The 57,671-nt window shown below is 39.1% G+C and carries 56 protein-coding genes and 1 pseudogene (1 of these 57 running past the window's edge); 28 read left to right on the top strand and 29 right to left on the bottom strand.

All coding sequences use genetic code 11. The features are described 5' to 3' along the window. Both EAL44_RS01980 and EAL44_RS01970 read right to left on the bottom strand, forming a co-directional pair. Positions 1 to 966, bottom strand: the 5' portion of a protein-coding gene (locus EAL44_RS01980; RefSeq protein ID WP_000941655.1) for a NifS family cysteine desulfurase. The gene continues 198 nt to the left of window position 1, outside the view; the window shows 966 of its 1,164 coding nt (coding positions 1-966); its start codon is at positions 964 to 966; its stop codon lies beyond the left edge, outside the window. Between the two features lie 168 nt (positions 967 to 1,134). Beyond that, positions 1,135 to 1,596, bottom strand: coding sequence for a helix-turn-helix domain-containing protein (locus EAL44_RS01970; protein ID WP_162970316.1), 462 nt, complete (start codon positions 1,594 to 1,596; stop codon positions 1,135 to 1,137). Between the two features lie 139 nt (positions 1,597 to 1,735). Here EAL44_RS01970 and EAL44_RS01965 point away from each other — a divergent pair, with 139 nt between their 5' ends. Beyond that, complete coding sequence (locus tag EAL44_RS01965) at positions 1,736 to 2,287, top strand: YbhB/YbcL family Raf kinase inhibitor-like protein (RefSeq protein ID WP_108338387.1); 552 nt, start codon at positions 1,736 to 1,738, stop codon at positions 2,285 to 2,287. A gap of 62 nt (positions 2,288 to 2,349) precedes the next feature. Here EAL44_RS01965 and EAL44_RS01960 read toward each other — a convergent pair whose 3' ends face one another. From EAL44_RS01960 to EAL44_RS01940, 5 genes are read right to left on the bottom strand one after another with little or no spacing between them, the layout of a single operon-like run. Beyond that, complete coding sequence (locus EAL44_RS01960; RefSeq protein ID WP_121074127.1) at positions 2,350 to 3,177, bottom strand: beta-1,4-N-acetylgalactosamyltransferase; 828 nt, start codon at positions 3,175 to 3,177, stop codon at positions 2,350 to 2,352. Positions 3,178 to 3,185: 8 nt separating this feature from the next. Continuing rightward, positions 3,186 to 3,485: a beta-1,4-N-acetylgalactosaminyltransferase gene (locus EAL44_RS01955; RefSeq protein ID WP_121074124.1), complete on the bottom strand. Its 300-nt coding sequence runs from the start codon at positions 3,483 to 3,485 to the stop codon at positions 3,186 to 3,188. Positions 3,486 to 3,535: 50 nt separating this feature from the next. Next, complete coding sequence (gene dxr, locus EAL44_RS01950; protein ID WP_121074121.1) at positions 3,536 to 4,642, bottom strand: 1-deoxy-D-xylulose-5-phosphate reductoisomerase; 1,107 nt, start codon at positions 4,640 to 4,642, stop codon at positions 3,536 to 3,538. Beyond that, complete coding sequence (locus EAL44_RS01945) at positions 4,643 to 5,443, bottom strand: phosphatidate cytidylyltransferase (RefSeq protein WP_121074119.1); 801 nt, start codon at positions 5,441 to 5,443, stop codon at positions 4,643 to 4,645. A 12-nt stretch (positions 5,444 to 5,455) separates the two neighbouring features. Next, positions 5,456 to 7,114, bottom strand: a complete 1,659-nt coding sequence (locus EAL44_RS01940; protein WP_121074116.1) for an SLC13 family permease — start codon at positions 7,112 to 7,114, stop codon at positions 5,456 to 5,458. Positions 7,115 to 7,209: 95 nt separating this feature from the next. Between EAL44_RS01940 and mnmG the strand changes: the two genes are divergently transcribed. The 3 genes from mnmG (at position 7,210) to hcpA (ending at position 11,120) form a co-directional block, all read left to right on the top strand. Continuing rightward, on the top strand, positions 7,210 to 9,075 hold the full coding sequence (gene mnmG / locus EAL44_RS01935) for a tRNA uridine-5-carboxymethylaminomethyl(34) synthesis enzyme MnmG (RefSeq protein ID WP_121074113.1): 1,866 nt from the start codon (positions 7,210 to 7,212) through the stop codon (positions 9,073 to 9,075). A 10-nt stretch (positions 9,076 to 9,085) separates the two neighbouring features. Further along, a complete protein-coding gene (gene dapE / locus EAL44_RS01930; protein WP_121074110.1) occupies positions 9,086 to 10,282 on the top strand; it encodes a succinyl-diaminopimelate desuccinylase in 1,197 nt (398 codons plus the stop codon). Positions 10,283 to 10,367: 85 nt separating this feature from the next. Beyond that, positions 10,368 to 11,120 carry a Sel1-like repeat protein HcpA gene (hcpA, locus tag EAL44_RS01925; RefSeq protein ID WP_121074107.1) on the top strand — a complete coding sequence of 251 codons (753 nt, stop codon included), beginning with the start codon at positions 10,368 to 10,370 and terminating at the stop codon, positions 11,118 to 11,120. A gap of 200 nt (positions 11,121 to 11,320) precedes the next feature. Here the strand turns inward: hcpA and htpG are convergent, their stop codons facing one another. Then, complete coding sequence (gene htpG / locus EAL44_RS01920; RefSeq protein WP_121074104.1) at positions 11,321 to 13,186, bottom strand: molecular chaperone HtpG; 1,866 nt, start codon at positions 13,184 to 13,186, stop codon at positions 11,321 to 11,323. 102 nt (positions 13,187 to 13,288) lie between these two features. Beyond that, positions 13,289 to 14,641, bottom strand: a complete 1,353-nt coding sequence (locus EAL44_RS01915) for an outer membrane family protein (RefSeq protein WP_121074101.1) — start codon at positions 14,639 to 14,641, stop codon at positions 13,289 to 13,291. A 148-nt stretch (positions 14,642 to 14,789) separates the two neighbouring features. Here EAL44_RS01915 and EAL44_RS07940 point away from each other — a divergent pair. After that, positions 14,790 to 14,949 (top strand): annotated as a pseudogene (locus EAL44_RS07940) (glycosyltransferase family 8 protein). Beyond that, positions 14,930 to 15,988: a glycosyltransferase family 8 protein gene (locus EAL44_RS01910; RefSeq protein WP_240448866.1), complete on the top strand. Its 1,059-nt coding sequence runs from the start codon at positions 14,930 to 14,932 to the stop codon at positions 15,986 to 15,988. The pseudogene EAL44_RS07940 and the gene EAL44_RS01910 overlap by 20 nt, the downstream one beginning before the upstream one ends. A gap of 14 nt (positions 15,989 to 16,002) precedes the next feature. Here EAL44_RS01910 and EAL44_RS01905 read toward each other — a convergent pair whose 3' ends face one another. Continuing rightward, entirely contained in the window at positions 16,003 to 17,217 is a 1,215-nt protein-coding gene (locus EAL44_RS01905; RefSeq protein ID WP_121074095.1) for an Mrp/NBP35 family ATP-binding protein, read from the bottom strand. Here EAL44_RS01905 and EAL44_RS01900 point away from each other — a divergent pair. Both EAL44_RS01900 and EAL44_RS01895 read left to right on the top strand, forming a co-directional pair. Beyond that, positions 17,206 to 20,370 (top strand): AAA family ATPase, encoded by a 3,165-nt coding sequence (locus EAL44_RS01900; RefSeq protein WP_121074092.1) that lies wholly within the window; start codon positions 17,206 to 17,208, stop codon positions 20,368 to 20,370. The genes EAL44_RS01905 and EAL44_RS01900 overlap by 12 nt on opposite strands. A gap of 73 nt (positions 20,371 to 20,443) precedes the next feature. After that, entirely contained in the window at positions 20,444 to 20,827 is a 384-nt protein-coding gene (locus EAL44_RS01895) for a hypothetical protein (protein ID WP_000473908.1), read from the top strand. A gap of 731 nt (positions 20,828 to 21,558) precedes the next feature. On the opposite strand, the gene EAL44_RS01890 is transcribed toward EAL44_RS01895, so the two are convergent. The 10 genes from EAL44_RS01890 to EAL44_RS01845 all read right to left on the bottom strand — a co-directional run bounded on the left by EAL44_RS01890 (position 21,559) and on the right by EAL44_RS01845 (position 28,820). Next, a complete protein-coding gene (locus tag EAL44_RS01890; RefSeq protein WP_001894580.1) occupies positions 21,559 to 21,861 on the bottom strand; it encodes a hypothetical protein in 303 nt (100 codons plus the stop codon). 41 nt (positions 21,862 to 21,902) lie between these two features. Beyond that, on the bottom strand, positions 21,903 to 22,895 hold the full coding sequence (gene fabH / locus EAL44_RS01885) for a ketoacyl-ACP synthase III (protein WP_121074089.1): 993 nt from the start codon (positions 22,893 to 22,895) through the stop codon (positions 21,903 to 21,905). 24 nt (positions 22,896 to 22,919) lie between these two features. Next, positions 22,920 to 23,939, bottom strand: a complete 1,020-nt coding sequence (gene plsX, locus EAL44_RS01880) for a phosphate acyltransferase PlsX (protein WP_162970321.1) — start codon at positions 23,937 to 23,939, stop codon at positions 22,920 to 22,922. 77 nt (positions 23,940 to 24,016) lie between these two features. Continuing rightward, positions 24,017 to 24,163: a 50S ribosomal protein L32 gene (gene rpmF, locus EAL44_RS01875; RefSeq protein WP_000290431.1), complete on the bottom strand. Its 147-nt coding sequence runs from the start codon at positions 24,161 to 24,163 to the stop codon at positions 24,017 to 24,019. A 15-nt stretch (positions 24,164 to 24,178) separates the two neighbouring features. Further along, positions 24,179 to 24,535 (bottom strand): hypothetical protein, encoded by a 357-nt coding sequence (locus EAL44_RS01870; protein WP_078272261.1) that lies wholly within the window; start codon positions 24,533 to 24,535, stop codon positions 24,179 to 24,181. A 24-nt stretch (positions 24,536 to 24,559) separates the two neighbouring features. Next, a complete protein-coding gene (gene ndk / locus EAL44_RS01865) occupies positions 24,560 to 24,973 on the bottom strand; it encodes a nucleoside-diphosphate kinase (RefSeq protein WP_121074082.1) in 414 nt (137 codons plus the stop codon). 66 nt (positions 24,974 to 25,039) lie between these two features. Beyond that, on the bottom strand, positions 25,040 to 26,197 hold the full coding sequence (gene metK / locus EAL44_RS01860) for a methionine adenosyltransferase (protein ID WP_121074079.1): 1,158 nt from the start codon (positions 26,195 to 26,197) through the stop codon (positions 25,040 to 25,042). A gap of 65 nt (positions 26,198 to 26,262) precedes the next feature. Beyond that, positions 26,263 to 27,273, bottom strand: a complete 1,011-nt coding sequence (lpxD, locus tag EAL44_RS01855; protein ID WP_121074077.1) for a UDP-3-O-(3-hydroxymyristoyl)glucosamine N-acyltransferase — start codon at positions 27,271 to 27,273, stop codon at positions 26,263 to 26,265. Further along, entirely contained in the window at positions 27,273 to 28,106 is an 834-nt protein-coding gene (gene fabI / locus EAL44_RS01850) for an enoyl-ACP reductase FabI (RefSeq protein ID WP_121074074.1), read from the bottom strand. Before fabI ends, lpxD begins: the two co-directional genes overlap by 1 nt. A gap of 9 nt (positions 28,107 to 28,115) precedes the next feature. Continuing rightward, a complete protein-coding gene (locus EAL44_RS01845; protein WP_121074071.1) occupies positions 28,116 to 28,820 on the bottom strand; it encodes a triose-phosphate isomerase in 705 nt (234 codons plus the stop codon). Between the two features lie 212 nt (positions 28,821 to 29,032). Here EAL44_RS01845 and EAL44_RS01840 point away from each other — a divergent pair, with 212 nt between their 5' ends. From EAL44_RS01840 to clsC, 4 genes are read left to right on the top strand one after another with little or no spacing between them, the layout of a single operon-like run. Further along, on the top strand, positions 29,033 to 29,800 hold the full coding sequence (locus EAL44_RS01840) for a fumarate reductase cytochrome b subunit (RefSeq protein ID WP_121074068.1): 768 nt from the start codon (positions 29,033 to 29,035) through the stop codon (positions 29,798 to 29,800). A 9-nt stretch (positions 29,801 to 29,809) separates the two neighbouring features. Further along, entirely contained in the window at positions 29,810 to 31,954 is a 2,145-nt protein-coding gene (locus EAL44_RS01835; RefSeq protein ID WP_121074066.1) for a fumarate reductase flavoprotein subunit, read from the top strand. Beyond that, positions 31,947 to 32,684, top strand: coding sequence for a fumarate reductase iron-sulfur subunit (locus EAL44_RS01830; RefSeq protein WP_121074063.1), 738 nt, complete (start codon positions 31,947 to 31,949; stop codon positions 32,682 to 32,684). The genes EAL44_RS01835 and EAL44_RS01830 overlap by 8 nt, the downstream gene beginning before the upstream one ends. A 16-nt stretch (positions 32,685 to 32,700) precedes the next feature. Then, a complete protein-coding gene (clsC, locus tag EAL44_RS01825) occupies positions 32,701 to 34,209 on the top strand; it encodes a cardiolipin synthase ClsC (protein WP_121074060.1) in 1,509 nt (502 codons plus the stop codon). Between the two features lie 5 nt (positions 34,210 to 34,214). On the opposite strand, the gene EAL44_RS01820 is transcribed toward clsC, so the two are convergent. The 6 genes from EAL44_RS01820 to EAL44_RS01795 all read right to left on the bottom strand — a co-directional run bounded on the left by EAL44_RS01820 (position 34,215) and on the right by EAL44_RS01795 (position 40,090). Next, positions 34,215 to 34,748, bottom strand: a complete 534-nt coding sequence (locus tag EAL44_RS01820; RefSeq protein WP_000890445.1) for a TIGR00645 family protein — start codon at positions 34,746 to 34,748, stop codon at positions 34,215 to 34,217. Positions 34,749 to 35,251: 503 nt separating this feature from the next. After that, complete coding sequence (locus tag EAL44_RS01815) at positions 35,252 to 36,049, bottom strand: SPOR domain-containing protein (protein WP_121074057.1); 798 nt, start codon at positions 36,047 to 36,049, stop codon at positions 35,252 to 35,254. Between the two features lie 21 nt (positions 36,050 to 36,070). Next, entirely contained in the window at positions 36,071 to 36,613 is a 543-nt protein-coding gene (locus tag EAL44_RS01810; RefSeq protein WP_000138102.1) for a DUF1882 domain-containing protein, read from the bottom strand. A gap of 10 nt (positions 36,614 to 36,623) precedes the next feature. Continuing rightward, positions 36,624 to 37,874 carry a serine hydroxymethyltransferase gene (locus EAL44_RS01805; RefSeq protein WP_121074054.1) on the bottom strand — a complete coding sequence of 417 codons (1,251 nt, stop codon included), beginning with the start codon at positions 37,872 to 37,874 and terminating at the stop codon, positions 36,624 to 36,626. Next, positions 37,874 to 39,379 (bottom strand): lysine--tRNA ligase, encoded by a 1,506-nt coding sequence (gene lysS / locus EAL44_RS01800; RefSeq protein ID WP_121074051.1) that lies wholly within the window; start codon positions 39,377 to 39,379, stop codon positions 37,874 to 37,876. The genes EAL44_RS01805 and lysS overlap by 1 nt, the downstream gene beginning before the upstream one ends. 9 nt (positions 39,380 to 39,388) lie before the next feature. Next, positions 39,389 to 40,090, bottom strand: coding sequence for a CvpA family protein (locus EAL44_RS01795; protein ID WP_001106336.1), 702 nt, complete (start codon positions 40,088 to 40,090; stop codon positions 39,389 to 39,391). A 231-nt stretch (positions 40,091 to 40,321) separates the two neighbouring features. On the opposite strand from EAL44_RS01795, the gene EAL44_RS01790 reads away from it, so the two are divergent. Genes EAL44_RS01790 through pseI form a run of 3 tightly spaced genes read left to right on the top strand, consistent with a single transcriptional unit; the run spans position 40,322 to position 43,264 of the window. After that, positions 40,322 to 41,599 carry an apolipoprotein N-acyltransferase gene (locus EAL44_RS01790; protein ID WP_121074048.1) on the top strand — a complete coding sequence of 426 codons (1,278 nt, stop codon included), beginning with the start codon at positions 40,322 to 40,324 and terminating at the stop codon, positions 41,597 to 41,599. Beyond that, entirely contained in the window at positions 41,596 to 42,237 is a 642-nt protein-coding gene (locus EAL44_RS01785) for an ABC transporter ATP-binding protein (RefSeq protein ID WP_121074045.1), read from the top strand. Before EAL44_RS01790 ends, EAL44_RS01785 begins: the two co-directional genes overlap by 4 nt. 4 nt (positions 42,238 to 42,241) lie before the next feature. Next, a complete protein-coding gene (pseI, locus tag EAL44_RS01780) occupies positions 42,242 to 43,264 on the top strand; it encodes a pseudaminic acid synthase (RefSeq protein ID WP_121074042.1) in 1,023 nt (340 codons plus the stop codon). Positions 43,265 to 43,800: 536 nt separating this feature from the next. Here pseI and efp read toward each other — a convergent pair. Genes efp through cbf2 form a run of 3 tightly spaced genes read right to left on the bottom strand, consistent with a single transcriptional unit; the run spans position 43,801 to position 46,225 of the window. Further along, on the bottom strand, positions 43,801 to 44,364 hold the full coding sequence (efp, locus tag EAL44_RS01770) for an elongation factor P (RefSeq protein WP_000974267.1): 564 nt from the start codon (positions 44,362 to 44,364) through the stop codon (positions 43,801 to 43,803). A gap of 21 nt (positions 44,365 to 44,385) precedes the next feature. Beyond that, entirely contained in the window at positions 44,386 to 45,309 is a 924-nt protein-coding gene (locus tag EAL44_RS01765) for a class II fructose-bisphosphate aldolase (RefSeq protein ID WP_121074036.1), read from the bottom strand. 16 nt (positions 45,310 to 45,325) lie between these two features. Further along, positions 45,326 to 46,225, bottom strand: coding sequence for a peptidylprolyl isomerase CBF2 (gene cbf2 / locus EAL44_RS01760; RefSeq protein ID WP_121074033.1), 900 nt, complete (start codon positions 46,223 to 46,225; stop codon positions 45,326 to 45,328). A 149-nt stretch (positions 46,226 to 46,374) separates the two neighbouring features. Between cbf2 and EAL44_RS07935 the strand changes: the two genes are divergently transcribed. The 13 genes from EAL44_RS07935 (at position 46,375) to EAL44_RS01695 (ending at position 57,396) form a co-directional block, all read left to right on the top strand. After that, a complete protein-coding gene (locus EAL44_RS07935; RefSeq protein ID WP_121074031.1) occupies positions 46,375 to 46,605 on the top strand; it encodes a hypothetical protein in 231 nt (76 codons plus the stop codon). Positions 46,606 to 46,727: 122 nt separating this feature from the next. After that, positions 46,728 to 47,456, top strand: coding sequence for an EI24 domain-containing protein (locus tag EAL44_RS01750; protein WP_121074028.1), 729 nt, complete (start codon positions 46,728 to 46,730; stop codon positions 47,454 to 47,456). Next, positions 47,450 to 48,217 (top strand): flagellar biosynthetic protein FliR, encoded by a 768-nt coding sequence (gene fliR / locus EAL44_RS01745; RefSeq protein WP_121074025.1) that lies wholly within the window; start codon positions 47,450 to 47,452, stop codon positions 48,215 to 48,217. Before EAL44_RS01750 ends, fliR begins: the two co-directional genes overlap by 7 nt. A gap of 9 nt (positions 48,218 to 48,226) precedes the next feature. Then, positions 48,227 to 49,402: a molybdopterin molybdotransferase MoeA gene (locus EAL44_RS01740; RefSeq protein WP_121074022.1), complete on the top strand. Its 1,176-nt coding sequence runs from the start codon at positions 48,227 to 48,229 to the stop codon at positions 49,400 to 49,402. A 60-nt stretch (positions 49,403 to 49,462) separates the two neighbouring features. Next, the gene (gene prfB / locus EAL44_RS01735; protein ID WP_000371142.1) at positions 49,463 to 50,554 is read left to right on the top strand and encodes a peptide chain release factor 2; all 1,092 of its coding nucleotides are present in this window, start codon (positions 49,463 to 49,465) and stop codon (positions 50,552 to 50,554) included. Positions 50,555 to 50,628: 74 nt separating this feature from the next. Continuing rightward, a complete protein-coding gene (cheZ, locus tag EAL44_RS01730; RefSeq protein ID WP_039091787.1) occupies positions 50,629 to 51,360 on the top strand; it encodes a protein phosphatase CheZ in 732 nt (243 codons plus the stop codon). Positions 51,361 to 51,362: 2 nt separating this feature from the next. After that, a complete protein-coding gene (locus EAL44_RS01725; RefSeq protein ID WP_121074020.1) occupies positions 51,363 to 52,631 on the top strand; it encodes a peptidase U32 family protein in 1,269 nt (422 codons plus the stop codon). Between the two features lie 46 nt (positions 52,632 to 52,677). After that, complete coding sequence (locus EAL44_RS01720; RefSeq protein ID WP_121074017.1) at positions 52,678 to 52,941, top strand: tetratricopeptide repeat protein; 264 nt, start codon at positions 52,678 to 52,680, stop codon at positions 52,939 to 52,941. Continuing rightward, positions 52,932 to 53,411: a CiaD-like domain-containing protein gene (locus EAL44_RS01715; protein WP_162970315.1), complete on the top strand. Its 480-nt coding sequence runs from the start codon at positions 52,932 to 52,934 to the stop codon at positions 53,409 to 53,411. Before EAL44_RS01720 ends, EAL44_RS01715 begins: the two co-directional genes overlap by 10 nt. Positions 53,412 to 53,646: 235 nt before the next feature. After that, on the top strand, positions 53,647 to 54,324 hold the full coding sequence (gene arsR, locus EAL44_RS01710; protein WP_096424604.1) for an acid response regulator transcription factor ArsR: 678 nt from the start codon (positions 53,647 to 53,649) through the stop codon (positions 54,322 to 54,324). A 23-nt stretch (positions 54,325 to 54,347) separates the two neighbouring features. Next, the gene (gene arsS, locus EAL44_RS01705; protein WP_121074011.1) at positions 54,348 to 55,679 is read left to right on the top strand and encodes an acid-sensing histidine kinase ArsS; all 1,332 of its coding nucleotides are present in this window, start codon (positions 54,348 to 54,350) and stop codon (positions 55,677 to 55,679) included. 22 nt (positions 55,680 to 55,701) lie between these two features. Next, a complete protein-coding gene (gene hemB / locus EAL44_RS01700) occupies positions 55,702 to 56,673 on the top strand; it encodes a porphobilinogen synthase (RefSeq protein ID WP_121074009.1) in 972 nt (323 codons plus the stop codon). Then, positions 56,674 to 57,396 carry a YebC/PmpR family DNA-binding transcriptional regulator gene (locus tag EAL44_RS01695; RefSeq protein ID WP_121074006.1) on the top strand — a complete coding sequence of 241 codons (723 nt, stop codon included), beginning with the start codon at positions 56,674 to 56,676 and terminating at the stop codon, positions 57,394 to 57,396. Positions 57,397 to 57,671 lie beyond the last annotated feature (275 nt).

Below are 57,671 nucleotides of genomic sequence, written 5' to 3'. Positions count from 1 at the left end.
AGCGGCGATATTAGAGCGATTCAAATCCCACAGCATGGCCTCTCCTTCAATCCCTCTCACGCTGATTAAAGTCGTGTTAGGCACACGATGGATTCTATCGCCCACCACCATCACATCAGGGATTTTCAAAAGCGCTTCTTCTAATTTGTCGCGCAATTTCCCTACCACTTCTTTTTCATAGTCTAAATGCTCTACGGCTAATCTCATCGCTTCGCCCATGCCCACAATATAAGGCACATTCAAAGTCCCGCTGCGCCTACCATTCATATGCTCCCCGCCATGAAAAAGAGGGGTCAATCCCACCCCACTTCTAATATACAACCCCCCAATGCCTTTAGGCCCATGGAATTTGTGCGCGCTAAAAGAAAGGAAATCCACGTTCGCCTTTAACACATCTACAGGGATTTTACCAATCGCTTGCACGGCATCGGTATGGAACAACACGCCCTTTTCTTTACAGATAGCCCCAATTTCTTCAATAGGGAAAATGAGACCGGTTTCATTATTCGCCCACATCACGCTCACTAAAGCGGTTTTTTCTGTGATCGCTTCTTTGACTTGATCGGCGGTGATGCTCCCATGCTCATTAATGGGCAAGTAAGTAACCTCTACCCCCAAGCTTTCTAAAAAATTACAAGTGGATCGCACTGCTGGGTGCTCTGCAACCGTGGTGATAATATGGTTTTTGCCTTTTTTCAAGCATTCATCAAAATACACGCCCTTTAACACCCAGTTATTGCTTTCTGTCGCGCAAGAAGTGATGATCACATCGTCTATATCCCTAGCGTTAATGCCTTTATAAAGCTTATCCAATGCTTCTGCAATGGCTGGGTGGGTTTCTGTGCCAAACTGGTGTAACGAGCTAGGATTCCCATAATGATCCCTTAAAAAAGGATCCATGATCTCCTTGACTTTAGGGTCAATCCTAGTCGTAGCGTTATTGTCTAAATAAATCCGTTGTAACAAATGAGTGTTCTCCTTAAAAATTTTACATAGATTTCTTATCTAGGTCTAAATTATGATTAAATACAAGATATTTTCTTAATTTTAACTTAAAATAAGATGAATTTTTGAAAACATTTTGAGAAATGCGAATACCCCCATTAAAAACCAACATAGCCACTATCAACCCGCTTAAGGTTTTTTAAGGGGTCTCCCGCGCCTGTCTTTTAAAGCGTCTATCCCCCCTTGTTGGTAACGCTTCTCCCACACATAGAGTTTTTGCAATTGTTTCGCTACTTCTTTTTTAGTGGGTTTAATGCCCCTAAGGTTATAAAGAGCGGTAACGATAATGGGCTTTGGGACATTAAACCTTTGGATAAATTCCAAACAATCTTTTTTGAGCTGGGAGTCTTGCTTGTTTTTAGTAATATCCACATGGCTTAAATATTGCAACACATAAAGGCGTTTTTCTTCATCTTCTTGCGCGATTTCTGGGGCTAACTCCATCCCTTGACTAACGCCTTTAAAAAACTTATTTGAAGCCTCTTGGGCGGGATAAACGCTCAAATAAGCTTCTAGTAAAGAAATCACTCTTTTTTGCTGTTCCAATAGTGCGTCTATTTTGGCGCTCAAACGATTTATTCTACTTTCCATGCGTTCAATGGTAACCACCAAAAATAAATAGCTATACAATCATTAAAAATAATTATTCTAATATCATGTTCCAAAGTAAGATGTGTTTTTATGATCATGCTACAATAAAGGAAAACGATTTCAAAGAAAAAGGCTTAAAATGAAAACTTTTGAAGTGATGATTCAAACCGATTCGCAAGGGTATTTGGACGCTAAATTTGGCGGTAACGCTCCTAGAGGGTTTCTTAACCCAAACGGCTTACCCACTTATTCGCCTAAAATCTCATGGCAAAAAGTGGAAGGCGCTCAAAGCTATGCGTTAGAACTCATCGATCATGACGCGCAAAAAGTGTGTGGCATGCCGTTTGTCCATTGGGTCGTGGGCAATATTTCTTACAATGTTTTAGAAGAAAACGCTTCCATGATGGATAAAAGGATCATTCAAGGGGTCAATTCGCTCACTCAAGGCTTTATCCGCTCTCCTCTCAATGAAAGCGAAAAACAACGCTCCAACCTCAATAACAGTGTTTATATCGGCCCCATGCCCCCTAATGGCGATCACCACTATCTTATCCAAGTGTATGCCCTAGACATTCCTAAACTCGCTTTAAAAGCTCCTTTTTTCTTAGGCGATTTGCATGACAAAATGCGCAACCATATCATCGCCATAGGGAGAAAGGAATTTTTATACAAGCAGTTTGTAAGGAAATAAACTGCGTGTTACTAGGTTTAATTGAACCTAGTAAAAATTGGTTATTGAGCGCCAAAACAAAATTAAGGTAAACGGAATTTTTGATACATTTCTAAAATTCTCTTTTCATCTAGCATGCTTTCTTCAATCCTTGTGCCTATCAAATCGGCATGGTGTTTTTTAAAATCTTTTAAAAGGATCAAATCGTCATAAACGATAGCGTTTCGCCTCTTTTTAGCTAAAGGGAAGTGCCATTGCACCATTTCCTTATCTCTAATATGGTGTTTGTCTTTAAGCTTTAGGACTTCATAACTTTCATCATTGTAGCGCCAAATTTCAAAAGGCTCACAATCGTTATACAATAACCAATGATCCCCCCATGCGTCTAAAAACCCAAAATCCCCATCATTACGCACAAACACTTCAAAATCCTGCACCACAAAATTAATGCGCGAATACATCACAACCTCTTTAATATTCTTAGGGATATAAAAACTTTCATAAAGCTTTTTAGCGTCATAGATATGATCGCAATCAATTTTGACTACCCACTCATTTTTAGGGATAAAAGAAAGCGTATAATTAGAGTAATGATAAAATTGGTGCCACAAACTCGGGCAATCCTTTAGTATGACTTCATAAGGATAGCTGATAGGGATAAATGAGGGGAACTTTTTACAAAACTCTAAAACCACTTCTTTAGAGCCATCATCGCAATCATTAAAACCAATGACCCCCCTTTGAATGGCAGGAAGCATAGAAAACAAACTCTCTTCTAAAGTAACGATTTCATTTTTGACTCTGATAAAAGCCCATGGGTTTAGAGGGCTTTTAGGGTTTTGGCTTTTTTTATCATAGTCAAAATAACCCGAATGCGTGGGATTGGGTAAAGTTAAAGTGGGATGGATAATTCTATCTTCTAAATGCCCCCCCCCCCATAATTATAATTAAGAGAACTATTTTTATAAATACTCTTATTGTATTCAATGAAACTTTCATTATTTAAAGAAGCGATAGCTAAAAACACGCTTTCTTGATAATCATGGTTGAATAAAGCTTTTTCTTGAAGGGAATGGAGTTTTTTAGCCTCTAACATTTCCTTAATTTCATGATTGATTTCATAATAAGCGTTTTTGGCTCCCTTAAAACTACGAACGCATCTAACCACAAAAGGCATCCTCTCTTTAACAAAACCCTTGATTTTATTCTTTAACCCCATAAAAACTCCTAATTGAAATAAAACGCTATCAAAAGCAAAATCTTATTATACTACACTCTTACTACACTTCCAAAACGCTCCCTAACTTCTTTGTCTAATTCTAGCACTTCATCTAAAGTAGAGAGCTTGAAAGATTTTTTAGCATACAATTCTAAGGCTTGAGAAATGATTTGGATAAAGCCACCAAAGGCGATTTCTTGATTTAAAAACTTCTTCATCGCCACTTCATTGCTCGCATTCAGCACCACGCCAAGCTTGGGGTTTTCCAATAACAAGTCTTTATAACGCCACAAAGTGTAGCGCTCCATGCTAATGGGTTCGAATTTAATCACGCTTAAAGCGTATAAATCTAAGGGCTTAATGGAAGCGCTCAAGGAAGCTAATTTGGGGTTAATGGCGTAGCTTATGGGTAGTTTCATGTCCGCGCTCGCTAAATGCGCAATGACAGAATTATCTTCAAACTCCACCAAAGCATGCACGATAGAGCTTCTTTCAATCAGCGCATCAATCTTTAAAGACGCCCCAAAAAGCCAATAAGTTTCTAGGATTTCAAAAAGCTTATTGACCATGCTCGCTGAATCAATGGTGATTTTAGATCCCATGCTCCAATTAGGGTGCTTGAGCGCATTTTGCGCGTTTTGAATAGCCATAAGTTCTAAAGGCGTGTCCCTAAAAGCCCCCCCACTCGCGCTAATGATTAAAGATTTAGGCTTTAAAGTCTTGTTTTGCAACAACGCCCACAAACCAAAATGCTCGCTATCAATAGGCGTGATTTGTGAAATGTCTAATAAATGCCCAGCGCTCACCAAGCTCTCTTTATTCGCTAGGGCTAGTTTTTTGTTCCTTTGTAAGCTTCTAAAGCTCGCTTTCAATCCTGCCACGCCCACAATAGCGTTAAGGACTAAATTGGAAACGCACTCCTCTATCATCGCATCAATGCCGTCTAGCCCTACAAACACTTCCGCGCCCAAAGGCTCTAAATCATTCAAATCGCTAGGATCTAAGATCGCCACTTTCTTGGGTTTGAAAACTTTGATTTGTTCATTGATTAAAGCGATATTTTTCCCACAGCTTAAGGCTTCTATTTCTACGCCAAATTTTTTTGCGATTTTAAGGGCGTTTTTCCCGATAGAGCCGGTGCTTCCTAAAACAACCATTCAATCCCCTAAAAACACCGCCGTCTCTTTCCAAACTTCCAAAAAATACAACAACGCATGCAAGCTCAAAGCCCCAAAAAGCATGGAATCCAGTCGGTCCAAAACACCCCCATGCCCGGGTAAAATCTTACCGCTGTCTTTGATCCCAACCTTTCTTTTCAAATAGCTTTCATACAAATCCCCAAACACCGCCATAAGCGCGATTAAAAAACTAAATAGAAGCGCCATAAGAAAGCCTCCGCTCAATTTCCCCATGCCCACAAACGATCCTAAAACGCTCGCTAAAACAACGCCAATCAACGCGCCCTCTAAGGTTTTATTCGGTGAAGTGGCTGTGAAAGGGGTTTTGCCTAAAAGCTTGCCTCCAAAAAACGCCCCCACATCGCTTGCAACCACCACGACTAAAAGCCAAATGATCGCCACTGCGCCAAAATCCTTATAAACCCCAAAAAGCGCAAAAAACCCAACGCCCGGGTATAAAAAGGGTAAAATGGCTTCGCTGTGGTGCGCTTTTTGATAAGCGATGACGCTAGCCATGACCATCGCGCTGATAAGAGCGCATTCTACAGGATGCCCGTTAAAATACGCCGCTACCCATGACAACACTAGAATGAGATACAAGCTAAAGCTCGCTTTGACCTGGAACAACCTTAACGCTTCAAAAAACCCTACCGCATAAATCCCCCCTAAAACAGCCCAAAACAACAACAAATTGTCCGCATACAAAATCAAGCCCGCTACAATGATTAAAACAACCCCTGTAATGTAACGAGACTTTTCTTTAAATAACTCTTCTTTCACTTTTTTCCTTAATCAATTAAATATTAACGAAACCAAAAAATAGCTAAACGAGCTAATCAAAACAACGCCCACCAAATTAAGCCACAAACCGGCTTTAATCATATCCGTTATTTTAACATACCCAGAGCCATAAGCTATCGCATTCGGTGGGGTGGCCACAGGGAGCATGAACGCGCAAGTCGCGCTCAAAGCTACAGGAATGGTCAATAACAAGCTTTGGTGGTTTTCATAACCCATGCCCATCGCAACCCCTCCAATCACCGGCAAAAATGCGGCAGCGGTGGCGGTGTTAGAAGTGATTTCGGTTAAGAAAATGACCATTAAAGTTACCATGACAATGATGAATAAAATCGGTAAATGCGAAAAGCCAGAAACCAAATGCCCGATCCACAAACTCAACCCGGTTTTAGAAAATTGCGCGCTCAAGGCTAACCCGCCGCCAAATAAAAGCAACACATCCCAAGGGAGTTTTTTAGCAACACCCCAATCAATGAGCCTATCGCCCTGATTGTTAGCGGACAAAATGAATAAAAGTGCAGAAACCCCCATAGCGATCACGGAATCAATTTTATCTATCTTAATGCCCCAAGATTTTAAAATCGTGTCTAAGAAAATCCACCCTAAAGACGCTAGGATAAAAATAATCCCCACCGAGATTTCCGCCTGACTCAAACGGCCTAATTTGTTTAACTCTAATCTAACGACTTCCTTACCCCCTGGGATTTCCTTAATCTTTAAAGGGAAAATCACATAAGTGAGCAAGAGCCACGATAAAATGAGCATGATAAAGGCTAATGGTGTCCCAAACACCATCCACTGAGCGAAATCAATTTCAATATTGAAAGCGGTTTTCATATAGCCGGCCAATAAAGCGTTAGGCGGCGTGCCAATCAAAGTGCCTAAAGAGCCAATAGAAGCGGAATAAGCGATGCCAAGCATCAAGCAAATGCTGAAATTCGTGCGATAAATGATCGTCTTTTCTTGAATGACTTGGGTAATATCTTTGCCCTTATGCACGATATTACTCATAATACCCCCATGCGCTTTGGTGATTTCTTCTTTTTGATAGAATGCATTAGAGGCGTTTTCTTTACCCACAAGTTTAGCGACTAATTGCAACACGCTCATGCCAACAGGAAACATCATCACCGCCGTTGCGGTATTGCTCACCCACATGGACAGAAAGCCTGTAGCGATCATAAAACCTAAAATCAACCTCCTAGGGCTTGTGCCTACTAATAAAATAATGCTTAAAGCGATGCGCGTGTGCAAGTTCCATTTTTGCATGCTTAAAGCTAAAATAAACCCTCCCATAAAAAGAAAGATAATGGGCGATGCGTAAGAAGAGCTAACGCTAGAGAATTGATCCACGCTAAAGACGCTAAAAAGCACCAAAGGTAAGAGCGCGGTTGCAGGCAAGTCAATGGCTTCAGTCATCCACCATATCCCCATTAAAACAGCCACCCCAGCCACAACAGGCATCGCCTTATAATTCAAAGAACTGAGCTTGGGGATTTCTTCTACAATGTGAGGCATTTGAACATTAAGCGCATAGTAGATAATAAGCGCGATTAACACCCCTCCTATTAACCCCAACAAGCGCACGATCTTAGTGCTTTTATCATCGGTTGGTGTATCGGTATGCGTATTGGCATGCGAATGATTTTCCATTTTATTTTACCCTTTAAAATTACTAACCTACATGCTACAATAAAACTTTTTCAAAACTAAGATTTTAGAAAAATCATATCAAAATAGGAAAAAGAGTGGTAAAAGAAAGTGATATTTTAGTGGTTGGTGGGGGGCATGCAGGCATTGAAGCGAGCTTGATTGCGGCTAAAATGGGGGCTAGAGTGCATTTAATCACCATGCTCATAGACACGATCGGTTTAGCGAGCTGCAATCCGGCCATTGGGGGCTTGGGTAAAGGGCATTTGACTAAAGAAGTGGATGTTTTAGGGGGGGCTATGGGGATGATTACGGATCATAGCGGTTTGCAATATCGTGTGTTAAACGCTTCTAAAGGGCCGGCGGTTAGGGGGACTAGAGCGCAAATTGATATGGATACTTACCGCATTTTTGCAAGAAATCTCGTTTTAAACACCCCTAATTTGAGCGTCTCTCAAGAAATGACCGAAAGTTTAATCCTTGAAAACGATGAGGTAGCGGGCGTAACCACGAACATTAACAACACCTATAAAGCTAAAAAAGTGATCATCACCACAGGCACTTTTTTAAAAGGGGTGGTGCATATTGGCGAGCACCAAAACCAAAACGGGCGCTTTGGGGAAAACGCCTCTAATTCTTTAGCCTTAAATTTAAGGGAACTTGGCTTTAAGGTGGAAAGGTTAAAAACCGGCACTTGCCCAAGAGTGGCAGGCAATAGCATTAACTTTGAAGGCTTAGAAGAGCATTTTGGGGACACAAACCCTCCCTATTTCAGCTATAAAACCAAAGATTTTAACCCCACCCAACTCTCTTGCTTCATCACCTACACTAACCCTATTACCCACCAAATCATTAGGGATAATTTCCACCGAGCCCCCCTATTTAGCGGTCAAATTGAAGGCATAGGCCCTAGGTATTGCCCTAGCATTGAAGATAAAATCAACCGCTTTAGCGAGAAAGAACGCCACCAGCTGTTTTTAGAGCCTCAAACCATTCACAAAAGCGAATATTATATCAACGGCTTAAGCACCTCTTTACCCCTAGATGTGCAAGAAAAGGTCATTCATTCTATCAAAGGCTTAGAAAACGCCCTCATCACGCGCTATGGCTATGCGATAGAGTATGATTTTATCCAGCCCACAGAATTAACCCACACTTTAGAAACCAAAAAAATCAAAGGGCTTTATTTGGCCGGGCAAATCAACGGGACTACCGGCTATGAAGAAGCGGCGGCTCAAGGGCTTATGGCTGGGATTAATGCGGTATTAGCCTTAAAGAATCAAGCCCCCTTTATTTTAAAGCGCAATGAAGCCTATATCGGCGTTTTGATTGATGATTTGGTTACTAAAGGCACGAATGAGCCTTACAGAATGTTTACCAGCCGAGCCGAATACCGCTTGCTTTTAAGAGAAGACAACACGCTTTTTAGGTTAGGCGAACATGCCTATCGTTTAGGGCTTATGGAAGAAGATTTTTACAAGGAATTGAAAAAAGACAAACAAGCAATACAAGAAAACTTGAAACGCCTTAAAGAATGCGTCCTTACCCCTAGCAAAGAAGCGTTAAAACGCTTGAGTGAATTAGACGAAAACCCTATCAATGACAAAATGGATGGCGTTAGCCTTTTAGCGCGCGATAGTTTTAATTTAGAAAAAATGCGCTCCTTTTTTAGCTTTTTAGCCCCCTTTAATGAGCGGGTTTTAGAGCAGATTAAAATTGAATGCAAGTATAATATTTATATTGAAAAACAACACGAAAATATCGCTAAAATGGACAGCATGCTCAAGGTTTCTATCCCTAAAGATTTTGTGTTTAAAGGCATTCCAGGCCTTAGCTTAGAAGCGGTAGAAAAGTTAGAAAAATTCCGCCCTAAAAGCCTTTTTGAAGCCTCAGAAATCAGTGGGATCACCCCGGCGAATTTAGATGTTTTGCATTTATACATCCATTTGCGAAAAAACTCTTAAAGGATTTTTAATGAACGCTTTAGAAATCACCCAAAAACTCATCAGCTACCCCACCATTACGCCTAAAGAATGCGGTATTTTTGAATACATTAAATCGCTTTTTCCTGCTTTTAAAACCCTAGAGTGTGGGGAAAATGGCGTGAAAAACCTTTTTTTATACCGCATTTTTAACCCCCCCAAAGAGCATGCAGAAAAAGAACATGTAAAAGAAAGGCATGCAAAAGAAAGGCATGCAAAAGAAGAGCATATAAAAGAAAATGTTAAGCCCTTGCATTTTTGCTTTGCAGGGCATATTGATGTCGTGCCTCCTGGAGATAATTGGCAAAGCGATCCCTTTAAGCCCATCATTAAAGAGGGGTTTTTATACGGCCGTGGGGCGCAAGACATGAAAGGGGGCGTGGGGGCGTTTTTGAGTGCGAGTTTAAATTTTAACCCTAAAACCCCTTTTTTGCTTTCTATTTTACTCACAAGCGATGAAGAAGGGCCAGGGATTTTTGGCACAAAACTCATGCTAGAAAAACTCAAAGAAAAAGATTTGATGCCTCATATGGCGATTGTGGCTGAACCCACTTGCGAAAAAGTCTTAGGCGATAGCATCAAAATTGGCCGAAGAGGTTCCATTAATGGCAAACTCATTTTAAAAGGCGTTCAAGGGCATGTGGCTTACCCGCAAAAATGCCAAAACCCTATTGATGCGCTCGCTTCGGTTTTACCTTTGATTTCAGGAGCTCATTTAGACGATGGCGATGAGTGTTTTGACCCTTCAAAATTGGTTATCACGAACTTGCACGCAGGGTTAGGGGCTAATAATGTTACACCAGGGAGCGTAGAAATTACCTTTAATGCGCGCCATTCTTTAAAAACCACTAAAGAGAGTTTGAAAGAATATTTAGAAAAGGTTTTAAAAGATTTGCCTCACACTTTAGAATTAGAATCAAGCAGTTCGCCTTTCATCACGGCTTCTCATTCAAAGCTTACTAGCGTTTTAAAAGAAAATATTTTAAAAACATGCCGCACCACCCCCCTTTTAAACACCAAAGGCGGCACGAGCGATGCGCGATTTTTTAGCGCTCACGGCATAGAAGTGGTGGAATTTGGCGCAATTAATGACAGGATCCATGCCATTGATGAAAGGGTGAGCTTGAAGGAATTAGAGCTTTTAGAAAAAGTGTTTTTGGGGGTTTTAGAGGATTTAAGCGAGAAATAGAATCAAGGGGCATTCAATAAAGCTTTAGTCATCAATATTTGATTATAATTATAGAGGATTACATTTTTTTAATAGGAAATATATCATGCTAGGAAGTGTTAAAAAAACCCTTTTTGGAGTCTTGTGTTTGGGCGCGTTGTGTTTGAAGGGGTTAATGGCAGAGCCAGACGCTAAAGAGCTTGTGAATTTAGGCATAGAGAGCGTAAAGAAGCAAGATTTCGCTCAAGCTAAAATGCATTTTGAGAAAGCTTGTGAGTTACAAGAAGGTTTTGGGTGTGTTTTTTTAGGGGCGTTCTATGAAGAAGGGAAAGGAGTGGGAAAAGACTTGAAAAAAGCCATTCAATTTTACACTAAAAGTTGTGAATTAAATGATGGTTATGGGTGCCGCCTACTAGGAAATTTATACTATAACGGACAAGGCGTTTCTAAAGACGCCAAAAAAGCTTCACAATATTACTCTGAAGCTTGCGACTTAAACCATGCTGAAGGGTGTACGGTGTTAGGAAGCTTGCATCATTATGGCGTAGGCACGCCTAAGGATTTAAGAAAGGCTCTTGATTTGTATGAAAAAGCTTGCGATTTAAAAGACAGCCCCGGGTGCATTAATGCAGGGTATATGTATAGTGTAATAAAGAATTTTAAAGAGGCTGTCGTTCGTTATTCTAAGGCATGCGAGTTAAAAGATGGTAGAGGGTGTTATAATTTAGGGGTTATGCAATACAACGCCCAAGGCACAGCAAAGGATGAAAAGCAAGCGGTAGAAAACTTTAAAAAAGGTTGCAAATCAGGAGTTAAAGAAGCATGCGATGCTCTTAAGGAATTAAAAATAGAACTTTAGTTTTAATGAAGTTAAGCTAAAGGTTGCGTTTAGTTGGCTTTTACGCTTTTTAATATTTTAAGGAAAACATAAACCCTACAGAATAATCACTTTTAATGATCATAAAAAGCGTTTATCGCACCCATTCATTCCAAACGCCGTTTTTAGATTGGTATTTTAAGGGTTTAAAGCAGTTTTCAAACCCTTAAAAGGATATCTCCTCACAACGCTTTCAACAGCACGCTATTTAAACGCTCATTAAAGCTTTTAGCGTCTTTTAAAGCCCCTTTTTCTAGAAGTTTCGCCCCATCATAAAGCAACCAGATAAAAGCGCTCAACTGCTCTTTATCTTCGCATTTTAAGAGTTTTTGCAAAATCGCATGGTTAGGGTTTAATTCTAAAGTTTTCTTGCTTTCAGGCACGCTTTGCCCCATTTGACGCATCCAATTAGCCATCATCGCATTTTGTTCATCGCCTATTAAAGCCACCGCTGAAGTGAGATGGCTAGAAAGCTCTACGCCCTTAATCTCATCTTTAAGATTTTCTTCAAACGCTTTCATCAAATCTTTAAACTGATCTTTCACCTCATCATTAATTTCTTCCAAGCCAAGCTCTTTCAAACTCTCGCTATGGCTAGCGTCTCTAAAAGGCGTTTTATCGTATTCATTCACGCCTGGCATCACAAACGCATCAATTTCATCGCTCAATAACAAAACATCATAGCCTTTTTGAGTGTATTTTTCTAAAATGGGGGACGCTTTTAATAAGTCTAAATTTTCGCCTAAAAGGTAGTAAATGCTTTTTTGGTTTTCTTTTAAATTTTCTTTGTATTCTTTTAAAGAAATCAATTCTCCTTTGTCTTTAGAATAGAATCTTAACAATTCTAAAAGCTTTTCTTTGTTTTCAAAATCCCCATACAAGCCTTCTTTTAACACTTTCCCGAAAGGCTCATAGAATTTATGGTAATTTTTGTTATCCTTGCTCAAGCGCTCAATCTCGCTTAAAATCTTTTTCACTGAAGCCGAACGGATATTGGCTAAAATCTTGTTTTGCTGTAAGATTTCACGGCTCACATTCAAGGGCAAATCTTCGCTGTCAATCACGCCTTTAACAAACCTCAAATAAGACGGCAACAATTCTTTGTCATCATCAGTGATAAACACCCTTTTAACATAAAGTTTGACCCCGCTTTTATAATCCACCCTAAACAAATCAAAGGGCGCTTTGCTAGGGATGTAAAAAAGCGTTGTGTATTCTAAAGAGCCTTCCACTTTATTATGGATATAGCTCAAAGGCTCGCTGTTGTCATGCACAAACGATTGGTAAAAGTCTTTGTAATCCTTTTCTTTCAATTCGCTCTTATTCATTTTCCATAAAGCGCTCGCTTGATTGATTTGCTCGCACTTTTCTTCTTTAACTTCTTTTTTATTATCCCCTTCACCCTCAAATTTCGTATCGGTGTAAGTTAAAAAAATAGGGAAAGGGATATGCTCAGAATACTTTTTAACAATGCCATCAATCTCCCAACGGCTCGCAAAATGAGAATCTTCTTCTTTTAAAAAGAGGGTGATTTCTGTACCTTGCTCCTCTTTAACGCATTCGCTGATTTCAAACTTGCCCTTACCATCGCTCACCCATGCATAAGCTTGCTCACTGGTAACTTTTTTGGTTTGAACGACAATCTTACTCGCTACCATGAACGCCGAATAAAAGCCCACGCCAAACTGGCCAATCAGTGCGCTATCTTTTTTCTTATCCCCACTCAAAGCGCTTAAAAAGCTCTTTGTGCCTGATTTAGCGATCGTGCCTAGATGCTCAATGAGATCGCTTTTATCCATGCCTATACCATTATCTTTAACGCTTAAGGTTTTTTTCTGGCTATCAAAACTCAAATGAATGCTAGGCGTGATCTTTAGCCCTTTTAATTTCTCATCAGTCAGCATCAAATAATTCAGCTTATCCAAAGCGTCGCTTGCGTTAGAAATCAATTCTCTTAAAAAAATCTCTTTATTGGAATACAAAGAGTGGATCATCAAATCCAAAAGCTGGTTGATTTCAGTTTGGAAGGTGTATTCTTGGTTAGACATTGATCTTTTCCTTTAATAAAATTTTTAAGATTATACAATAAAAGCGCGCTTAAAAGGGGGATACTATGGCTTAAAAAATCGCATGAAAGGATTTTTAATTCTTTAAAAACGATAACTCATAGAGCTCATAAAATAGCTTCTGTTTTGAATGGTTTGAGCGAAATCAGGGTTGTAACCGCTTGTAAAAAACCCTACCTTATAACCCTTATGCATCGTGATTTGATAGCCATTAACCATTAGCATGAAATAGATATGTTTTTTAAGGTCATATTTAAAAGTAACCCCTAAGCTCTGCGCATCAGCCCTTGGGGAATAGGTCAATTTCCCATACAATTGCACCAAAAGATTTTTAATGCTCTTCCCTACAAAAGCGTTAATCGTTATGGAATTAGCGTTGTAAAAATTGGAATAAGCGTCTTCATAAGGGGTGTCATCTTTAGTGTCATAAAAAGGATCCGCTGGCGAGCCATTCCAGCCTAATTGAACGCTTGCGTTCCCAAAATTCTTATACACGCTCCAGCCAAAACGATAAGAGCGGAAATTGATTCTTTGAAACACAAACAAAGCCGCGCTTTTTTTACCCACTAAAGAGGCTCTGTAATAATCTTTAGACAAATAATCGCTATAAAGGGGAAACCATGCGTAAAAAGTCGTTTGGATGCGCCAAAGAGATTTCCAATAAGATTTTGTGTCATGGGTGATTTCAAATCCGGGAGCGTTAAAATTTTTAGGGTAAAACCAAATAAAAGGCGCGATCCTAATGTATTTATTTTCGTAAATGAGGTTGAAATTGTGCATGCCGTAGTTGGTTTTTTGCTTGTAATTGACAGGGGCGTAAAAATCCCTAATGTATTGTTCATTGGCTAAAGCCCTTCCAAAGGTGCTAAACCACTCTACCCTAAACTTTTTCCACCGGTAAAAAAGCTCAAACCCTTGATTAAACCCGCTCAAAAACAAAGCCTTAGAAGGGTAACGCCCTAGTTTAATCCCAAAAATGTCCTTATATTGATAATCTAAATACAAATTGTATAACACATAAGGCCTGGCGTTTTGAGCCTTTTGCTCTCTGGTCCAATTTTGGCTGTGTTGCATCAAATAGCCCTCCCATCGCCCCATGTAATACCAGTTCGCCGGCTGAAACCCTGCCTTAGGGTTGGTCTCATCAATCAAAAATTTCGTGGAATCATACGCTAACGCTCCTATTTCGCCCCCCACCCCAAAGCCCAATTTGTGGTTTTCAATCCCTTTAGGGAGCAAACTGGAATCAATTTGCAAAGCCCCAGTAGTGGTTACATAACTCCCTGTAGGGTAAATCCCTTTTTGGGAATTGATGATTGATTGGTTCAAAGCGATGCGCGAAAACGATCCCACTCTCGCACTCACTTGATACTCAAAAGCGTTGAGGAAAACCCCATACAAAGCTAAAAGCCCTAGCCAAATTTTTTGATTAAGCACCCTTTTATCAAACACCCTTTTTATTGAAGTCTGATATTATGCCATAAAACAAACTCGCCATTTTGGTTTTGAAAAAAAAAAAAAAAACGATAAGATTACAAATCACCCCCTTTTTAGCGGGTTCAATTTAAAGATTTAAGGACTGCGCATGCAAGAGATTATCCCTATTGTGGTGGCTTTTGATAATAATTATTGTATCCCTGCTGGTGTGAGTTTGTATTCCATGCTAGCGCACGCCAAACGAGAGAGAGAGAGAGAGTAAAACTCTTTTATCAAATCCATTGTTTGGTGGAAAATTTAAGCGCTGAAAATGTAGCCAAATTAGAAGAAACAATCGCTCCTTTTAGCGCTTTTTCCAGCATAGAGTTTTTGGATATTTCTAATAATAACGCACCCAAAGAAGAAACAAAAAAGAACCAAGCCGCTAAAAGCGATCATTATCAAAACATTGATCCAATAATAGCCAATAAGATTGAAGAGTTATTCACAAAACTCAGCGATTTTTCGCAAAAACGCTTTTCTAAAATGATCATGTGCCGTTTCTTTTTCGCTTCCCTTTTCCCCCAATACGATAAGATGATCATGTTTGATGTGGACACTTTGTTTGTGAATGATATGAGCGAGAGCTTTTTTATCCCCCTTGAAACGCATTATTTTGGGGCTGTGAGGGAAAAAGATTTGATCGCTATGAACAGGAATTCGGCTAAGGATTTATACGAATTACGCCAAATGCACGCAAAAACTATCGGCGTTGCTGACGCTTTCCCTAATTTAGAAGAAGCGCAAATCCTTTTTGACAATTACTTTAACGCAGGGTTTTTAGCCTTAAATTTAAAATTATGGCGTGAAGAAAATCTGGAAAACCAATTGATTGGATTTTTCCTTTTGAAAAATGAAAAACTTTTATTTAACGATCAAGATGCTTTGTGTTTTGTGTGCCGTTATAGGATTTTGGAACTGCCTTATTCATACAATGCCCACCCCAGTTTCCTTGATACGCCCTCATTCCCTAGCTTTAAAGAAGCGCGCATGCTGCATTTTTGGGGCGATAAACCATGGAAACTCTTAAGCGTCATTGGCGCGAAAAAATGGCATGAAGTATTGATTGAAACGCCTTTTAAAGACGCCTATTTTAACGCTCCCTTTTTAGATCACCTCTTTGAATCCCTTCAAAACAAAGACAAAGAAACCCAAGAAATCCACGCTTTCAATAAAGCCTTATCCTTTTCAGACAAACGGTATTCTTTTGAATTCCTTCTGCCTAGGCTTTCTTCTAAACTCCTTGTAGGATTTTTGCTTTTTAAGATCAAACAAAAAGTGAAGCGATTGGTTAAAAGGGTTTTTTAAAACCCTTTTCAAAACTAGTGCGAGTAGGCATGCGTTTGCGTGGGCTGGATGTCCTTGTTATCGGCTAATTTTTCCTTTTCTACTTTGTCTAAAAATGCGCTTAAATCCTGCGCCATTTTTTCAAAAATCTTAGCGCTCACGCTATCAGGGTGAGAGATCACAATCGGTTCACCCTTATCCCCCCCTAAACGCACTTTAGGCTCTAAAGGGAGCTTGGCTAAAATCTGCGTGTGATAAGCCTCTAATAATCCACTCATGGAATTTGAGCCAAAAATCTCACTCTCTTTCTTGCAATGCTCGCACACAAAACTCCCCATATTTTCTACAATGCCCGCAATAGGAATGTGTAGTTTCTTGAACATGTCCAAACTCCGTTTAGCGTCATCTAAACTCACTATTTGAGGCGTGGTAACGGTGATTCCTGCGCTCAAAGGCACGGCTTGGGCTAGCGTGAGCTGCGCATCGCCTGTTCCTGGGGGCATATCCACCACCAAAACATCTAAATCCCCCCAAATAATATCGCTTAGCATCTGCTCAATCGCTCGCATGAGCATAGGCCCTCTCCAAATAAGGCTCTGCCCTTCATCATACAAAAGCCCCATGCTCATCACAGAAACGCCAAAAGCTTTTAAAGGAATGAGTTTTTTACCGCTAGGATCCATGATCACTTCAGCGTTTTGCAAGCCCATCATTCTAGGGATATTAGGCCCATACACATCAGCGTCCAATAACCCCACTTTTTGGTTTAAATTCGCTAAAGCGATGCTTAAATTCACGCTGGTGGTGCTTTTACCCACACCGCCCTTACCTGAGCTTATCATGACCACATGCTTGATGTTTTTGGCCAGATTTTTGGTAGCGGGCTTTGGGGCTTGCGGTTTAGGTGGGGTTTTAATATCCAAATTCAAAGCTTTCACGCCTTTTTCTTGCATCGCTTTGGAGATATTTTCCCTTAAAATCGCGCTCGTTTCTTCAGAGCTTGAGGGGATTTCTATTAAAAGCCCTAATTGATCGTCATGCAAGGTGATGTTTTTAACAAAACCAAAGCTGACAATATCCTTTTCAAAATTAGGGTAAATGATCGTTTTTAACGCGTTTAAGACATCTTCTTGGGTGAGCATTTTAATCCTTAAAATGATAGTATTTGAATTTTCTTTATAGCATGTTTTGTTTAATTTTGCATCATCAATTAAATTTGTGTTTTGAAAGGATAGGGCATGGAATTTTATAAGCGTGTTTTGAAATTACACCATTTTAGGAATTTGGGTAGAAAATCGCCCACAGAATTGCTTTTAAATTCAAGTTTTGATGAAAAACATGGGGGGTTGGTGGTTTTAGTGGGGGAAAATAATGTCGGCAAAAGCAATGTTTTAGAAGCTTTGAAAATCTTTAATGATGCGGATATTAAACTTTGTAGTGAAGAAGATTATTTCAAAAACCATGAAAAAGATTCCCTTTTAAGTTTAGAAGAAAAGACAATCCTTGATCATAAAACCACAAATTTTTCTTGCGTGGATTTAAAAATTCAATCTAAGGAAGTTAATAAGGGATTAAAAGAATTATCAAAAACGCTGATCAGCTACCCTTTTGAAAAACATGTAGAAGCTTTAGGGGAACAATGTAGCAACAGCATTTATATTCCCACTAACAATAACGACTATTCAAATATTTGCACTCTTGTGAGTGATTTTATAAATCTTATAGCTTCTTACAATTCATTAGAATCATTTTTAGATTTTTATAAAGATAAATTAAAATTGAGCGAGCTTGTAACCAAATATGCCGATGCAACCAACAATCTGCTTTTCAAAGAATTAATCAAACATGTAAGCGGTAATAGCGAAGGGATTAAAAATTTTTGTCAGTGCATCAAAGAAATCATAAAGCGCAATACGCCTGATAAAAAATACAACACAGATGAATTTTTTGTCATGGGGCAACACAAACAAAACCAATTAGAAAAAATTTATTCTCATTTTAAAAAACTTAGTGAAAAAGAAATCAAACCAAAAGATGTGGAATATATCTTAAAAAAGCTAGAAGCTTTAGATGAAATTTTTAAAACTACTGACTCTAATACAAAATTCACACCAAAAACTGAAGCTCTATTAAATGAACAATCTCAAGAAAAATTATCAGAGTTTGTCAAAGAGATGATTGAAAAAATAGACGAAAAATACCCCATCAATGAAAAATTTAAACAGCAATTTAGAACATTCCGGTTAAATATAGGCAACCTTAAAAAGAAAATTAAAAATTCTTTAAAATACCTTGAAAAAACAAGAGAGGATTTTGAGCGAAAAAAAGAATCATGGATAAAAGAAATTGAAAATGACTGCAAAAATCAAAAAACGCTAGAGTTTAATTATGATGTTTTGCTGGATAATATTGAACAAATATGCAAAAAATATATAGCAAGTCATGCCGTTAATGATGTGTCTAAAGATATGAAATCCATGATGTGTCAGTTTTATTTGAAACAGATAGATTTACTATTAAATTCAGAAATTGTGCGACACAAATACAATATTTTTTATGAATCAGCAAGAAAATCTCTTTGGGAGAATATAAAAACTTTAGATGAAACAAGCAACGCTCGTTTATTCCCTAAAAATATTGATGAAATCAAGGATAAATTTGAAACAAACAAGGAAAAATTCAAACAAAGCAAAAACTATTCTGAGTTCGCAGAATATTGCCGAGAGTGTAACCCTTATATAGCGTTTCAAAACTTAAAAAATAAAGTTCAATTCCCTTTAAGCGGTGGTTTATCTTATAAGTCTTACAAACTCGTGCCAACCATGAAAGAATACAAAGAGCCAAAAATCACAGATAACGACTTTAAGGCTGTATTATTTACTTGCATTGATTATTCTTCTCTTTCTGAATTTGACCAATGGGATTGGTTCTTTAGAAATTCATTATTTAGGAAAATGGACTTTCACCCTAATGCAATTTGGAATTTTTTTGGGAGCATTTTAAGAGATGGTCAAGCGTTAGAAATAATAATATTTGACAAAAATAATGATTTAGTAATCTATAATTCTGAAAAATCGTTCAATATCCCTAAAAAATACTTGCAAGAAATAGACCAAGAATCACTAAAAGAAATCAAACGATCAAAATATCTTTCAACTGAAGTAAAAGGCGAATGCGATAACAATGTATGTCAATTTGAATTTTTTAAGAATGACACAAGCCATCTTTTATTTAAAGTAAATTTTACAGAAATATTAGAAAATATTGCAGAAATCTTGGAATACAACATGCAATTAAAAATAGATTCTTTAATTACAAAAGAATTTAACAGGCTTTTAGCGATCGCTGAAGATAGCCCTCAAGATAGTTACCAGTTAAAAATTCATGTCCGACACAATAACAAATTTTATGATTATTCAAAGAAATCTACGGCATATGAAATAAAACTTGAAATTCATGATTGCAGAAAATCTGATAATCAAAATGAGCCAATTATCTTAAGCCAGCAAAGCACCGGCTTCCAATGGGCGTTTAATTTCATGTTTGGTTTTCTCTATAATTGGGGATCACATTTTAGCCTTAACAAGAATATTATCTATGTCATGGACGAGCCAGCCACTCATTTGAGCGTGCCAGCCAGAAAGGAATTTAGGAAGTTTTTAAAAGAATACGCTCATAAAAATCATGTTACTTTTGTTTTAGCCACCCATGACCCCTTTTTAGTGGATACGGATCATTTAGATGAAATAAGGATTGTAGAAAAAGAAACAGAAGGCTCTGTAATCAAGAATCACTTTAACTATCCTCTAGACGATGCGGGCAGAAACTCCGACGCTTTGGATAAAATCAAACGCTCTTTAGGGGTGGGTCAGCATGTTTTCCACAACCCCCAAAAACACCGAATTATTTTTGTAGAAGGCATCACGGATTATTGTTATTTGAGCGCTTTTAAATTGTATTTCAATAAGCATGATCCACAATACAAAGACAACCCCTTTTATTTCACTTTCTTACCCATTTCAGGGCTTAAAAACAATCCAAACGCCATGAAAGAAACCATTCAAAAACTTTGCGAGTTAGACAATCACCCTATTGTTTTGACAGATGATGACAGAAAATGCGTTTTTAACCAACAAGCAACGAGCGAACGATTTAAAAAAGCTAATGAAGATTTGGACAATCCCATCACCATCCTACAACTCTCAGACTGCGATAGGCATTTCAAACAAATTGAAGGTTGTTTCAGCGCAAACGATAGAAAAAAATACGCTAAAAATAAGCGAATGGAATTGGCCATGGTGTTCAAAACAAGGCTTTTGTATGGCGAAAAAAACGATGCGGTGAGCGAAGAAACAAAAAAGAATTTTCTATGCTTATTTGAATGGATAAAGAAAAGAGTGTAATAACCCAACGATTAAAAAAGAATATATCAAATTTGATTATAATACCCCACAAATTATTATTGAAAGGATTTTGATGTTTAAAAAAATGTGTTTGAGCTTGCTAATGATAAGCGGTGTTTGTGTGGGGGCAAAGGATTTGGATTTCAAGCTGGATTATCGCGCGACTGGGGGGAAATTCATGGGGAAAATGACGGACTCTAGTCTTTTAAGCATCACTTCTATGAACGATGAACCGGTGGTGATTAAAAATCTTATTGTCAATAGGGGAAATTCATGCGAAGCGACTAAAAAAGTAGAACCCAAATTTGGCGATAAGTTTAAAAAAGAAAAACTCTTTGATCATGAATTAAAATACTCGCAACAGATATTTTACCGCCTAGATTGCAAGCCTAACCAATTGTTAGAAGTTAAAATCATCACGGACAAGGGCGAGTATTACCATAAATTTTCCAAATAAAAATTTGGTTTTTGTTCTAATGGGGTGTTGGGGATAAAATTTAAAAATGCTAAAAGTATTTTTTAATATAAAAGTTTTCGTAGCAAACGATAGCTTCTTGTAATGCGGTATTATGGGGTTAGGGGGGATTTAGTTGGGGGGTTAAAGGGATATTAAAGCGCAAAATATCCCCCTATCCCTTTAAAAGTTTGCCATAAAATAAAGCAACCAAAGCCCCCTTTTTTAAAAAAACAGACTAAAGAATATTAATTTCTATATTAGGTTCTCAATTGGTTGTTGGTTGAGTTTTTGGTTGAGACGCTACTAATCATTGGAAGAATTGGGTTCAAAAAAATATAAAAAATAACAAAAGGATGAATATAACCGACTATTATAATAGTCAGTTATTTATCTTATAAAATTAAAGAAAGTTATATAACCTAGCTCAGATAAGATAAATATTAAAGCGATAACTGGTCCAATTATATAAGGAAAAAATATTATTATAGTAACTAGAATAGAGCCGAGATATTCAACGAATTTATACCATATTCTACTAAAAAACCATCACCCTCAGCTTCATCGTCATCAGTATCGACTTTAAACGCCATTATAGTAGCTCTAATAGCTGTTAATACTAACCCAATAATAACAATAGGTATTAAAATAACTACTAGCTCCTAATCCTTATCTGTCTTTTACTTTAAAAATAATTTCTGCTATAAGAAATAAAATCCCTAAAGAAACCCCTTTTATGGAGTCCCTTTTTGAGCTTGCTCTAAAGCCATTTGCGCATGCTTGCAATCCTTTTTAAAAGACTTCGTAATAAAATTAACCTTAAGCGTCGAATCAAAGGCTTCATGGCATTTTTTAAGCTTGTGATCGCGCTCTTGCGGGTCTTGCAAGTAATATTTCACTGAATGCACAAAACTGAAATGAAACCCCATAGGAGGGATACGACTCTCTGGAGTGCCTTCACAAAAATCGCTGCAATAAGTGCTTTGCGACTTTAACCCCCCCAACACCACTAAAAATAAAAAAATCACCTTTTTCATCAATACTCCTTCAATATTTTTCAATACTCCTTTTATCTTTTTTATCCGCCAAAATACACCAACGCTGAACCCCAAGTCAATCCCCCACCAAAAGCGTCTAGAAGCATTAAATCGCCCTTTTTCAAACGCCCCTCTTCATAAGCTTCACACATGGCCATAGGGATACTGGCTGCTGAAGTGTTGCCGTATTTATGCACGGTTAAAACCACTTGCTCATCTTTAAAATCCAAATGCTCCCGCACCGCTTGGATGATCCTAAAATTAGCTTGATGCGGAATAAACAAACGCACATCCTCAGGTTTGAGAGCGTTTTTTTCTAAGATCATTTCCACATCTTTTAAAAGCGTTTTCACCGCTAGTTTAAACACTTCATTGCCTTTCATGCACAAAAAAGGCTCTAAAGCTTCTTCTTTAGCGTTAAAGGGCGTGGGTTTTAGAGTCCTTGGCGTATAAAGATAATTAGAAAAATTCCCATTCGCTGAAATCTGCACGTCTAAAATGCTTTCTTTTAAACGTTTGGTTCTGCCTATCACGCACGCCCCAGCCCCATCGCCAAACAAAATACAAGTCCCCCTATCCTTAAAATCCAACACGCTGCTCGTTTTTTCCGCCCCCACAATCAGCACATTTTCATACATCCCGCTTTCCACATAAGCTTTAGCCACTGACAAGAGGTAAATAAAACCCGTGCAAGCGGCTGAAATATCAAACGCCGGCTTGTTTTCAATGCCTAATTTCGCGCTCAACACGCAAGCGGTTGAAGGCATGGCCAAAAAATCAGGGCTTAAAGTCGCTACAACCACTAAATCAATGTCTTTTGGGGTTAAATGCGCTCTCTCTATGGCCTGTTTAGCTGCTATCACCCCTAAATCGCTGCTTTTTTCTCCAGCGCTAGCGAAACGGCGCTCTTTGATACCAGTCCTTTTTTCTATCCATTCATCGCTGGTATCCAAAAATTCTTGAAACGCTGCATTCTTTATGCATTCGCTTGGAGCATGCATCGCAATGGATTTAAGAGAGGCGTAAAATTCCATTCAATCCCCTTAACATAGTCATCTTTAAGCGTCTTGTTGATCGCTTTGAGGCACAAAAGCGCTAGGCTTCAAACTCTCAAACGCCTTGGTGATCCTCAAACAAACCTGACTTTCAACAGCGCTAATAGCCTGATAAATCGCGCATTCAATCGCTCTAGCGTTACTCTTGCCATGGCTAATGATCACGCTTTTATTCACGCCTAAAAGCGGTGCTCCCCCATACTCAGCGTAATCGGTTTTTTGCCTTAAGGTATCAAACGCATTCTTAAGCATCAAAGCCCCTATTTTAGATTTAAGACAACTCTTAATCTCGTCTTTAAAAATAGAGCCTATCGCGCTAGCGACCCCTTCAGTCGTCTTTAAGACCACATTCCCCATGAAGCCATCGCAAACCACCACATCCACAACCCCTTTGAAAATATCGCTCCCCTCCACATTGCCATAAAAGAAGTCATAAGCTTTCAGCATTTTATGCGTTTCTTTAACGAGCATGTTCCCTTTAATATCTTCTTCGCCATTACTCAAAAGACCCACCTTAGGGCTGTCATAATGCAACACGCTTTTAGCGTATTCATACCCCATAAGAGCAAAATCAATCAAATATTCAGGCTTGCAATCCGTGTTCGCTCCTGCGTCTAACAGCACGCTAGGGCGTTTGCCAACGCTAGGCATCAAAGTGCAAATAGCAGGCCTTTCAACCCCCTTGATACGCCCTAAACGCAAGGTGGCTAATCCCATAGTCGCCCCGCTATGCCCCGCTGAAATCAAAGCGTCAGCCCCGTTTTTCAAAATATCCATACCCAAGTAAATGGAAGATTCCTTACGCTTAATCGCCTCAGTAGCGGCTTCTTCCATCTTAATATAATCTTGCGTGTGGATCATTTCCACTTTGCTGGCTAACTCTTTAGAAATAAAAGGGGTCGCTTTGTCTTTATCCCCCACTAAAACCGCACTAAAACTCTTATTCTCTAAAGCCCTTGAGACTCCCTCAACAATGGGTAAAACCCCATGATCAGCCCCCATTAAGTCTATTACAATTTTCATCATGCGTCCTTAAAAGGCTTGTTGCAATCCGTTGCAATCCTTTAAAATACTTTCTATCACTAAAGATAGCTTTTATATTAGTATTCTTTAGTAAATTTGTTAATATGGTGGGGAAGCTTCCAAGTGCCATCTTTGGCTTTCACAGGCTTAGCTAACTTAACGCTATAATGCGTACGCCTTTTTGCCGCTCTTGTCTTACTCACTCTTCTATCAGGTACTGCCATAAATTCTCCTTCATTTCAATCTGCGTAATGGTAGTCTAATTTAATAGACTCCACTTCGGAGCGTAAAATTTCGCTCAAATCAATAAAACCATTGAAAGATTCAATAACATCTAAATTATCAAAATCCAAACTTTGGCTTTGCGTATCCCACAACCCATCTGAAATATGCAAAACCAACGACTCATCAAGGCTTTTTTTAAACTCTTTACCGCTTGTATCGCAAATAAGCATCAATTCACCCTTAAGGCACGCTTTCAAGCGAAACAATTTCGCCCCCACCCGCACAACTTCGCCCTCTAAAACCACTCCCTCATGCTCTAAAGAAAACGCTTTAGGCGCATTAAAAGCGATTTTACGCATTTCAAATTGCATGCTTATTTAAAACGCCCTTAAATTTTAAAGATCCCTAGCGGCAAAAAAGAAAGCGATTTCATTGTGCGCGCTTTCCAAGCTATCGCTCCCATGCACCGCATTAGCGTCAATGCTTTCAGCAAAATCCGCTCTGATAGTGCCTTTTTGAGCGAGTTTGGGATCAGTCGCTCCCATAAGATCTCTGTTTTTAGCCACCGCGTCTTTGCCCTCTAAAACCATAACCACCACCGGACCACTGACCATAAACTCTATTAAATCTTTAAAAAAAGGTCTCTCTCTGTGGATCGCATAAAAGTTTTCAGCGTCTTTAACACTCAAATGCAAGCGTTTCATAGCAATGACTTCCAAGCCGTTACTCTCAAAGCGATCAATGATTTTGCCTACCACTTTTTTCTTAAGCGCATCCGGTTTAATAATAGACAGCGTTCTTTGTTTCAATTTAAACTCCTTGTGAATTGTTGATTATACAAAAATTTTTTAAAATATTACCCTTAAAATATTTTTTTAACGCTTAAAGAACGCTTTAATCTCCTCAGCTTTGTTGGTTTTTTCCCAAGTGAATGCCTCCAATTCGCGCCCAAAATGCCCATAAGCTGAAGTGAGCGAATAGATGGGTCTTAATAAATCCAAGCTTTCAATAATGCCTTTTGGCGTGAGTTTGAAAACCGATTTCACGCATTTTTCCAACTCCGCGCTTGAATACTTGCTCGTGTTATGCGTGTTCACATAAATAGACACAGGCTCTATCACCCCAATCGCATAAGCAAGCTGCACGGTCGCTTTATCGCAAACCCCACTCGCTACCAAATTTTTAGCCACATAGCGGGCCGCATAAGCCGCGCTCCTGTCCACTTTGCTAGGGTCTTTCCCGCTAAACGCTCCCCCGCCATGCGGGCAACTCCCCCCATAAGTGTCCACGATGATTTTTCTGCCCGTCAAGCCCGCATCGCCTTGCGGCCCACCGATAACGAATTTTCCTGTGGGATTGACAAAAAACTTGATATTGTCATGCAAATATTCTTTGGGTAAAACCTTATACACGATCTCTTCAATCACAGCCTCTTTTAAATGCTTTTGCGAAACTTCTGGGGAATGTTGGGTGGAAATGACAATCGTATCAATGCTTACAGGCTTGTTGTTTTCATAACGCACGCTCACTTGAGACTTGCCATCAGGCCTTAAAAAAGGCAGAGTGTTGTCTTTTCTTTTTTGAGCTAGAGCGAAAGTGAGCTGGTGCGCTAAATGAATGGGTAAAGGCATGAGCGTTTGAGTCTCTTTGCATGCATAACCAAACATAAGCCCTTGATCCCCTGCCCCAATCTCGCCATCTTCTCTATCCACGCCTTGATTAATATCAGGGCTTTGCTCGCCAACGCCATTCAAAACCGCCGCGCTCCTGTAATCAAAGCCATAAAGAGCGTCTGTATAGCCAATCTTTTTAACCACTTCTCTTGCAATCTCTTGCATAGGGGCATAAACAGAAGTTTTTAACTCGCCGGTGATCATGCAAAAACCATTAGAAACTAAAGTCTCGCATGCGACTTTGGCTTTTTGATCCCGCTCAATAATGTAATCTAAAACCGCATCGCTGATTTGATCGGCCATTTTATCAGGATGTCCCTCGGTTACTGATTCAGAAGTGAAAAGAAAACTATCTTTCATTGATTGTCCTTATTTAAAATAATCATTCGTATTCAAAATGGGCTTATTATAGCTTATTTCATTCTTTAAGACTTAAAAAACCCTTTAGCTTTTTGCAACAAACTCGTTTTTTGCTGTTTCCTGAAATTCGTTCGTAAATGAGCCAGGAAATGGTGCCATTCATGGATTTCCATAGCAGGGATCGCTCCGGCAAAATTAGTGTTAGGGGGCAAGTCCTTGCCCACCGCGCTTTTACCCCCAATTTGAGTGAATTCACCCACATGCAAATGCCCCCCAATGCCCACTTGACCGCCAAAAACCACATTACGGCCTGTGGTTGTAGAGCCGCTCAAGCCCACTTGAGAAACGACGATGCTGTGCTCGCCTAAAACGCAATTATGCCCGATTTGAACCAAGTTATCAATCTTAACGCCCTCTTTAATCAAAGTCTCGCCAAACACCGCCCGATCAATCGCCGTGTTAGCGCCAATTTCTACATTTTTTTGGATCCTAACAATCCCCACATGCTCAATTTTGACATGCTCTCCTAAAGCGGTGTGCGCATAACCAAAGCCATCGCCTCCGATCACGCTACCCGCATGGATAGTAACATTGTCTTCTAAAATCGTGTTTTGATACAAAATCACACGAGGATACAAAACGCAATTTTTACCGATTTTGACCCCATCAGCGATCACCACACCCGGATAAATCAAAGAGTTTTCGCCAATTTCTACGCCCTCTCCAATCATCACATTAGGCATGATCGTTACTTTTTCAAAATGTTTAGGCTCGCTAACGCTTTGTGGGTTTTTAAAAAAAGGGATTTTAAAGGCATGCGAAGCTTTGGCAAAGGCTAAATGCGGGTTATCCACGATTAAAGCTTGCATGCGTTTTGGCACTTTAGAAGATTCTTTTTTACGGATAAATACCGCCCCAGCTTTGGAATCTTTTAAAAGTTTAAGGTAACGCGCTTGATCAACATAGCTAATATCATTAGGCGTAGCCTTATCCAATTCCGCTAAGGCATGCACTTCAAAATCGTTTGAAAATTCCGTTTCAATAGAATAGGCGCTCAACAATTCGCTTAATTTCATCAATACCCCTTATTGTTCTGCAAATCCCACAACAGCGTAGCTTTATTATCTTTTTCTTCCACAGCCCCCATGCCCATGACATGATAGCCGGCATCCACAAAATGCACTTCCCCACTCACGCCACTAGACAAGCTAGAGAGCAAATACATCCCGGCATTGCCCACTTCTTCTAAACTCACATTTTTCCTTAAAGGGGCGTTGATTTCATTCCATTTTAAAATCATCCTAAAATCAGCGATCCCGCTAGAAGCGAGCGTCCTAATAGGCCCAGCTGATAGGGCATTCACCCTTATATGGTGTTTGCCTAAATCCACCGCTAAATAACGCACCGCGCTCTCTAGGGCCGCTTTAGCCAACCCCATCACATTGTAATGCGCCATGTATTTGGTGCTGCCCAAATAGCTTAGAGTCAAAACAGACGCTCCGTTATTTAATAAAGGTTTTAGGGTGTTTGTCAGCTCTATTAAAGAATAAACAGAAATTTCCATAGCGGTATTAAACGCGCTTTTAGAAGTTTCCAACAAGCTCCCTTCTAAAGCCTCTTTAGGGGCAAAGGCCACGCTATGAACGATAAAATCCAATGAGCCTAAATCCTTTTTAACGCTATTGTATAGCGACTTGAAATGCTCTTCTTTGCTCACATCTAATTCATACACATAGGGGCTATTCAATTCCTGCGCGATAGGCCTCACGCGCTTTTCTAAGCTCTCATTCAAATAAGTGAAAGCCAAAGTAGCCCCTTGATGGAAGCAAGATTGAGCGATCCCATAAGCGATGGATTTATTATTCGCAACCCCTACAATAAGCCCTTTTTTACCTTTTAAAAATCCCATGATTTTCCTTTATAAAAATGAAATGATTGTTTTAAAATTTTCTAATTCCAAAGACGCGCTCCCGATCAACAAGCCATCCACGCTATCAATCCCTAAAATTTCTTTAGCGTTTTGCACATTCACGCTCCCCCCATACAACAAGGGCGTTTTTTGATTTAAGATTTGTTTTAAAAAACCATGCGTGAGATAAATATCTTCTAAAGAAGCGCTTTTTTTGGTGCCAATCGCCCAAATAGGCTCATACGCCACAATTAAATTGGAATAATTAAGATCAATATTTTCTAATTGCTCGCTTAAAAATTCCTTTACAGCCCTAAAACCCTTTTCTCTGGTCGTTAAATCTTCTCCAATACAATAGACAATTTTAAAATTTTTATTTTTAAAAAAATCAAACTTTTCTTTCAAAAAACTAGGGCTTTCCTTTAAAAGCGCTCGCCTCTCACTATGCCCTATTAAAAGCGTGTGGATTTTTAATTCTTCTAAATGCTTTGAAGTGATTTCACCGGTAAAAGCCCCATAATCCTTAGGGTAAGCGTTTTGCGCTCCTAAAGTGAAATGCAAAAACGAATTAGGCAATAACCCCAAAAAATCAGGGAATACAAACACCCTATCAAAATGCTGCGGTTTTAAAGTTTTTTCTAATTCTTTTAAATACGCATGGCTTTTAAAAATAGGCATAGCGGATTTAAAATTAGCCATGGCAATTTTTGTCATTGAATGATCCTTATTTTACAGGTGGTCTATTCCTTATTATATCTAATAGCGTTTAAAAAATGTAAATTTTAAACAATAGCCCCCTTGAATTGAATTTTTCCTCAATTTAGGTTTTGTTTATAAGAAAAATTATTTCAAATGTAGTAAAATTAAGGCAGTGTTTTTGCGTCAAGCGATTTTAGGTTAATTTTGAGTTTTTAGGAGCAGTTTTTATGCAACAAGAAGAGATTATAGAGGGTTATTATGGCACTAGCAAAGGGCTTAAAAAGAGCGGTATTTATGCTAAGCTGGATTTTTTACAGAGCGCTACGGGCTTGATTTTAGCGCTCTTTATGATAGCGCACATGTTTTTGGTCTCAAGCATCTTGATTAGCGATGAAGCCATGTATAAAGTGGCGAAATTTTTTGAAGGGAGCTTGTTTTTAAAAGCAGGCGAGCCGGCTATTGTGAGCGTGGTTGCAGCAGGAGTTATTCTTATTTTAGTCGCGCATGCTTTTTTGGCGTTGAGAAAGTTCCCTATCAATTACAGGCAATACAAGGTTTTTAAAACCCATAAGCATTTGATGAAGCATGGCGATACGAGTTTGTGGTTTATCCAGGCCTTAACCGGGTTTGCGATGTTTTTTTTAGCGAGTATCCACTTGTTTGTCATGCTCACAGAGCCTGAAAGTATCGGGCCTCATGGCTCAAGCTATCGTTTTGTCACGCAAAACTTTTGGCTTTTGTATATTTTCTTATTGTTTGCCGTAGAATTGCATGGCTCTATTGGGTTGTATCGCTTAGCGATCAAATGGGGGTGGTTTAAGAATGTGAGCATTCAAGGCTTGAGAAAAGTCAAATGGGCGATGAGCGTGTTTTTTATTGTTTTAGGGCTTTGCACCTATGGGGCTTACATTAAAAAAGGTTTAGAAAATAAGGACAATGGCATTAAAACCATGCAAGAAGCCATAGAAGCTGATGGGAAATTCCACAAAGAATAAGGGTAGAAAATGAAAATAACATATTGTGATGCGCTAATTATTGGAGGCGGATTGGCCGGGTTAAGGGCTAGTATCGCATGCAAACAAAAGGGTTTAAACACCATCGTTTTAAGCCTAGTGCCTGTCAGGCGTTCGCACTCTGCAGCCGCTCAAGGGGGCATGCAAGCGAGCCTTGCGAACGCTAAAAAAAGCGAGGGCGATAATGAAGATTTACACTTTTTAGACACGGTTAAGGGGAGCGATTGGGGGTGCGATCAGCAAGTGGCTAGAATGTTTGTAACCACTGCCCCTAAAGCCATTAGGGAATTGGCCAGTTGGGGGGTGCCTTGGACTAGGATCAAGAAGGGCGATAGGCCTGCGGTCGTCAATGGTGAGCATGTTACGATCACTGAAAGAGACGATAGGCATGGTTATATCTTAAGCCGTGATTTTGGCGGCACTAAAAAATGGCGCACATGCTTTACGGCTGACGCCACAGGGCATACCATGCTTTATGCGGTCGCTAATGAAGCCTTACACCACAAGGTGGATATTCAAGACAGAAAGGACATGCTCGCTTTCATTCATCATGATAATCAATGCTATGGGGCGGTGGTAAGGGATTTGATCACCGGCGAAATTTCAGCGTATGTTTCTAAAGGCACGCTTTTAGCTACCGGAGGTTATGGGCGCGTGTATAAACACACCACTAACGCCGTGATTTGCGATGGAGCCGGGGCCGCAAGCGCATTAGAAACCGGCGTGGCTAAATTAGGCAACATGGAAGCGGTGCAATTCCACCCTACCGCTTTAGTGCCAAGCGGGATTTTAATGACTGAAGGTTGTAGGGGCGATGGCGGTGTTTTAAGAGATAAGTTTGGCAGACGCTTCATGCCCGCTTATGAGCCGGAGAAAAAAGAGCTTGCGAGTAGGGATGTGGTCTCAAGGCGGATTTTAGAGCATATCCAAAAAGGCTATGGAGCTAAATCGCCCTATGGGGATCATGTGTGGTTGGATATTGCTATTTTAGGGCGTAACCATGTGGAAAAAAATTTAAGGGATGTGCGCGATATTGCCATGACTTTTGCCGGCATTGATCCGGCTGATAGCGAAGAGCAAACCAAAGACAACATGCAAGGAGCGCCTACTAATGAGCCTGAATACGGCCAAGCGATGGCTAAACAAAAAGGCTGGATCCCCATAAAACCCATGCAACACTATTCTATGGGTGGGGTTAGGACAAACCCTAAAGGCGAAACCCATTTAAAAGGCTTGTTTTGCGCGGGCGAAGCGGCATGCTGGGATTTGCATGGGTTTAACCGCTTGGGGGGCAATTCCGTGAGTGAAGCGGTGGTCGCTGGCATGATCATAGGGGATTATTTCGCATCGCATTGTTTGGAAGCGCAAATTGAAATCAACACGCAAAAAGTTGAAGCCTTCATTAAAGAAAGCCAAGACTATATGCATTTTTTGTTGCATAATGAAGGCAAGGAAGATGTGTATGAAATTAGAGAGCGCATGAAAGAAGTCATGGATGAAAAGGTGGGCGTTTTTAGAGAAGGCAAAAAATTAGAAGAAGCCCTTAAAGAATTGCAAGAACTCTATGCACGCTCTAAAAACATTTGCGTGAAAAACAAGGTTTTGCACAATAACCCTGAATTAGAAGACGCTTACCGCACCAAAAAAATGCTCAAACTCGCGCTTTGTATCACTCAAGGAGCGTTACTGCGCACCGAAAGTAGAGGGGCTCACACAAGGATTGATTACCCTAAAAGAGACGATGAAAAATGGCTTAATCGGACTTTAGCGAGCTGGCCTAGTGCTGAGCAAGACATGCCTACGATTGAATACGAAGAATTAGATGTGATGAAAATGGAAATCAGCCCTGATTTTAGGGGCTATGGCAAAAAGGGCAATTTCATCCCCCACCCCAAAAAAGAAGAGCGCGACTCTGAGATTTTGAAAACGATTTTGGAATTAGAAAAGCTTGGAAAAGACAGGATAGAAGTCCAGCATGCGCTCATGCCTTTTGAATTGCAAGAAAAATACAAAGCCAAGAACATGCGTTTAGAAGATGAAGAAGTCAGGGCTAGGGGGGAACATTTGTATTCTTTCAACGTCCATGATTTATTAGACCAACACAACGCTAACCTAAAAGGAGAACACCATGAGTGATAATGAACGAACGATTGTAGTTAGGGTGTTAAAATTTGACCCTCAAAGTGCGGTGAGTAAGCCGCATTTTAAAGAGTATCAGTTGAAAGAAACGCCATCCATGACGCTCTTTATCGCTTTAAACCTCATTAGAGAGCATCAAGATCCGGATTTGAGTTTTGATTTTGTGTGCCGCGCTGGGATTTGCGGCTCTTGCGCGATGATGGTTAATGGGAGACCGAGGCTAGCTTGTAAAACCCTAACTTCCAGTTTTGAAAGCGGGGTGATTACGCTGATGCCCATGCCTAGTTTTACGCTCATTAAAGATTTGAGCGTGAATACCGGCGATTGGTTTTTGGATATGACTAAAAGGGTGGAGAGTTGGGTGCATTCCAAAGAAGAAGTGGATATTACTAGACCGGAAAAAAGGGTTGAGCCTGATGAAGCCCAAGAAGTCTTTGAACTAGACAGGTGTATTGAATGCGGGTGTTGTATCGCTTCTTGTGGGACCAAACTCATGCGCCCTAATTTCATTGGAGCTGCTGGCATGAACAGAGCCATGCGTTTTATGATTGACAGCCACGATGAAAGAAGCGATGACGATTTTTATGAATTAGTCGGCGATGATGATGGTGTTTTTGGGTGCATGAGCTTGATTGCTTGCCATGACACTTGCCCTAAAGAATTACCCTTGCAAAGCAGTATTGCCACTTTGCGTACTCGAATGTTGAAAGTGGGTAAAAGCCGCTAATTTCTTTGGGTCGTTTTTGAAAATCTTTTTAGTTTTTTTAAGCGTCTTTTTTTTTAATGGGTGTTTTGGGTTAGTCTATAAGACTCCCATTTCAAGCCCCCCTATCTCTTATGACCCCTACACTACCACCATTGGGAGTTTGTATGCTAAAAATTTGAAAGAAAACCCCAACCATAGTGCGGCCATTCTTTTAGAAGACGGCTTTGACGCTTTGTTGCACAGAGTGGGTCTTATTAGAATGAGCCAAAAAAGCATTGACATGCAAACTTATATCTATAAAAACGACCTTTCTTCTCAAGTGATCGCTAAAGAACTTTTAAACGCGGCCAATCGTGGGGTAAAAGTGCGCATCCTTTTAGATGACAACGGGTTAGATTCAGATTTTTCAGACATCATGCTTTTAAATTTCCATAAAAACATTGAAGTGAAAATTTTTAACCCCTACTATATCCGCAATAAAGGCTTGCGTTATTTTGAAATGCTTGCGGATTATGAACGCATTAAAAAACGCATGCACAACAAGCTTTTCATCGTGGATAATTTCGCTGTCATTATAGGAGGGCGCAATATTGGGGACAATTATTTTGATAACGATTTAGACACGAATTTTTTAGATTTAGACGCTTTGTTTTTTGGGGGGGTTGCTTCAAAAGCCAAAGAAAGTTTTGAACGCTATTGGAGGTTCCACCGCTCTATCCCTGTTTCATTATTAAGAACCCATAAAAGACTCAAAAACAACGCTAAAGAAATCGCCAAGCTCCATGAAAAAATCCCTATCAGCGCTGAAGACAAAAACCAGTTTGAAAAAAGAGTCAATGATTTTATAGAACGCTTCCAAAAATACCAATACCCCATTTATTATGGGAATGCCATTTTTTTAGCCGATTCACCCCAAAAAATTGACACGCCCTTGTATTCGCCCATCAAAATCGCTTTTGAGAAAGCCCTTAAAAACGCTAAAGACTCCGTTTTTATCGCTTCATCGTATTTTATCCCAGGCAAAAAGATGATGAAAATCTTTAAAAATCAAATTTCTAAGGGGATTGAATTGAATATCCTTACCAATTCCCTTTCATCTACTGATGCGATAGTGGTCTATGGGGCGTGGGAAAGGTATCGCAACCAATTAGTGCGAATGGGCGCGAATGTCTATGAAATACGAAACGATTTTTTTAACCGCCAGATTAAAGGGCGCTTTAGCACCAAACATTCCTTGCACGGCAAGACGATCGTTTTTGATGACAATTTAACGCTTCTAGGGAGTTTTAATATTGATCCGCGCTCTGCATACATCAACACTGAAAGCGCGGTTTTGTTTGACAACCCGTCTTTTGCTAAAAGAGTGCGTTTGTCGCTTAAAGATCATGCCCAACAAGCATGGCATTTGGTGGTGTATCGGCATAGAGTGATTTGGGAAGCTACAGAAGAAGGCATCTTAATCCATGAAAAAAACTCGCCTGACACTTCCTTCTTTTTGCGCTTGATTAAAGAATGGTCTAAAGTCCTTCCTGAAAGAGAGCTTTAAAACTTTTAATGCCCTTTATTTTGCGAAAAAGCGATGTTATTGGTAACAGCGGCTAAAAGCGCTGAACACACAAACACCAAATGGATCACCACTTGCCAAAAAATGGGGTTATGCGATAAGGGCGTATCTTTAGGAATGCTAGATAGAACGTCTTCTAAACTCATGTAGCGTTTGAGCAAAAAAATCGCTGAAATGGCTACAATGGAAAGGGAAACCTTTAATTTTAAAGCGTTGAAATCCGTGTGTTTTAGCCAAGTGATTTCGCTGGCATCCACCTTGTCTAATTTAGAAACAAAGCTTTCATAACTAGCGAGCAACACCATCAAAACAAGCCCAGCCATAAACAACAAATCCACTAAACCTAAGGCTGATAAAACCAAATCCGTTTCACTAATGGTGTCTAAATGGCTGAGCATGTGCCACAACTCTTTCATGAACACATAGCCTAAAACCACCAACACTAACGACATGGCAATGCATAAAGGGGCTAGCAACCAACGAGTGGCAAACAACACTCTTTCAATCAATTTTTCTAGCATGTTCAAACTCTTTTTTTAGGATTATTTTTAAACCCTTGATTATAGCTAATTTTAAAAAACCTATTAAAATGACTGATGCTTTCTTTTTGGTAAAATCATATGGATTGATAGTCTTAAAAGCTGTTTTAATCTTTTTTATATTACAATTCTTTCATGCGGTTTGGGTTTGTTACTTCTCCTTGACTGCTAGTAGTGGGTATGAATGTTTTATCTAAAACGCATGTTTTTCCATTTTTTATCTCTTACCCCTACTTTACTAAATGCTATTACTTTGTTTTAGCTGTCTTATATTTTGCCTATTAGTTAAAAAGCCATCATATTCTTTACTCATAACGCTCTTTATTTTTTAAATGGGATTACTTTATTTTAGTTTTATACAAAACTCTTAAGAAAATAGGGGTATTTTACAAACTCTCCCCCATAAATCCCTCTAACCCCTAAGAGTGCATCACAAGAAATTATCGCTTGACTAACGCTAAACTCTTTTAAGTTTGTAAAAGCCCTTAACGCAATTCTACCACGACAGGTTTAGTCATCTTCTTGCTGACTTCATCGGCATGCATTAAGGCTTCTTGCTTATTCTTATAAGGGCCTATAAGATAGCGTTTAGTAGCCCCCCTATCTTCAATCTTATGGGGGAATTGGTTAAACTCTTGCAAAAAGGCTTTATTGGGCGTGTGCGCAAAAACCCCCACTTGCAAATAATGCCCTTTAGTAAGATTGGTTTTAGAATTAGCTTTTTTAGAAACTTCTTTATGGGCTTCTTTTTTGACTTTTGGCTCTTTAGTCGCATGCTTATCTTTATGAGCTTCCTTATCTTTAGGGGTTACTTTAGGCTTTTTATGGGGGGTTTCTTTTTTAGCTACAGCCTGAGATTCTTTTGGAGCGCTAGTGTGCTCAACAACTTTTAATTCTTTTTGAGCTTCTTGCGTTTCTTCTGTTGTTTTCATCTCCGTTTGAGTTTGATCGGTTTGAACAGGCATGTTAAACGCATCATTTTCTTGCTTTTTAACATTATCCGCCACTTTGTCTAGCTTGTCTTCTTGTTTGGGAGAATCCATATTCAAGCTTTCAAACTCATCGTCTTTTTTCTCGTCTTTAGTGTTGCCTATTTTTTGCATGCCGCTATCGGTTTGTAAAAAAGTCTCCTTAGGAGCGACTCTCGTGCTTTTCCAAAACACCATTAAAAGCACCGCTAAAATGATAATGGCTATAGCCACGATCAAAAACACCTTTTTAGTGCCGCCCCCATTATTTTCTTCTTCTAAGATCACTTCATTCAGTCTTTCTTTTTCTGACATCAAAAATCCTTTCAAAAATGGTTATAAATGCTTCGCCCAAGAGCTCCCGCGCTCTTTTGCAAACACTTCATAAGGTAAGGCTAAAATATTAAATTCCTTAGGCCACTCATTGCTAGGGAAAACCTTCCATTCTTTAGGCAACCCTTGCGCTAATTTCATGGACAAAGTTTTAACCAGCCTTTCACCCTCGCCTAACTCCGTATGCCCCTTATGCACATACAAATGCAAATGCCCTGGCGTTTTGGTGTTATAAGCGGTAAAATTCATAAAACCTTCCTCACGAAGCAATAACTGCGCCTTATGGTAAAAACGCTCCGGGTTCCTTCCGTTATAATCAAACACAATGTTTTCCACCTTATCGTTACGCAAAATGAGATTGTGCGCGATTTCTATCTCCCTTTTCAAATGCTTTTGAATGAGCGAGCTTGTGAGCATGGCATTCACTCTTTGGAATTTATTATAATAGCAACGCCCCGCATAATCCACCCTCTCCCCCAAGCCTGGTTTTTTTTCAAAATAATGGCTTGTGTCTATCTTAATGAGCTTTAATTCCATTTCTGTCATCTTGACTCCCTTAAAAAATAGGTTGTTGATACACAGGGAATTGACTAGCCATGGCTTTCAATTCTTCTTTCACATGCAATTGCAAACTAACATTATTAATATCATTCAAAATATCTGATATTTTATTCCCTATGATTTCAAATTCCTTAGCTCCCATGCCCCTTGCACTCAATGCCGCTGAGCCAATCCTTATCCCGCTCGTTACAAAAGGGCTGCGCGTTTCGCCAGGAATGGTGTTTTTATTCACGGTGATCCCGGCATTCCCTAAGGCAATATCGGCGTCTTTCCCGCTATAAGGCTTATCTAAGAAATCCATTAAAAGCAAATGGTTAGAAGTGCCACCGCTCACTAACTTGTGGTTTTTTTCTTTTAATGTTTTAGCGAGAACTTGCATGTTAGATTTCACTAATTTTGCATAAGCTTTAAATTCTGGTTTTAGATTCTCTTTAAACCCCACCGCTTTAGCAGCAATTACATGCATCAAAGGCCCGCCTTGAGTCCCTGGAAAAATCGCTTTGTCAATCTTAGCCGCTATTTCTTCGTCATTAGTTAGAATAAGCCCCCCTCTAGGCCCTCTTAAGGTCTTATGAGTGGTGCTTGAAACCACATGACAATGCGGGAAAGGATGGGCATGCTCATTAGCGACTACAAGCCCTGCCACATGGGCTATATCGCCTAGTAGTAACGCTCCCACTTCATCAGCGATTTCTCTAAATTTCTTAAAATCAATCTCCCTTGGATAGGCTGAAAACCCGCACACAATGATTTCTGGCTTAACGCTTTGAGCGATTTTTAGCGCTTCTTCATAATCAATATAGCCATCCAAATTCACGCCATAAGAAAAGCTCTGATAATGCTTGCCGGTCAAACTCACTTTAGCGCCATGCGTTAAATGCCCTCCACAGCTTAAATCCATGCCTAAAATCTTGTCATAAGGCTTTAAAAGAGCGTGATAGACAGCGTTATTGGCTTGTGAGCCTGAATGCGCTTGCACATTAGCGAACTGGCAATTAAAAAGCTTTTTAGCCCTTTCTATGGCCAGGCTTTCTATTTTATCCACCACTTCACAGCCTCCATAATAGCGCTTGTTAGGATAGCCCTCAGCGTATTTATTCGTTAAAATGCTCCCCATAGCTTCCATAACACTAGGAAAAGTGTAATTCTCGCTCGCTATCATTTCTAAATGCTCATTTTGCCGCTTATATTCTTCAAAGATAAGCTCAAAAATTTCACTATCGCTTTGTTCTAAAAAATACGCCATTATTCTCCACTCTCAATATTAAAATCGTTTTTAACAGGACGCATCGCTGGGAATAAAATCACATTTTTAATGCTTTTAGCTCCAGTGAGTAACATCACTAACCTGTCAATGCCTATGCCTTGCCCTGCAGTGGGGGGCATTCCATGGGCTAATGCCCATACGTAATCTTCATCCATGTATTGGGCTTCTTCATCGCCTTTTTCTTTTTCAGCCACTTGATTTTTAAAGCGTTCTAATTGATCTAAAGGGTCGTTCAACTCGCTAAAGCCGTTAGCGATTTCTTTCCCTGCAATGAACAATTCAAACCTGTCAGCAATATTAGGGTTACTATCGTTGCGTCTAGCTAAAGGGCTAATCTCAATAGGATATTCGGTTACAAAAGTGGGGTTAATAAGCTTATGCTCTACAAAATGATCAAAGGCTTCAGCGAGTAACTTGCCATAAGTAAGATTGGGCTCTACCTTAATACCTCGCTCTAACAAATAAGCCAAAAGCCTGTCTTCTTTTTCTAAAATATCCTTACTAATGCCCCCTATTGTTTCTAAGGCGTCCAAATAGGAAATCACGCTCGTTTGGTTGAAATCCACTTCCATATCGTTATAGATGATTTTTGAATCCAAATTTAAAGTCTTTAGCAAGTAGTCAAATAGCCTCTTACTGAGTTCAATCAAATCTTCATAAGTGTGATACGCCCAATAAAATTCAATCATCGTAAATTCAGGGTTATGGCTGTGATCCATGCCCTCATTCCTGAAATTACGATTGATTTCAAACACCGCCTCAAAACCCCCCACAATCAAGCGTTTAAGGTATAATTCTGGAGCGATTCTCAAATACCTTTCAACTTCTAAAGCGTTATGATAAGTGATAAAAGGCCTTGCGTTCGCCCCGCCAGGAATGGGGTGCATCATAGGGGTTTCCACTTCCAAAAACCCTTCCATTTCAAAGAATTTCCGCACGCTAGAGACAATCAAACTGCGCTTTTTAAACACATCTTTAACGCTAGGATTGACGATCAAATCCAAGTAGCGCTGGCGGTAGCGCAATTCTATATCGCTTAGTCCGTGAAACTTTTCAGGTAAAGGCACAATGGTTTTGCTTAAAATATGAAATTCTAGGGCATGAATGCTTAATTCACCGGTTTTGGTAGCAAAAGGGAAGCCTTTCACCAACACAATATCGCCCACTTCTAAATGCTTTTTCAAACTTTTAAACTCATCGTTCAATTCATTTTGCGAAACATAAGCTTGCAAAATCGCGCTTTCATCTTCAACTTTAATAAAACATGCCTTACCCATTAAACGCAAAAGCTTGACCCTCCCCACAATGCTCTCGCATTTTTCTTTGTCTTTAGGCTCTTCTAAACCCTTAACATAAGCGTATTTTTCTAAAAAAGCGGCGTTGGTAAGGCTTCGTTTCAAGCCATTTTTATAAGGGTTTTTCCCTTCTTCTCTCAAGCTATTGGCTTTATGGATGCGTTGTTGGATGTATTGGTTAGAAAACATGTTGTGCCTTTATAGGGGTTCTTTATTAGATGGGGTGGGGTTTGGTGGGGTTTGGTTAGCTTTTGGATCTAGCATGTTTTTAGGCAAATCTTTAGCCTTTTCTTTTAAAGATTCCACGCCCTTATCCATCGCTTTATTAAAAGATTCTTTATTGTTGTTAAAAGATTCTTTATTTTTGACTTCATCGCTCATTTCTTCAAGGTTGTCTTTAAGGTTTTGCTCCACATGTTTGACGCCATCAAGGCGCATGATCTTACTAGCGACGCTTTTCATGGTAGAAAAAAAAGCACTTTTTTCTTGCAAGTAAGCGTTAGCGTCTTTCATGACTTCCATTTTAGAGAGCGCATAAAGGATGAAAGAAAGCACTAAAAAAGTCTTTAAGCATGAAAAAATAAACCCTAACGCTTTGTCTATAATGCCTAACCCGCTAAAGACTAACACCTTGCCTAGCAACACTCCAAAAGCTAAAAAAAACACCCAAATAGATGCTAACACCAATAAAAAACCGATGAGATTCGTCATGGTTTCATTTCTTAAATCATACAAATGCTCTGAAAATAAATTCCCAACAGCCACAGAATAGCGAGATGCTAAATACACTCCAAGCACAATCCCTAAAGTCCCCGCCACTTCACTCACGAAGCCGTGATAAAATCCTCTAATCCCAAAGGCTACCACCACCACAAGTAACGCCAAATCAATATAGTTCAAACCCTAAACCCAAACCTTTCTCTCATATATCTCGCATAAAGATAGTCATAGCGTCTTAAAATAAACACCCATTACTCTATAAATCATGCCAATTCACGCTCTTTAGACTTGAAATTTGAAAATAATAACACAACTTAAAAAAAACTACCCTTAAAAAAATCAATCTAAAATTCTTAAATTAAAATATAGCTATAATACACTAAAACAATCTCAAGGTTTCAAAATTTAGCCATGCGTCTTCTTCTATTCAATCAAAACGCTTTTTTATTAGCGTGCATGTTTGTTTCAAGCGTGTATGTGAACGCTGTTTTGGACGCTTATGCAATTGAAAACCCCTATATCACTATCACACTCACAAGCCTATTAGCCCCTTTAAGCATGCTGGCGTTTTTAAAAACCCCTAGAAATAGTGCTTTTGCTTTGGGTTTTTTCGTGGGGGCGTTATTGTTTTATTGGTGCACTTTAAGCTTTCGCTACTCGGATTTCACTTATTTATTGCCCTTAATCATTATTTTAATAGCGTTAGTTTATGGGGTTTTATTTTATTTGTTGCTCTATTTTGAAAACCCCTATTTCAGGCTTTTGAGTTTTTTAGGCTCTAGTTTTATCCACCCTTTTGGATTTGATTGGTTAGTCCCGGATAGCTTTTTTTCTTATAGCGTGTTTAGAGTGGATAAATTATCGCTAGGGCTTGTTTTTTTAGCTTGCATTTTTTTGAGCGCTAAACCCTTTAAAAAATATAGGATCATAGGGGTTTTATTGCTGCTTGGCGCGTTGGATTTTAATGGTTTCAAAACAAGCGATTTAAAAAAGGTTGGAAATATTGAATTAGTCTCTACAAAAACGCCCCAAGATTTGAAATTTGACTCAAACTACCTTAATGATATTGAAAACAACATTCTTAAAGAAATCAAGATCGCTCAAAGCAAACAAAAAACCTTGATTGTTTTTCCAGAAACCGCCTACCCCATCGCTTTAGAAAATTCCCCCTTTAAAGCTAAGTTAGAAGATTTAAGCAATAATATTGCTATTTTAATAGGGACATTGCGCACCCAAGGCTATAGCCTTTATAACAGCTCGTTTTTATTTTCTAAAGAGGGCGTTCAGATCGCTGATAAAGTGATCTTAGCCCCCTTTGGCGAGACCATGCCTTTACCTAAGTTTCTTCAAAAACCCCTTGAAAAACTCTTTTTTGGCGAGAGCGCTTATTTATACCGCAACGCTTCCCATTTCAGCGATTTTACATTAAATGATTTTACTTTTCGCCCCCTGATTTGCTATGAAGGCACTTCCAAAGCCGCTTATTCAAACAGCCCTTCAAAAATTTTTATCGTGATGAGCAATAACGCATGGTTTAGCCCAAGCATTGAACCCACCTTACAAAGAACGCTTTTAAAATACTACGCAAGGCGTTATGGTAAAATCATTTTGCACAGCGCGAATTTTTCAACTTCTTACATCTTAAGCCCTAGTTTATTAGGCGATATTCTTTTTAGGAAACGATCATGATTAAAGCGATTGGTATTTCTCATGCTTTTGAAAAGCCTCTTTATAATGGCGTGAATTTACACATTAAACCCAAAGAAAGCCTAGCGATTTTAGGCGTGAGCGGGAGCGGTAAAAGCACGCTTTTAAGCCATCTAGCCACCATGCTAAAACCGGATAGTGGGACGATTAGTTTGTTAGAACACCAGGATATTTATGCCTTAAATCCCAAAAAGCTTTTGGAACTACGGCGCTTAAAAGTGGGCATCGTTTTTCAATCGCATTACCTTTTTAAGGGTTTTAGCGCTTTAGAAAACTTGCAAGTCGCTTCAATCCTAGCCAAGCAAGAAATAAATCATTCCCTTTTAGAACAATTAGGCATAGCCCACACCCTAAAACAAGGCGTGGGTGAATTGAGCGGCGGCCAGCAACAACGCTTAAGCATCGCCAGAGTGCTTTCTAAAAAACCCCAAGTCATTATCGCTGATGAACCCACCGGGAATTTAGACACCATTAGCGCTAATCAAGTCATCAGCATGCTGCAAAATTACATTACAGAAAACGAAGGGGCGTTAGTTCTAGCCACACATGATGAGCATTTAGCCTTCACTTGCTCTCAAGTCTATCGCCTAGAAAAAGAAGTTTTGATTAAGGAAAAATAAGAAAATGTTACAACGCCCTAAAATTGTCGCTGAATTGAGCGCTAATCATAACCAGGATTTAAACCTCGCTAAAGAAAGCCTTCATGCCATTAAGGAAAGCGGGGCGGATTTTGTCAAACTCCAAACTTACACGCCAAGCTGCATGACTTTAGATTCTAAAGAAGATCCTTTCATCATTCAAGGCACTTTATGGGATAAAGAAAATCTGTATGGATTGTATCAAAAGGCTTCTACCCCCCTAGAGTGGCATGCTGAATTGTTTGAGTTGGCTAGAAAGCTTGATTTAGGCATTTTTAGCTCGCCTTTTAGTTCACAAGCTTTAGAGCTTTTAGAGAGCCTGAATTGCCCCATGTATAAAATCGCTAGTTTTGAAATCGTTGATTTAGACTTGATTGAAAAGGCCGCTCGCACACAAAAGCCCATTATCCTTTCTAGCGGTATCGCTACAAGCACTGAATTGCAAGACGCTATCTCGTTGTGTAGAGAAGTGAATAATTTTGACATCACCCTTTTAAAATGCGTGAGCGCTTATCCCAGCCAAATAGAAGACGCTAACTTGTTGAGCATGGTTAAATTGGGCGAAACCTTTGGCGTTAAATTTGGCTTGAGCGATCACACGATTGGCTCTCTTTGTCCCATTTTAGCCACCACTTTAGGAGCGAGCATGATAGAAAAGCATTTCATTTTAAACAAATCCTTACAAACCCCAGACAGCGCTTTTAGCATGGATTTTAACGAATTTAAAAGCATGGTTGAAGCCATCAAGCAAAGCGTTTTAGCCTTAGGCGAAGAAGAGCCTAAAATCAATCCAAAGACTTTAGAAAAGCGAAGATTCTTCGCTCGTTCTTTATTTGTCATTAAGGATATTCAAAAAGGCGAAGCATTGACTAGCGATAATATCAAAGCCTTACGCCCCAACCTTGGCTTACACCCTAAATTTTATAAAGAAATTTTAGGCCAAAAGGCATCAAAATTTTTAAAAGCCAACACCCCTTTAAACGCTGATGATATAGAACGCTCATTGTAGGTTTGTTTTGATTAAAAAATGGGGGTTTTAATTTTGTTTTATGGTTTTAGATTTGATTTTAGACTCATTTTCTTTATTTTATAAACTCTTAGGGGGATAGGGGCATCACTCTCATCACATATTGCAACTAGAGCCTAATTTGAATTTCAATCAACTTTAATTTTTAATAAAAACAAGATTACTTTGTTACTATCGTTTTAAACTTTATAATAAAACCCATTTTTTAAGGGAATATTTTGCGTTTAATCCCTAACCTCCAATCAAATCCCCTAACCCCCAAAGAATGCTTTTTTAGAGATTATCCGCCTAATTATATCAAGATCTTATATCAATCTCTTAAATCAATCTCTTATTTAATCTTAAAAAATGCCTTTGAATATTTTTATTGGCACTCAATGAAAGAAGTCCATCAATCCTAAATAATTTTTAACCACAGATTTCACATGTATTTTAAATAAAGCTCAAATAAGGGGCTAACAACACCCCTCATGACAAAAAGGCTGTGTCTAAAGCACTAGCTCAATAAAAAGATAATCTCATTTCACCTTTTCAAGATACTCTTCTGTTTCCGTATTGACTTTAATTACCTCACCCTCTAAAACATGGAAAGGCACTTGCACGACCGCACCGGTTTCCAAAGTCGCTGGTTTTTTGCTTGCGCTTGAAGTATCGCCCTTAAAATTAGGAGCCGTTTCCACAATCTTTAAAGCCACAACTTGCGGCACATCCACTGAAATCGCCTTGTCATTATGCAATAAAACCTGCACTTGCATGCCATCTAGCATCCATTTAGAAGCCTCGCCCACTTGAGAGTCGTTCAAAGCGATTTGCTCATAGCTCTCTATATCCATGAATTGGTATGTATCGCCATCGTGATAAAGGTATTGCATCGTTTTTTCAACCAGATTAGGCTCTTCACACTTATCCCCCGCATGGAAAGTCTTTTCAATCACCTTACCATCTAAAAACGACTTGATTTTCGCGCGTACAAAAGCCGCACCCTTGCCGGGCTTGACATGTTGGTATTCTACGATCCTATAAGGTACACCACCCAATTCAATTTTCAAGCCCTTTTTGAGCTCGCTCATCCCAATTGCCATGTTACACTCTTTCCTTGTTGATTAAATTTTATTAGCGCTACCCAAAAGTTTCATGCGCTCTTTGACCACATTTTTAAGCGCTAATTGGGCCGGAGAAAAAAACTTCCTCAAATCAAATTGGCTCTTATCTTCATTAGCCACCTTGCGCACTTCTGCGATGAAAGCGATCCTTAAATCCGTGTCGGTATTGACCTTATTGATCCCCCCTTTTATAGATTCTTGTAAAAATTCAAAAGGCACGCCCTTAGAGCCTTTCAAATCGCCTCCAGCGTCCAAATAAGATTTCCTCACATCATCTGGTATCGCGCTCGCTCCATGCAAAACTAAAGGGATATTAGTGAGTCTTTTGACTTCTTGCAAGCGTTCAAAATCCAATTTTGGCTCGCCCTTAAACTTAAACGCTCCATGGCTTGTTCCAATGGCTGGGGCTAAGTAATCCACTTGAGATTCTTTGACAAACTGCTCCGCTTCTTTAGGATTCACTAACACCGCGTCCTTTTCATCTACTGAAATATTGTCTTCAATCCCCATCAAACGCCCTAACTCCGCTTCCACACTCACTCCAGCGTTATGCGCCATTTTGACCACTTTAGAAGTCAATTCCAAATTTTCTTCAAAAGCATGGTGAGACGCATCAATCATCACAGAAGTGAAACCCGCTTTCACAGCTTTTTCGCAGCTTTCAAAAGTCGTGCCATGATCTAGGTGTAAGGCTACAGGAATGTGGGGGTAGCGTTCGCACATGATTTTCACCATGCCCACCGCCATATCAATCCCCATGTATTTGATCGCTCCCTCACTCGCTTGAATGAAAAGCGGGGAATTTTCCTCATTTCCTGCTTCAAAAATAGCGTTTAGCATTTCAAAATTCACGAAATTAAACGCCCCCACCCCATAACCTTCTTTATGGGCTCTCAATAAGATTTCATTGCCTTTAACTAACATGATAACACCTCATCAATTACTTGTTGATAACAATTTTAGCGTGCTTCCTTAATTCCTCGATTCGTTGGTTCATGCGTTCTTGGAAAAGCTTTTCTTGTAACATCCCTTTAATGGTGGGTTTAGCTTGCTCATAAGTATAAGTTACAGGGCTATCTTTAGAAATCAAATAGATAATATGATAACCAAACTCTGTTTTAACAGGGGTTTTAGTGTAATTTCCAGGAGTTAAAGCGAAAGCGGCTTTAGAAAAATCCGGAGCCATCTGGTTTTTTTGGAATTTCCCTAAATCACCGCCATTTTGCGCGTTTTTGCTGTTAGGATCAATCGTATCCCGATTGGCTAACTCAATGAATTTGGCTTCTTTTTTAGTCTTTGGCTGTTTGTCAATCTCAGAAATAATCCGTTTAGCCTCATCTTCGGTTTTCACTAAAATATGCCTAGCATGGGCTTCTTGCTTGACAAAAAGCTGATCTTTATTAGCGTTGTAAAAATCTTGCATTTCTTTTTCTGGGATTTGGATTTTTTTCACTTCTTCAGCCTGTTTTTTAGCCCAAAATTCCACTAAAGCCTGTTTTTTAACCGCTTCCATCATCGCTTTAAATTCTGGAGTCTGATCCAACTTTTCTGCCTTAGCCTCATTTTCTACAAGGGCGGTGCGGATAGCTTGCTCAATCAAGGCTTCTTTTTCTTTCTCTTTAAGCTTGTCAAAATCAAAATTAGGATTTCGTTGCTTAATCATGTCAAAATCGCTTTTGGTAATAGGCCTGCCATCCACTGTCGCTAACACGCCTGCTGAAGAATCAGTCGTTTTTTTCGTGTTATGTGCAGCGTTATTCGCGTTATGAGCCGGCTTAGCCACCAAAAACGACACGCTCAACGCGCCCACTAACGCTAAATTTAAGATATTTTTTTTCATTGTGTGTTCTCCACTCTAAACTAATTTTCATCATTAAATTTACATTATAGCAAATTTAAAACAAAATCGGCTATCATGATTGTAGAAAACTCACATTGAGGGGTAAGAAATGCTTAAAGTTATTCATTCCATGTAAAAGTAGGCAAAAAGTGTTCGCCTCAGATATTGTAATAATATTTGTTATCTTTTTTGGTGTTAGTTTTATTCTTTTTGGAAAGGAAAAGAATGTTAAAAAGGATTCAAAAATTCTAGACTTCATTTTAGATATAATAATGAATATAATAATTTATGTTACTGTTATAGCTATCTTCTTCCCTTGGGTATTAGCACTCTTATTCTATGTGTTTGGCTTTTTAGCATTACATGTTATTCCATATTAAAAACTTCTATACCTTTAGTCAATCTCATATTGATAAGCTTACTAAGCTTACTAAGCTTACTATATAAGATTAAGGGACTTTGCGCTTAAATACCCCTTAAAAAGTGAGTTTAAAAAAGGCTTATGGTTTTGTTTCTATCCATTTTTAAAAAAAGTTTTAATGATTTTTTAAGCGCTAGAATGCTTTTAATCAATCTTGGCCCTATCCTTTTGAGTTTGGCGTTTTTTGGAGCTATCTTTTATTACAATGGCGGGAGTATTGTGAATTATTGCCACACTTTATTACCGCAATCTTTAAGCGATTACTCTCATTCTCAAGGCTTTTTTGCTGGTGTGTTTGTTTGGGTTTTTAAAGCGTTAGTGTATTTTCTTATTTTTTGGATTGCGATTCTTTTGAGTTTAATCATCAATATTTTTGCGTCTATTTTTTACACCCCTTTAGTGGTCTCTTATTTGCACCAAAAATATTATCCCCATGTCGTTTTAGAAGAATTTGGCTCTATTCTTTTTTCTATTAAACATTTTTTAAAATCGCTCCTTTTTATGCTTTTATTCTTAGCGGTTTTAACGCCCTTTTATTTCATTCCCTTTATAGGGGTCTTTGGGGTCTTTTTTTCTATAATCGCGCATTTTCTTTTTTTCAAAAACACCATGAGTTTGGATATAGCCAGCGCAATTTTTAATTATCAAAGCTATCAAAACCTACTCAAACAACACCGATTGAAGCATTATCGTTTCTCGTTTTTTTGCTATCTTTTTTCCTTAATCCCTTTTTTTAATTTTTTTGCCACCTTGTTGCAAACTCTCATGCTAGCGCACTACTTTTTTATCCTTAAAGAAAAAGAATGTTAGATTTTCTCCAAGAGCTTAGCACCCCCCACATCAGGGATTTTTTCTTGTTGTTTTTAAGGGTTAGTGGCGTGCTGTCTTTTTTCCCTTTTTTTGAAAACCATTTAGTGCCTTTGTCGGTGCGTGGGGCTTTGAGCTTGTATGTGAGCGCGATTTTTTACCCCACTTTAGAATTTTCAAACGCTGCTTACACGCCAGAGGGTTTTATCATCGCATGTTTATGCGAGCTGTTTTTAGGGGTGTGCGCGTCTATCTTTTTACAAATCGTTTTTGCGAGCTTAGTGTTTGCAACCGATAGCATCAGCTTTTCTATGGGGCTTACGATGGCGAGTGCGTATGATCCCATTTCAGGATCGCAAAAACCCATTGTGGGGCAAGCCCTTTTATTGTTAGCGATTTTAATTTTACTGGATTTATCGTTCCACCATCAAATCATTTTGTTTGTGGATCACAGCTTAAAAGCCGTCCCTTTAGGGCAATTTGTCTTTGAGCCAAAATTAGCTAAAAACATTGTCAAAGCCTTTTCGCATTTGTTTGTCATAGGGTTTTCTATGGCGTTCCCTATTTTGTGCTTGGTGTTATTGAGCGATATTATTTTTGGCATGATCATGAAAACCCACCCTCAATTCAACCTGCTCGCTATCGGGTTTCCGGTGAAAATTGCGATCGGGTTTGTGGGCATTATTTTAATCACTTCAGCTATCATGGGGCGTTTTAAAGAAGAAATCAGCCTGGCCTTTAGCGCCATTAGCAAAATCTTTTAAAGGATCAATATGATTAGTTTTAAAGAAGCTCTAAAAATCCATTCTAGCATTCCCTTAAAACCCTTAGAAGTAGAGGTTGTCTCTTTGTTTGAAAGCATAGGGCGTATTCTAGCAGAGGATATTATTTGCATTCACGCTTTGCCTAAATTCAATCAAAGCGCTATGGACGGCTATGGGTTTAAAATGCAAGATTTAGGCCAAAAAACTCAAGTCATCCAGCACATTTTTGCCGGAGATGATGTGAGCGCTTTGGAAGTTAGAGAAAATGAATGCGTTAAAATCATGACTGGAGCGATGGTGCCAAAGGGAATAGAAACGATTATCCCTATAGAGTGCATGCTAGAGAGTCATAAAAATTCCGCCCTAGCTCCTAAAGATTTTAAAATAAACGCCAATATCCGTCAAAAGGGCGAGAACGCTTCTTTAAACAGCGTGTTAGTCCCTAAAAATACCCGTTTGAATTACGGGCATATCGCGCTCATTGCTTCTCAAGGGTTCAAAGAAATCAAAGCGTTTAGGAAATTAAAAATCGCTCTCTTTAGCAGCGGCGATGAATTAGTGCCTTTAGGGCAAAACGCCCTAGAATGCCAGGTTTATGATGTGAATTCAGTGGGTATTTTCAACATGATTAAAAACTACAACACGCATTTTCTAGGGGTTTTAAAAGACGATAAAGATTTACAACTTAAAATACTTGAATTGCAAGACTATGATGTCATCCTTTCAAGCGCGGGGGTGAGCGTAGGGGATAAAGACTTTTTTAAAGACGCTTTGAAAGAAAGAAACGCCCTTTTTTATTACGAAAAAGTCAATCTCAAACCTGGAAAACCGGTAACTTTAGCCCAACTCCATCAAAGTATTATTATAGGCTTACCGGGTAATCCTTTAAGTTGCTTAGTCGTTTTACGAGTTTTGATTCTACCCTTATTGGAACGCTTATCCTTAAATAAAGATTTTAAATTAAAACCCTTTAAGGCTCAAATCAATGCCCCCTTAAAACTTAAAGACAAACGGACGCATTTAATCTTAGGCAACTATTCAAACCACCAATTCATTCCTTATAATAACAACCGCTATGAATCAGGAGCGATAGAAGCCCTTGCGCAAGTGGATTCTATCGCTTTAATTGATGAAGGAGTGGGATTAGTTCAGGGCGAAATTGAAATTTTAAGGTTTGAAAATTAAAATGGCTTTTAACAATGCTATAATGGTGAGTTTAAAACCCCACTCATAAAGGTTCTGTTTGTGGATAACTACACCTATAGCGAATTGTTAAAAAGCTTGCAAAACAAATGCGATAATATCGCTTTAATCATCAAGCCTGAAAAGATCAAGCAAGAATTAGAACGCATTGAAAAAGAGCAAGAAGACCCTAATTTTTGGCAAGATGTCTTAAAGGCTAGAGACACCAATAAAGAAAAAGTGCGCTTGAACCGCTTGCTAGAAACCTATCAAAAAACGAAAAATTCTTTAGATGAAAGCGTGGAATTGTTTGAACTCGCTCAAAACGATAACGATGAGGTTACTTTATCCTTACTCTATGAAGAGGCTCCTGTTTTAGAACACAGCGTGCAAAAAGTGGAAATTGAAATCATGTTAAGCGGTGAAAACGACGCCTCAAACGCTATTATTACCATTCAGCCTGGAGCGGGGGGGACTGAAAGCCAGGATTGGGCGAGTATTTTGTATCGCATGTATTTGAGATGGGCGGAAAGAAGGGGCTTTAAAAGCGAGATTTTAGATTATCAAGATGGCGAAGAAGCGGGCATTAAAGGGGTCGCCTTTATCATTAAGGGCGAAAACGCTTATGGCTATTTGAAAAATGAAAACGGGGTGCATAGGCTTGTAAGGATTTCGCCCTTTGACGCGAACGCCAAACGGCATACGAGTTTTGCGAGCGTGCAAATTAGCCCTGAATTAGACGATGATATTGATATAGAAATTGACGAAAAAGATGTCCGTTATGATTATTACAGAGCCAGTGGGGCAGGCGGTCAGCATGTCAATAAAACAGAAAGCGCGGTTAGAATCACGCATTTCCCTACCGGCATTGTGGTGCAATGCCAAAACGACAGAAGCCAGCATAAAAACAAAGCGAGCGCGTTAAAAATGCTTAAATCAAAGCTTTATGAATTGGAATTAGAAAAGCAGCAAAGCAGCACCAAAAATGAAGAAAAAAGCGAGATCGGTTGGGGGCATCAAATAAGAAGCTATGTCCTAGCCCCCTACCAGCAAGTCAAAGACGCGCGTTCCAATATTGCTTATAGCAATGTGGAAGCGATATTAGACGGCGATATTGACGCGATTTTGGAGGGCGTTTTGATCGCTAAAGCTTAAGTGCGCTAAAATGACAGCTGATAAATTATGGTTACTATAAAACGCTTTTTAAAACCAATTGGCAAGGAACAACAATGACACAAGAAGAATTAGACGCTTTGATGAATGGTGGCGATTTGGAAAACTTGGAAGCCCTAGAGGCTAAAGAAGAGGCTAAAGAGCCAACTAAAGAGAAAGAAGAGGTTAAAGAATCCAAAGAAAGCTCTAGCCAAAAAATGACCGTCAAAAAAGAAGACGCTGAAAAATACGGCAAGATTAGCCCCAATGAATGGCCTCCCCCTCCCCCCACTGAAGAGCATAAAGTCGTGCATCAATTAGACGATGTTACAAGAGATTCTGAAGTGAAAGCCACGCAAATTTTTGATCAATTGGATTTGATCGGAGCTAGCGCTGAAAAGATCGCTAAAATGGTTAAAAAAATCCAAGAACCCTTGCAAAAACACCAAGAAATTTTTGACAATTTGCATGCGCATTTCCCCCATGTGGAATCTTTTAAAACCGCGCTCAATGAACAGCAAGAAATCCTAAACGCCCTTAAAAGCATTGAAGAAGAAGCCGCTAATTGCTCTGATAGCTCCATGCAAGCGATGGATATTATGCAGTTTCAAGACATCCACCGCCAAAAAATTGAACGAGTGGTCAATGTCATGCGAGCGCTCAGCCAATACATGAATTCGCTTTTTGAAGGCAAAATTGATGATTCTAAGCGTGTGAGTTCAGCGACTTTTATCACCGGCGATGACGATAAAGATTTAGCCAGCGCTGATGATATTGAAGCCTTGATCGCTTCTTTTGGAGCCAAGTAGTTTTGAACCAAGTTGAATTACTCTCTCCAGCCGGTAATTTAAAAAAACTTAAAATCGCTCTCAACTATGGGGCTGATGCGGTTTATGGGGGAGTGAGCCATTTTTCTTTACGCAATCGCGCGAGTAAGGAATTCACTTTAGAGACCTTTAAAGAAGGGATTGACTACGCCCATGCCTTGAATAAAAAAGTCTATGCGACCATCAATGGTTTCCCTTTCAATTCACAGCTCAAACTTTTAGAAGAGCATATTTATAAAATGGCAGAGCTAGAGCCAGACGCTTTCATTATTGCTGCGCCTGGTGTGGTGAAACTCGCTTTAAAAATCGCTCCGCATATTCCTGTCCATTTATCCACGCAAGCGAATGTCTTAAATGTGCTCGATGCGCAAGTGTTTTATGATTTAGGGGTTAAACGCATTGTGTGCGCTAGGGAATTGAGCCTGAATGATGCGGTTGAAATTAAAAAAGCCTTACCCGATTTAGAATTAGAAATCTTTGTGCATGGGAGCATGTGCTTTGCCTTTTCAGGGCGTTGCTTGATTTCGGCTTTACAAAAGGGGCGCGTGCCTAATAGAGGGAGTTGCGCGAATGATTGCCGGTTTGATTATGAATATTATGTGAAAAACCCTGATAACGGCGTGATGATGAGGTTGGTTGAAGAAGAGGGCGTAGGCACGCATATTTTTAACGCTAAAGATTTGAATCTCTCTGGTCATATCGCTGAAATTTTAAGCTCCAACGCCATTAGCGCGCTCAAGATTGAAGGGCGCACCAAGTCCAGTTACTACGCCGCGCAAACCACGCGCATCTATCGTTTAGCGGTTGATGATTTTTACCATAACACCTTAAAGCCGAGTTTTTATGCTAGCGAATTGAACACGCTTAAAAACAGGGGTTTTACGGATGGCTATTTGATGCGAAGGCCTTTTGAAAGGTTGGATACTCAAAACCACCAAACAGCCATTAGCGAAGGGGATTTTCAGGTCAATGGCGAAATAACCGAAGATGGGCGTTTTTTTGCATGCAAATTCACCACCACCACTAACACCGCTTATGAAATCATCGCTCCCAAAAATGCGGCTATCACGCCCGTAGTCAATGAAATTGGCAAGATTTATACCTTTGAAAAACGCTCTTATTTAGTGCTGTATAAAATCCTTTTAGAAAATAACACCGAGTTAGAAACTATCCATAGCGGGAATGTGAATTTGGTGCGGCTGCCCGCATCTTTACCGGCTTTTAGTTTTTTGCGTACCCAAGCTAGAGTCTAAAAATGGCGTTTAGAGATTAGGGATTACAAACAATTAAGAGAAACGCATGCCCTTAGAAACTATCACGCTCGCTCATATTTACGAAGAACAAGGGTTTTTTGAAGAAGCGTTGCAAATTTATACTAATATTTTAAACAAAACCCCTGACCATACAGAGGCGTTAAAACAAATAAAACGTTTGGAAAAAATCCAAAAAAATGGCGCTCCTTTCAAGCACGACGCAATACTAGAGCGGCACTATTTGAATTTTATCAAAGGGGATTGTTTGAGCGTTGAGAATTTAGAACAATGGCTGGTAGAATGGAATTGAAAAACATTATTTCAGAAACCCTTAATGAAATTGAGAAAATGGCTAAAACCATTGATAATAACTTTGATGCAGTGCAAAAAACGCCCTCTTTTTTTAAAACGCCCCCTTATTTGCAAAACGCCAAAAACGCTGAAACGCCCCCAATAAGCAACACGGAGCCAAAAAACGCTGCTAAAATAGAAACGCAAGAAAAAATCACAGAAGAAAATACAGAAGAAAAAGAAGAAGAAGCGCAAGAAATCGTTATAGAAGAAATCACGCTAAAAAACCCCACACAAACGCCAATTTCAAACGAGAGGGTTTTTTTAAAAAACTTACTAGAAAGAACCTTAGTGTTATTGAAAGGCATGCAAGCTTTAGAAGAAAAAGAAGCACTGAAGCGTTTGGATTTAGTGGCGCGTTTCTTGCAATACCAATTGAGTGTGCTTGAAAAACGATTAGAATCTTTGGAGCGAGAAAACACAGAGTGAAAAACGATCAAAGGAATTTTTTAAAAACATTAAAAAATAAGGCTTTAATTTTTAATATTCCATGAAAACAAAGCCTTTAATTTCTATTAATAACTATGATAATGTTTTGAATTTTTATTTTTAAGACATCTTTAAGGTATCTTTAGTAATAAAATGCTAAAATCAAGCCCTTAAAACATTAACAGAGTTAATCGTTTTTAAAGTTGCAGAAATCATTGAAGGAGTTAATTGAAGTATGATAGAAGTTTTAATGATAGAAGATGATATAGAATTAGCCGAGTTTTTGAGCGAGTTTTTGCTCCAACATGGCATTCATGTAACCAATTACGATGAGCCATATACCGGCATTAGTGCGGCTAACACACAAAATTATGATTTGTTGTTGTTGGATTTGACTTTGCCTAATTTAGACGGGCTTGAAGTGTGTAGGCGCATTTCCAAACAAAAACATATCCCTATTATTATTTCTTCAGCAAGAAGCGATGTGGAAGATAAGATTAAAGCGCTGGATTATGGGGCTGATGACTACCTCCCTAAACCCTATGATCCTAAGGAATTATTAGCTCGTATCCAATCCTTGCTCAGGCGTTCTCACAAAAAAGAGGAAGTGAGTGAGCCAAGCGATGCGAATATCTTTAGGGTAGATAAGGATAGCCGAGAAGTGTATATGCATGAAAAAAGGCTAGACTTAACTAGGGCTGAATATGAAATCCTTTCGCTCCTCATTAGCAAAAAAGGTTATGTGTTTAGCCGTGAAAGCATTGCGATTGAAAGCGAGAGCATCAACCCTGAAAGCTCTAATAAAAGCATTGATGTGATCATTGGCCGTTTGCGATCTAAGATTGAAAAAAATCCTAAACAACCGCAATACATCATCTCTGTTAGAGGGATTGGTTACAAATTAGAATACTGATTCTAATAAGGAGTTAAGGGGTTTTGCGTTTCTCTATCTTTTTTAAGGTTGTCGCTTTGTTTATGATAACGCTCTTTAGTTTTGGAGCGTTCGCTTATTATTTCGTGTCTTCTCAAATCAGCCATGAAAACTATCAAAACGAAATGCGCCATTATCAGTTTGTTACTACTATTAATGAAATTTTAAATAACTACTCCGATTATAGAGCCATAGAAGATTACCTCTATAAAATTGGCTTTAGAGAAACCACAATAGAAAATTTAGAAAAGGTTTTAGCCAAAAGACGCCACCAGTTGCACCACAGAAATATTGGGTATGCGGAAGTGTTTAAATTCAGCGACATGGTTTTTATCCTTTTAAAAAAGAATGAGCATTTTGTGCTTTATAAAGATTTGCATTCGGTTTCTTACAGGAATTATTTCTTAGCGATTACGGTGGGTTTATTGTTGATTCTATTCCTCTTTTTATTTGTTTTTCAAAGTTTGTTGCCCTTAAGAGAGTTGAGATCCCAAGTGAAGCGATTCGCTCAAGGGGATAAAAGCGTGAGTTGTAAAAGCAAGCAAAAAGATGAAATAGGGGATCTGGCTAACGAATTTGACAATTGTATTCTTAAAATCAATGCGATGAATGAATCTCGGGTTTTATTTTTGCGTTCTATCATGCATGAATTACGCACCCCTATCGCTAAGGGCAGGATACTAAGCTCTATGCTCAAAGAAGAATTGCCACAAAAACGCTTCATTTCCATTTTTGATCACCTAAACACGCTGATTGAGCAATTTGCCCGCATTGAGCAGCTCGCTTCCAAAAACTATGGGAGCAATAAAGAAAAATTTTTAGTGAGCGATTTGATTGACAAGATTGAAAAAATGCTTTTGATTGATATGGATAAAGAAAGCCCTATCCATGTGTCCTCTTCAAATTACATTATTGAAGCGGATTTTGAATTGTTTGCTATAGCGTTAAAAAACATGGTAGACAATGCAATCAAATACAGCGATGACAAACAGGTGTTTTTGGATTTTATAGGGAATAATTTAGTGGTGTCCAATAAAAGCAAACCTTTAAAAGAAGATTTTGAAAAGTATTTGCAACCTTACTTTAAATCTTCTAACCCCAGCCAAGCCCATGGTTTTGGGTTAGGCATGTATATCATTAAAAACGCTTTAGAGGCTATGGGATTGAATTTGAGCTATCATTATGGCAATGGAAGAATCTGTTTCACTATCCATGATTGCGTTTTTAATAGTTTTTACGATTTAGAAGAGGATAATGAAGAGCTACCCCCCCCCCCCCGAAAATTTGAGAGAGGTGAGCGGAATGAAGGGAACAGAAAAAGCCAATTGTGGGGTTAAAGAAAAACAATAAAGAGAGAACATGTTCAAACGATTGAGAAGATTACGAAGCAGCGAAAATTTAAGGGCGATGTTAAGAGAAACGCATTTAAATATCAATGATTTCATCGCTCCCTTATTTGTCATAGAAAGCGATGGTTATATTAAAAATGAAATCAGCTCCATGCCTGGGGTGTATCAAATGAGCATGGAGCCTCTTTTGAAAGAATGCGAAGAATTAGTGGGTTTAGGCATAAAAGCCATTTTATTGTTTGGCATTCCTAAACATAAGGACGCTACAGGAAGCCATGCACTAAATAAGGATCACATCGTCGCAAAAGCCACGAGAGAAATTAAAAAACGATTTAAGGATTTAATCGTTATAGCGGATTTGTGTTTTTGTGAATACACCGACCATGGGCATTGCGGGATTTTAGAAAACGCTTCTGTGTCTAACGATAAAACGCTAGAGATTTTAAATCTTCAAGGGCTTATTTTGGCTGAAAGCGGTGTGGATATTCTAGCCCCAAGCAACATGATGGATGGGAATGTTTTAAGCTTAAGAAACGCATTGGATAAGGCCGGGTATTTTCACATGCCCATCATGAGCTATTCCACTAAATTTGCGAGCAGCTACTATGGGCCTTTTAGAGATGTGGCTAATTCTGCGCCGAGTTTTGGCGATCGCAAAAGCTATCAAATGGATTACGCTAACCAAAAAGAAGCGCTTTTAGAAAGTTTGGAAGATGAAAAACAGGGCGCGGATATTTTAATGGTGAAGCCGGCTTTAGCGTATTTGGATATTGTTAAAGAGATTAGAGATCACACTTTGCTCCCTTTAGCACTCTATAATGTGAGCGGGGAATACGCCATGCTCAAACTCGCGCAAAAACACAACCTGATCAACTATGAAAGCGTTTTGTTAGAAACAATGACTTGTTTTAAAAGAGCGGGAGCGGATATGATTATCAGCTATCATGCTAAAGAAGTGGCTAACTTATTACAAAGGAATTGAATGGGACGAGCGTTTGAATACAGAAGAGCGGCTAAAGAAAAACGATGGGATAAGATGAGTAAGGTTTTCCCCAAGCTCGCTAAAGCGATCACTCTAGCTGCAAAAGATGGCGGGAGCGAGCCGGACACGAACGCCAAACTACGAACAGCGATTTTAAACGCTAAAGTGCAAAACATGCCTAAAGACAATATTGACGCGGCGATCAAAAGAGCGAGCAGTAAAGAGGGGAATTTGAGCGAAATCACTTATGAGGGTAAGGCGAATTTTGGCGTGCTAATCATCATGGAATGCATGACTGATAACCCCACTAGAACGATCGCCAACCTTAAAAGCTATTTCAACAAAACGCAAGGAGCGAGCATCGTGCCTAATGGCTCTTTAGAGTTTATGTTTAATAGAAAAAGCGTGTTTGAATGCTTGAAAAATGAAGTAAAAAATTTAAAACTCAGCCTAGAAGATTTAGAGTTCGCTCTCATTGATTATGGTTTGGAAGAATTAGAAGAAGTGGGAGATAGAATCATTATTAGGGGGGATTATAACAGCTTCAAGCTTTTAAATGAGGGGTTTGAAAGCTTGAGATTGCCCATTTTAAAAGCGGGTTTGCAACGCATCGCCACAACGCCCATTGAATTGAATGACGAACAAATGGAGCTTACCGAAAAATTACTGGATAGGATTGAAGACGATGATGATGTGGTCGCGCTTTATACGAATATTGAGTGAAATGCAAAAAGGCTCAAAGGATTTTTAACAAAACCAACAAAAAGTTTTGTCGCTATAAGCTTGTAAAATCCTATAAAGAGTTATAAAATTCCTTTTTGATTAGATTTTTAATTTTATTTTGATTAAATAAAGGTTTTTTGTTTTTGTCAAATAGGAATAAGCTTGATTCAATATTCTTTTTTAAAAAACTTGTTTTTAAGCTTTCTTATAGTTAATTTTTTTGTGGTAAAGCTATTTCTTAAAGCGGATAGGGGGATTTTGAAACAACCCCCCCT

It is taken from the genome of Helicobacter pylori, from assembly GCF_003637685.1.
Classification (GTDB): domain Bacteria; phylum Campylobacterota; class Campylobacteria; order Campylobacterales; family Helicobacteraceae; genus Helicobacter; species Helicobacter pylori_CJ.
Note: the sequence above shows the minus strand (reverse complement) of the source record. Positions and strands in the feature narration are given on the sequence as shown.

What these genes read in the sequence shown, in the direction of transcription:
- EAL44_RS01790 (WP_121074048.1), top strand. Translation starts at nt 40,322, where the DNA reads ATGCGTCTTCTTCTATTCAATCAAAACGCTTTTTTATTAGCGTGCATG.
- fabH (WP_121074089.1), bottom strand. Translation starts at nt 22,895, where the DNA reads ATGGAATTTTACGCCTCTCTTAAATCCATTGCGATGCATGCTCCAAGC.
- EAL44_RS01715 (WP_162970315.1), top strand. Translation starts at nt 52,932, where the DNA reads ATGGAATTGAAAAACATTATTTCAGAAACCCTTAATGAAATTGAGAAA.
- EAL44_RS01970 (WP_162970316.1), bottom strand. Translation starts at nt 1,596, where the DNA reads ATGGAAAGTAGAATAAATCGTTTGAGCGCCAAAATAGACGCACTATTG.
- rpmF (WP_000290431.1), bottom strand. Translation starts at nt 24,163, where the DNA reads ATGGCAGTACCTGATAGAAGAGTGAGTAAGACAAGAGCGGCAAAAAGG.
- efp (WP_000974267.1), bottom strand. Translation starts at nt 44,364, where the DNA reads ATGGCAATTGGGATGAGCGAGCTCAAAAAGGGCTTGAAAATTGAATTG.
- EAL44_RS01810 (WP_000138102.1), bottom strand. Translation starts at nt 36,613, where the DNA reads ATGACAGAAATGGAATTAAAGCTCATTAAGATAGACACAAGCCATTAT.
- EAL44_RS01955 (WP_121074124.1), bottom strand. Translation starts at nt 3,485, where the DNA reads ATGGGGTTAAAGAATAAAATCAAGGGTTTTGTTAAAGAGAGGATGCCT.
- hcpA (WP_121074107.1), top strand. Translation starts at nt 10,368, where the DNA reads ATGCTAGGAAGTGTTAAAAAAACCCTTTTTGGAGTCTTGTGTTTGGGC.
- EAL44_RS01720 (WP_121074017.1), top strand. Translation starts at nt 52,678, where the DNA reads ATGCCCTTAGAAACTATCACGCTCGCTCATATTTACGAAGAACAAGGG.
- EAL44_RS01815 (WP_121074057.1), bottom strand. Translation starts at nt 36,049, where the DNA reads ATGTCAGAAAAAGAAAGACTGAATGAAGTGATCTTAGAAGAAGAAAAT.
- lpxD (WP_121074077.1), bottom strand. Translation starts at nt 27,273, where the DNA reads ATGAAATTAAGCGAATTGTTGAGCGCCTATTCTATTGAAACGGAATTT.
- EAL44_RS01900 (WP_121074092.1), top strand. Translation starts at nt 17,206, where the DNA reads ATGGAATTTTATAAGCGTGTTTTGAAATTACACCATTTTAGGAATTTG.
- arsR (WP_096424604.1), top strand. Translation starts at nt 53,647, where the DNA reads ATGATAGAAGTTTTAATGATAGAAGATGATATAGAATTAGCCGAGTTT.
- cbf2 (WP_121074033.1), bottom strand. Translation starts at nt 46,225, where the DNA reads ATGAAAAAAAATATCTTAAATTTAGCGTTAGTGGGCGCGTTGAGCGTG.
- htpG (WP_121074104.1), bottom strand. Translation starts at nt 13,186, where the DNA reads ATGTCTAACCAAGAATACACCTTCCAAACTGAAATCAACCAGCTTTTG.
- EAL44_RS01820 (WP_000890445.1), bottom strand. Translation starts at nt 34,748, where the DNA reads ATGCTAGAAAAATTGATTGAAAGAGTGTTGTTTGCCACTCGTTGGTTG.
- dxr (WP_121074121.1), bottom strand. Translation starts at nt 4,642, where the DNA reads ATGGTTGTTTTAGGAAGCACCGGCTCTATCGGGAAAAACGCCCTTAAA.
- EAL44_RS01870 (WP_078272261.1), bottom strand. Translation starts at nt 24,535, where the DNA reads ATGCAATTTGAAATGCGTAAAATCGCTTTTAATGCGCCTAAAGCGTTT.
- pseI (WP_121074042.1), top strand. Translation starts at nt 42,242, where the DNA reads ATGTTACAACGCCCTAAAATTGTCGCTGAATTGAGCGCTAATCATAAC.
- EAL44_RS01765 (WP_121074036.1), bottom strand. Translation starts at nt 45,309, where the DNA reads ATGTTAGTTAAAGGCAATGAAATCTTATTGAGAGCCCATAAAGAAGGT.
- lysS (WP_121074051.1), bottom strand. Translation starts at nt 39,379, where the DNA reads ATGTTTTCTAACCAATACATCCAACAACGCATCCATAAAGCCAATAGC.
- EAL44_RS01740 (WP_121074022.1), top strand. Translation starts at nt 48,227, where the DNA reads ATGATTAGTTTTAAAGAAGCTCTAAAAATCCATTCTAGCATTCCCTTA.
- dapE (WP_121074110.1), top strand. Translation starts at nt 9,086, where the DNA reads ATGAACGCTTTAGAAATCACCCAAAAACTCATCAGCTACCCCACCATT.
- EAL44_RS01890 (WP_001894580.1), bottom strand. Translation starts at nt 21,861, where the DNA reads ATGAAAAAGGTGATTTTTTTATTTTTAGTGGTGTTGGGGGGGTTAAAG.
- EAL44_RS01805 (WP_121074054.1), bottom strand. Translation starts at nt 37,874, where the DNA reads ATGGCGTATTTTTTAGAACAAAGCGATAGTGAAATTTTTGAGCTTATC.
- EAL44_RS01750 (WP_121074028.1), top strand. Translation starts at nt 46,728, where the DNA reads ATGGTTTTGTTTCTATCCATTTTTAAAAAAAGTTTTAATGATTTTTTA.
- EAL44_RS01965 (WP_108338387.1), top strand. Translation starts at nt 1,736, where the DNA reads ATGAAAACTTTTGAAGTGATGATTCAAACCGATTCGCAAGGGTATTTG.
- EAL44_RS01785 (WP_121074045.1), top strand. Translation starts at nt 41,596, where the DNA reads ATGATTAAAGCGATTGGTATTTCTCATGCTTTTGAAAAGCCTCTTTAT.
- EAL44_RS01845 (WP_121074071.1), bottom strand. Translation starts at nt 28,820, where the DNA reads ATGACAAAAATTGCCATGGCTAATTTTAAATCCGCTATGCCTATTTTT.
- hemB (WP_121074009.1), top strand. Translation starts at nt 55,702, where the DNA reads ATGTTCAAACGATTGAGAAGATTACGAAGCAGCGAAAATTTAAGGGCG.
- EAL44_RS01835 (WP_121074066.1), top strand. Translation starts at nt 29,810, where the DNA reads ATGAAAATAACATATTGTGATGCGCTAATTATTGGAGGCGGATTGGCC.
- cheZ (WP_039091787.1), top strand. Translation starts at nt 50,629, where the DNA reads ATGACACAAGAAGAATTAGACGCTTTGATGAATGGTGGCGATTTGGAA.
- EAL44_RS01695 (WP_121074006.1), top strand. Translation starts at nt 56,674, where the DNA reads ATGGGACGAGCGTTTGAATACAGAAGAGCGGCTAAAGAAAAACGATGG.
- EAL44_RS01830 (WP_121074063.1), top strand. Translation starts at nt 31,947, where the DNA reads ATGAGTGATAATGAACGAACGATTGTAGTTAGGGTGTTAAAATTTGAC.
- EAL44_RS01940 (WP_121074116.1), bottom strand. Translation starts at nt 7,114, where the DNA reads ATGGAAAATCATTCGCATGCCAATACGCATACCGATACACCAACCGAT.
- fliR (WP_121074025.1), top strand. Translation starts at nt 47,450, where the DNA reads ATGTTAGATTTTCTCCAAGAGCTTAGCACCCCCCACATCAGGGATTTT.
- EAL44_RS01840 (WP_121074068.1), top strand. Translation starts at nt 29,033, where the DNA reads ATGCAACAAGAAGAGATTATAGAGGGTTATTATGGCACTAGCAAAGGG.
- EAL44_RS01895 (WP_000473908.1), top strand. Translation starts at nt 20,444, where the DNA reads ATGTTTAAAAAAATGTGTTTGAGCTTGCTAATGATAAGCGGTGTTTGT.
- plsX (WP_162970321.1), bottom strand. Translation starts at nt 23,939, where the DNA reads ATGAAAATTGTAATAGACTTAATGGGGGCTGATCATGGGGTTTTACCC.
- metK (WP_121074079.1), bottom strand. Translation starts at nt 26,197, where the DNA reads ATGAAAGATAGTTTTCTTTTCACTTCTGAATCAGTAACCGAGGGACAT.
- fabI (WP_121074074.1), bottom strand. Translation starts at nt 28,106, where the DNA reads ATGGGATTTTTAAAAGGTAAAAAAGGGCTTATTGTAGGGGTTGCGAAT.